General features: G+C 28.9%; 59 protein-coding genes, 1 tRNA gene and 1 other RNA gene (2 of these 61 running past the window's edge). 16 read left to right on the top strand and 45 right to left on the bottom strand.

Annotation, left to right across the window (positions count from 1 at the left end; all coding sequences use genetic code 4):
- Nucleotides 1-2,640 carry the 5' portion of a hypothetical protein gene (locus EXC46_RS01125; protein ID WP_027333820.1) on the bottom strand. 285 nt of this gene lie to the left of the window's left edge, so 2,640 of the gene's 2,925 nt are visible here — the first part of the coding sequence; its start codon is at nt 2,638-2,640; its stop codon lies off the left edge, out of view.
- A gap of 754 nt (nt 2,641-3,394) precedes the next feature.
- Nucleotides 3,395-3,661 carry an HPr family phosphocarrier protein gene (locus EXC46_RS01120; RefSeq protein WP_027333819.1) on the bottom strand — a complete coding sequence of 89 codons (267 nt, stop codon included), beginning with the start codon at nt 3,659-3,661 and terminating at the stop codon, nt 3,395-3,397.
- A 197-nt stretch (nt 3,662-3,858) separates the two neighbouring features.
- On the opposite strand from EXC46_RS01120, the gene EXC46_RS01115 reads away from it, so the two are divergent.
- From EXC46_RS01115 to EXC46_RS01075, 9 genes are all read left to right on the top strand, one after another.
- Nucleotides 3,859-4,323, top strand: coding sequence for a transcription antitermination protein NusB (locus EXC46_RS01115; protein ID WP_027333818.1), 465 nt, complete (start codon nt 3,859-3,861; stop codon nt 4,321-4,323).
- Nucleotides 4,324-4,441: 118 nt separating this feature from the next.
- Entirely contained in the window at nt 4,442-4,810 is a 369-nt protein-coding gene (locus tag EXC46_RS01110; protein WP_129622111.1) for a hypothetical protein, read from the top strand.
- Nucleotides 4,811-5,965 (top strand): aminotransferase class V-fold PLP-dependent enzyme, encoded by a 1,155-nt coding sequence (locus EXC46_RS01105; protein WP_027333816.1) that lies wholly within the window; start codon nt 4,811-4,813, stop codon nt 5,963-5,965.
- On the top strand, nt 5,955-6,371 hold the full coding sequence (locus EXC46_RS01100; protein WP_027333815.1) for an iron-sulfur cluster assembly scaffold protein: 417 nt from the start codon (nt 5,955-5,957) through the stop codon (nt 6,369-6,371). Before EXC46_RS01105 ends, EXC46_RS01100 begins: the two co-directional genes overlap by 11 nt.
- Entirely contained in the window at nt 6,371-7,621 is a 1,251-nt protein-coding gene (locus tag EXC46_RS01095; protein WP_044888939.1) for a Y-family DNA polymerase, read from the top strand. The genes EXC46_RS01100 and EXC46_RS01095 overlap by 1 nt, the downstream gene beginning before the upstream one ends.
- 13 nt (nt 7,622-7,634) lie before the next feature.
- A complete protein-coding gene (locus EXC46_RS01090) occupies nt 7,635-8,708 on the top strand; it encodes a nicotinate-nucleotide adenylyltransferase (RefSeq protein WP_027333813.1) in 1,074 nt (357 codons plus the stop codon).
- 14 nt (nt 8,709-8,722) lie between these two features.
- Complete coding sequence (locus EXC46_RS01085) at nt 8,723-9,430, top strand: pseudouridine synthase (RefSeq protein ID WP_027333812.1); 708 nt, start codon at nt 8,723-8,725, stop codon at nt 9,428-9,430.
- Between the two features lie 92 nt (nt 9,431-9,522).
- Complete coding sequence (locus EXC46_RS01080) at nt 9,523-10,752, top strand: IS3 family transposase (protein WP_165005584.1); 1,230 nt, start codon at nt 9,523-9,525, stop codon at nt 10,750-10,752.
- Nucleotides 10,753-11,062: 310 nt separating this feature from the next.
- Nucleotides 11,063-12,970, top strand: a complete 1,908-nt coding sequence (locus tag EXC46_RS01075) for a M13 family metallopeptidase (protein ID WP_027333527.1) — start codon at nt 11,063-11,065, stop codon at nt 12,968-12,970.
- Nucleotides 12,971-13,152: 182 nt separating this feature from the next.
- Here EXC46_RS01075 and rplT read toward each other — a convergent pair whose 3' ends face one another.
- The 3 genes from rplT to infC all read right to left on the bottom strand — a co-directional run bounded on the left by rplT (nt 13,153) and on the right by infC (nt 14,343).
- Nucleotides 13,153-13,506 (bottom strand): 50S ribosomal protein L20, encoded by a 354-nt coding sequence (gene rplT, locus EXC46_RS01070; RefSeq protein ID WP_027333528.1) that lies wholly within the window; start codon nt 13,504-13,506, stop codon nt 13,153-13,155.
- 65 nt (nt 13,507-13,571) lie between these two features.
- Nucleotides 13,572-13,760, bottom strand: a complete 189-nt coding sequence (rpmI, locus tag EXC46_RS01065) for a 50S ribosomal protein L35 (protein ID WP_027333529.1) — start codon at nt 13,758-13,760, stop codon at nt 13,572-13,574.
- On the bottom strand, nt 13,741-14,343 hold the full coding sequence (gene infC / locus EXC46_RS01060) for a translation initiation factor IF-3 (protein WP_027333530.1): 603 nt from the start codon (nt 14,341-14,343) through the stop codon (nt 13,741-13,743). Before infC ends, rpmI begins: the two co-directional genes overlap by 20 nt.
- Nucleotides 14,344-15,024: 681 nt before the next feature.
- On the opposite strand from infC, the gene EXC46_RS01055 reads away from it, so the two are divergent.
- The 4 genes from EXC46_RS01055 to rnpB all read left to right on the top strand — a co-directional run bounded on the left by EXC46_RS01055 (nt 15,025) and on the right by rnpB (nt 18,047).
- On the top strand, nt 15,025-15,525 hold the full coding sequence (locus EXC46_RS01055; protein ID WP_129622110.1) for an MAG0490 family ComEA-like DNA-binding protein: 501 nt from the start codon (nt 15,025-15,027) through the stop codon (nt 15,523-15,525).
- A complete protein-coding gene (locus tag EXC46_RS01050) occupies nt 15,447-16,790 on the top strand; it encodes a ComEC/Rec2 family competence protein (RefSeq protein WP_044888872.1) in 1,344 nt (447 codons plus the stop codon). The genes EXC46_RS01055 and EXC46_RS01050 overlap by 79 nt, the downstream gene beginning before the upstream one ends.
- A gap of 3 nt (nt 16,791-16,793) precedes the next feature.
- Entirely contained in the window at nt 16,794-17,744 is a 951-nt protein-coding gene (gene holA / locus EXC46_RS01045) for a DNA polymerase III subunit delta (protein ID WP_027333533.1), read from the top strand.
- A gap of 18 nt (nt 17,745-17,762) precedes the next feature.
- Nucleotides 17,763-18,047: RNase P RNA component class B (gene rnpB, locus EXC46_RS01040), an RNA gene on the top strand.
- A gap of 35 nt (nt 18,048-18,082) precedes the next feature.
- Here rnpB and EXC46_RS01035 read toward each other — a convergent pair.
- From EXC46_RS01035 to EXC46_RS00860, 36 genes are all read right to left on the bottom strand, one after another.
- Nucleotides 18,083-20,458, bottom strand: coding sequence for an MIP family Ig-specific serine endopeptidase (locus EXC46_RS01035; RefSeq protein WP_052353010.1), 2,376 nt, complete (start codon nt 20,456-20,458; stop codon nt 18,083-18,085).
- An 11-nt stretch (nt 20,459-20,469) separates the two neighbouring features.
- On the bottom strand, nt 20,470-22,776 hold the full coding sequence (mip, locus tag EXC46_RS01030) for an Ig-specific serine endopeptidase MIP (protein WP_027333534.1): 2,307 nt from the start codon (nt 22,774-22,776) through the stop codon (nt 20,470-20,472).
- Nucleotides 22,777-22,779: 3 nt separating this feature from the next.
- Complete coding sequence (locus EXC46_RS01025; protein ID WP_027333535.1) at nt 22,780-24,147, bottom strand: MSC_0618 family F1-like ATPase beta subunit; 1,368 nt, start codon at nt 24,145-24,147, stop codon at nt 22,780-22,782.
- Entirely contained in the window at nt 24,147-25,676 is a 1,530-nt protein-coding gene (locus EXC46_RS01020) for an MSC_0619 family F1-like ATPase alpha subunit (RefSeq protein WP_044888873.1), read from the bottom strand. Before EXC46_RS01020 ends, EXC46_RS01025 begins: the two co-directional genes overlap by 1 nt.
- A complete protein-coding gene (locus EXC46_RS01015) occupies nt 25,676-27,886 on the bottom strand; it encodes an MSC_0620 family F1-like ATPase-associated subunit (protein WP_027333537.1) in 2,211 nt (736 codons plus the stop codon). Before EXC46_RS01015 ends, EXC46_RS01020 begins: the two co-directional genes overlap by 1 nt.
- Nucleotides 27,886-28,359: an MSC_0621 family F1-like ATPase epsilon subunit gene (locus EXC46_RS01010; protein ID WP_027333538.1), complete on the bottom strand. Its 474-nt coding sequence runs from the start codon at nt 28,357-28,359 to the stop codon at nt 27,886-27,888. Before EXC46_RS01010 ends, EXC46_RS01015 begins: the two co-directional genes overlap by 1 nt.
- A 2-nt stretch (nt 28,360-28,361) precedes the next feature.
- Entirely contained in the window at nt 28,362-29,270 is a 909-nt protein-coding gene (locus EXC46_RS01005; protein ID WP_027333539.1) for an MSC_0622 family F1-like ATPase gamma subunit, read from the bottom strand.
- Nucleotides 29,260-29,772 carry an MSC_0623 family F1-like ATPase-associated protein gene (locus tag EXC46_RS01000; RefSeq protein WP_027333540.1) on the bottom strand — a complete coding sequence of 171 codons (513 nt, stop codon included), beginning with the start codon at nt 29,770-29,772 and terminating at the stop codon, nt 29,260-29,262. Before EXC46_RS01000 ends, EXC46_RS01005 begins: the two co-directional genes overlap by 11 nt.
- A gap of 10 nt (nt 29,773-29,782) precedes the next feature.
- The gene (locus tag EXC46_RS00995) at nt 29,783-31,258 is read right to left on the bottom strand and encodes an MSC_0624 family F1-like ATPase-associated membrane protein (RefSeq protein WP_027333541.1); all 1,476 of its coding nucleotides are present in this window, start codon (nt 31,256-31,258) and stop codon (nt 29,783-29,785) included.
- On the bottom strand, nt 31,251-34,409 hold the full coding sequence (locus EXC46_RS00990) for a putative immunoglobulin-blocking virulence protein (RefSeq protein ID WP_044888874.1): 3,159 nt from the start codon (nt 34,407-34,409) through the stop codon (nt 31,251-31,253). The genes EXC46_RS00995 and EXC46_RS00990 overlap by 8 nt, the downstream gene beginning before the upstream one ends.
- A gap of 316 nt (nt 34,410-34,725) precedes the next feature.
- Nucleotides 34,726-35,169, bottom strand: coding sequence for a 50S ribosomal protein L15 (gene rplO / locus EXC46_RS00985; protein WP_084262942.1), 444 nt, complete (start codon nt 35,167-35,169; stop codon nt 34,726-34,728).
- 1 nt (nt 35,170) lies between these two features.
- The gene (gene rpsE / locus EXC46_RS00980; protein ID WP_027333543.1) at nt 35,171-35,803 is read right to left on the bottom strand and encodes a 30S ribosomal protein S5; all 633 of its coding nucleotides are present in this window, start codon (nt 35,801-35,803) and stop codon (nt 35,171-35,173) included.
- Complete coding sequence (rplR, locus tag EXC46_RS00975; RefSeq protein ID WP_027333544.1) at nt 35,803-36,153, bottom strand: 50S ribosomal protein L18; 351 nt, start codon at nt 36,151-36,153, stop codon at nt 35,803-35,805. The genes rpsE and rplR overlap by 1 nt, the downstream gene beginning before the upstream one ends.
- A gap of 24 nt (nt 36,154-36,177) precedes the next feature.
- Complete coding sequence (gene rplF, locus EXC46_RS00970; protein ID WP_027333545.1) at nt 36,178-36,717, bottom strand: 50S ribosomal protein L6; 540 nt, start codon at nt 36,715-36,717, stop codon at nt 36,178-36,180.
- A gap of 8 nt (nt 36,718-36,725) precedes the next feature.
- Complete coding sequence (rpsH, locus tag EXC46_RS00965) at nt 36,726-37,124, bottom strand: 30S ribosomal protein S8 (RefSeq protein ID WP_027333546.1); 399 nt, start codon at nt 37,122-37,124, stop codon at nt 36,726-36,728.
- 2 nt (nt 37,125-37,126) lie between these two features.
- Nucleotides 37,127-37,312: a type Z 30S ribosomal protein S14 gene (locus EXC46_RS00960; protein WP_027333547.1), complete on the bottom strand. Its 186-nt coding sequence runs from the start codon at nt 37,310-37,312 to the stop codon at nt 37,127-37,129.
- A complete protein-coding gene (gene rplE, locus EXC46_RS00955) occupies nt 37,312-37,857 on the bottom strand; it encodes a 50S ribosomal protein L5 (protein ID WP_044888875.1) in 546 nt (181 codons plus the stop codon). Before rplE ends, EXC46_RS00960 begins: the two co-directional genes overlap by 1 nt.
- 2 nt (nt 37,858-37,859) lie before the next feature.
- Nucleotides 37,860-38,183 carry a 50S ribosomal protein L24 gene (rplX, locus tag EXC46_RS00950; RefSeq protein ID WP_027333549.1) on the bottom strand — a complete coding sequence of 108 codons (324 nt, stop codon included), beginning with the start codon at nt 38,181-38,183 and terminating at the stop codon, nt 37,860-37,862.
- Between the two features lie 24 nt (nt 38,184-38,207).
- Complete coding sequence (gene rplN, locus EXC46_RS00945) at nt 38,208-38,573, bottom strand: 50S ribosomal protein L14 (protein ID WP_027333550.1); 366 nt, start codon at nt 38,571-38,573, stop codon at nt 38,208-38,210.
- Between the two features lie 2 nt (nt 38,574-38,575).
- Nucleotides 38,576-38,845: a 30S ribosomal protein S17 gene (gene rpsQ, locus EXC46_RS00940; RefSeq protein ID WP_027333551.1), complete on the bottom strand. Its 270-nt coding sequence runs from the start codon at nt 38,843-38,845 to the stop codon at nt 38,576-38,578.
- A 2-nt stretch (nt 38,846-38,847) separates the two neighbouring features.
- The gene (rpmC, locus tag EXC46_RS00935; protein WP_027333552.1) at nt 38,848-39,042 is read right to left on the bottom strand and encodes a 50S ribosomal protein L29; all 195 of its coding nucleotides are present in this window, start codon (nt 39,040-39,042) and stop codon (nt 38,848-38,850) included.
- A gap of 1 nt (nt 39,043) precedes the next feature.
- Complete coding sequence (gene rplP / locus EXC46_RS00930) at nt 39,044-39,463, bottom strand: 50S ribosomal protein L16 (RefSeq protein ID WP_027333553.1); 420 nt, start codon at nt 39,461-39,463, stop codon at nt 39,044-39,046.
- Nucleotides 39,463-40,116, bottom strand: coding sequence for a 30S ribosomal protein S3 (rpsC, locus tag EXC46_RS00925; RefSeq protein WP_027333554.1), 654 nt, complete (start codon nt 40,114-40,116; stop codon nt 39,463-39,465). The genes rplP and rpsC overlap by 1 nt, the downstream gene beginning before the upstream one ends.
- A complete protein-coding gene (gene rplV, locus EXC46_RS00920) occupies nt 40,116-40,451 on the bottom strand; it encodes a 50S ribosomal protein L22 (protein WP_027333555.1) in 336 nt (111 codons plus the stop codon). Before rplV ends, rpsC begins: the two co-directional genes overlap by 1 nt.
- Nucleotides 40,451-40,729, bottom strand: a complete 279-nt coding sequence (gene rpsS, locus EXC46_RS00915; protein WP_027333556.1) for a 30S ribosomal protein S19 — start codon at nt 40,727-40,729, stop codon at nt 40,451-40,453. The genes rplV and rpsS overlap by 1 nt, the downstream gene beginning before the upstream one ends.
- Nucleotides 40,729-41,574: a 50S ribosomal protein L2 gene (gene rplB / locus EXC46_RS00910; RefSeq protein ID WP_027333557.1), complete on the bottom strand. Its 846-nt coding sequence runs from the start codon at nt 41,572-41,574 to the stop codon at nt 40,729-40,731. Before rplB ends, rpsS begins: the two co-directional genes overlap by 1 nt.
- Nucleotides 41,575-41,745: 171 nt before the next feature.
- The gene (gene rplW / locus EXC46_RS00905; protein WP_027333558.1) at nt 41,746-42,198 is read right to left on the bottom strand and encodes a 50S ribosomal protein L23; all 453 of its coding nucleotides are present in this window, start codon (nt 42,196-42,198) and stop codon (nt 41,746-41,748) included.
- Complete coding sequence (gene rplD, locus EXC46_RS00900; RefSeq protein ID WP_044888876.1) at nt 42,198-42,833, bottom strand: 50S ribosomal protein L4; 636 nt, start codon at nt 42,831-42,833, stop codon at nt 42,198-42,200. The genes rplW and rplD overlap by 1 nt, the downstream gene beginning before the upstream one ends.
- Nucleotides 42,833-43,627: a 50S ribosomal protein L3 gene (gene rplC, locus EXC46_RS00895; protein WP_027333559.1), complete on the bottom strand. Its 795-nt coding sequence runs from the start codon at nt 43,625-43,627 to the stop codon at nt 42,833-42,835. Before rplC ends, rplD begins: the two co-directional genes overlap by 1 nt.
- Nucleotides 43,628-43,682: 55 nt before the next feature.
- On the bottom strand, nt 43,683-43,988 hold the full coding sequence (gene rpsJ, locus EXC46_RS00890; RefSeq protein WP_027333560.1) for a 30S ribosomal protein S10: 306 nt from the start codon (nt 43,986-43,988) through the stop codon (nt 43,683-43,685).
- Between the two features lie 234 nt (nt 43,989-44,222).
- A complete protein-coding gene (locus tag EXC46_RS00885) occupies nt 44,223-44,564 on the bottom strand; it encodes a thioredoxin family protein (RefSeq protein ID WP_027333561.1) in 342 nt (113 codons plus the stop codon).
- Entirely contained in the window at nt 44,548-45,681 is a 1,134-nt protein-coding gene (locus EXC46_RS00880; RefSeq protein ID WP_027333562.1) for a hypothetical protein, read from the bottom strand. The genes EXC46_RS00885 and EXC46_RS00880 overlap by 17 nt, the downstream gene beginning before the upstream one ends.
- 10 nt (nt 45,682-45,691) lie before the next feature.
- On the bottom strand, nt 45,692-47,359 hold the full coding sequence (locus EXC46_RS00875) for a ribonuclease J (protein WP_027333563.1): 1,668 nt from the start codon (nt 47,357-47,359) through the stop codon (nt 45,692-45,694).
- Nucleotides 47,360-47,490: 131 nt separating this feature from the next.
- Nucleotides 47,491-48,798, bottom strand: coding sequence for a ribosome biogenesis GTPase Der (gene der / locus EXC46_RS00870; protein WP_027333564.1), 1,308 nt, complete (start codon nt 48,796-48,798; stop codon nt 47,491-47,493).
- A gap of 16 nt (nt 48,799-48,814) precedes the next feature.
- Nucleotides 48,815-49,483 carry a (d)CMP kinase gene (gene cmk / locus EXC46_RS00865; protein WP_027333565.1) on the bottom strand — a complete coding sequence of 223 codons (669 nt, stop codon included), beginning with the start codon at nt 49,481-49,483 and terminating at the stop codon, nt 48,815-48,817.
- A 73-nt stretch (nt 49,484-49,556) separates the two neighbouring features.
- Complete coding sequence (locus EXC46_RS00860) at nt 49,557-49,961, bottom strand: hypothetical protein (RefSeq protein ID WP_044888877.1); 405 nt, start codon at nt 49,959-49,961, stop codon at nt 49,557-49,559.
- A gap of 205 nt (nt 49,962-50,166) precedes the next feature.
- Between EXC46_RS00860 and EXC46_RS00855 the strand changes: the two genes are divergently transcribed.
- The 3 genes from EXC46_RS00855 (at nt 50,167) to EXC46_RS00845 (ending at nt 54,054) form a co-directional block, all read left to right on the top strand.
- Nucleotides 50,167-50,243: transfer RNA gene (locus tag EXC46_RS00855), tRNA-Arg, on the top strand.
- Nucleotides 50,244-50,379: 136 nt separating this feature from the next.
- A complete protein-coding gene (locus tag EXC46_RS00850) occupies nt 50,380-52,197 on the top strand; it encodes an ABC transporter ATP-binding protein (RefSeq protein ID WP_027333567.1) in 1,818 nt (605 codons plus the stop codon).
- A 9-nt stretch (nt 52,198-52,206) separates the two neighbouring features.
- A complete protein-coding gene (locus EXC46_RS00845) occupies nt 52,207-54,054 on the top strand; it encodes an ABC transporter ATP-binding protein (protein ID WP_044888878.1) in 1,848 nt (615 codons plus the stop codon).
- Nucleotides 54,055-54,090: 36 nt separating this feature from the next.
- On the opposite strand, the gene EXC46_RS00840 is transcribed toward EXC46_RS00845, so the two are convergent.
- From EXC46_RS00840 to metG, 4 genes are all read right to left on the bottom strand, one after another.
- Nucleotides 54,091-55,062 (bottom strand): DHH family phosphoesterase, encoded by a 972-nt coding sequence (locus EXC46_RS00840; RefSeq protein WP_027333569.1) that lies wholly within the window; start codon nt 55,060-55,062, stop codon nt 54,091-54,093.
- The gene (locus EXC46_RS00835; RefSeq protein WP_027333570.1) at nt 55,062-56,027 is read right to left on the bottom strand and encodes a DHH family phosphoesterase; all 966 of its coding nucleotides are present in this window, start codon (nt 56,025-56,027) and stop codon (nt 55,062-55,064) included. The genes EXC46_RS00840 and EXC46_RS00835 overlap by 1 nt, the downstream gene beginning before the upstream one ends.
- Nucleotides 56,028-56,293: 266 nt before the next feature.
- Nucleotides 56,294-56,578, bottom strand: coding sequence for a putative quinol monooxygenase (locus EXC46_RS00830; protein ID WP_027333571.1), 285 nt, complete (start codon nt 56,576-56,578; stop codon nt 56,294-56,296).
- 18 nt (nt 56,579-56,596) lie between these two features.
- On the bottom strand, nt 56,597-57,671 hold the 3' portion of the coding sequence (gene metG / locus EXC46_RS00825) for a methionine--tRNA ligase (RefSeq protein WP_027333572.1). 473 nt of this gene lie beyond the right edge of the window; 1,075 of the gene's 1,548 nt are visible here — the last part of the coding sequence; the start codon falls outside the window, past its right edge; the stop codon is at nt 56,597-56,599.

The following is a 57,671-nucleotide window of genomic DNA, read 5'->3' as shown; positions in this document are numbered from 1 at the left end:
TTTGTAATTTTGATCATTTACGTTCCCGTCTTTTACAAATTCGTATCCATCTGGACTAGGTTTTGTATTTGGATCATCATAAAATTTAATTGTTTCATAAATTAACAACGTTTTTAAACTTTTTGAAACTACTGACAATTCACTAGGTAATGAAAGTGGAGCTAAAGCTTCGTTTAAAGCTTTTTCAAGGTGATCTTTACCAGTTTTTGCCACTGCTTTTAAAAGCCGATCTTGAAAAGAAACATCTTTCTCTATTCTAGGTCAATCTTTGAATTCAGTAACATTATTTCTGTCTTTTGCTTCTGGATCGTTATTAAATTCTGAAGCTATGTTAAAGTATGTACTAATCGGATTAGAGTTATTGTTAGATCCTCTTTGAACAAAAGGACGCATTGATGTTTGCATTAAATAAAAGTTGGTTTTCATTGGTACTTCAATATTATCAATTGAAAACGCAGCTGTGTTAGAGTCTTCATATTTTGTACCTTTAGATAAAAGGTAATATGATTCTCCTTTTCTTTGCGATTCATCTAATCTATCAATTCAAGAAATAAACTCTTTTAATGTGTCCACTTTTTTAGCTAATACACCATCATTTCATTCACTTTCTTGAGCGTTATTGTAATTTGAAGCAAGAAAATCAGTCGAATTGTTGCTTGGGTCAAATAAATAACTATTTTTATAATCATTATTACTTTGGTTTTTTATAACCATTGTAGCAGTTTCGATAACTTTATTTTTTTGAGCTTGGGTTAATCATTTTTTACTATTAAGATACCTTTTAACTTTTTCTAAATCAGTTAAGCGATAAGTAATATCTTCAAAAACATAGAATCCATCATTTATTTTATTTGAAAAAGATGTTAAAGGAGTTCCAATAGAGTTAGCTGCATATCAAATTTTATCATCTGCATCTCTTGTAAAAACTGGTTTAGCAACTAATGAATCTTTATTAGCAATTATTGTTGATGAATTAACAGTAGATTTAGTATCATATTCTGTTAAAAATTCATTATTTTGATTTTTAGCATTTGTTAAACTATCATAATTATTTTTAGATTGAGTATAAATTAATTGATATTGAATATCTTTAGATTTATCAATAAACTCGATGTTTGTTCTAGGCAAGTTATCATTTTGACTTGCAAACTCTGGTTCTACGAATGATCTTTCTTTAGTTATGAATTTTTTAATCATTGACTCATTACGTTTAGAAACTTTCATAAATCCAGAAGTCATGGAATTATGACGATTATCACTTCAAAACCTATTAGTTCCTGCTCCAATAAATGAATTTTTTAAATTAGAGTTGTTAACATTTATAGGTGAACCGAAAAATATGTCACTTGTATTTTCATTGTGTTGTTTAACTTCAAATTCAATAATTACTGAAGGGATATAATCACCTGTTACTCTTGAAGCTGTAACATGGAAATTGAAAATAGATCCTTGATTATCTCTAAGGACATTTCTGATTGATTTTGATTCATCACCACCTGTTTGATTTGTGTATTGATAAGGATAATTTTCAATTGCTTTTCAGCCAAGACCAAACTTAGTTCTTCCTTCATCATCTACTTCATAATTAAAATCCGAAGGTGTAGAAGGTGCTTTAGAATCAATTAAGATTTTGTCTAAAGAAGATCTAGAACCGCCATTTGACAATCAATTTTTAGTGTAATTATAATTTGGTGAGTTTTTAACATCTTCTGGAACATTTTTATAGTAAGAAACATATTGATATTTATCAAGAGAAGCTCAATATGAAATTGAATCATTAACAATAACGTGGTTTGCTTGATTATTAGAAATATCTTGTGTAAAGTTAATTGTATAAGGGTTAATTTCATCATTATCCTCATTCCAATTACCTTTTTCATTTATTTTAAAAACATATGTTTTTACACTTCCTGGTTGTATTCGTGTAAAATCCATAGTGTTTTTATGTCTTGCAAATAAAGTAAGTTTTAATTGACCAGTTAAAATAATGTCATTAGACATTCAAAAAGCACCATAAAAATTTGAATCCTCAGTATATAAATTAGTTAAATTAAATCCAATCCTAAATTTTTTAGTGTTTGAATGTGATGAAAAACCATCACCTGATCAAAAGTTCCCTTTTGCAGTATTATCCCCAGATCAATTAAATGTATTTCTTTGTCCTCATTTGAGGAAATTGTAAGCACCAAGAGCTGTGTTGTTGTATCTTCCACTATCAATTGCTGCTTGTTTTTCATTTACACTAAAAAACCTACTTCAATCACGAGTAGACATTTCTGATGGAGATGTTCTATTTAAACCATCGTTTGCTTTTGTGCTAGGTGTAATTTCTATATCAAAATCTCTTCGATTACCCTCTAAATTTAAATAATTATAAAGTTGTGGTTTACTAAAATTCGTTGGGGTTAAAAAGTTGTAATCATTTAAATTTCTCCCCGAATTTACACCTTCTATATTTACATAATTAGTTCAAACATCATTATCAACAGCATTAATTATTTCTTCAAATTCCGCATCTGAAACGTCAGTTGTAGTCCACGAGTCATTTGTAGTAATTGATAATGTTGGCAACAATCCAATTAAAGTAGATCCGCTTAATAAAGCAAGTGGAATCTTTTTGTTTTTCTTTTTAATATCCATAATTAAACTCCTTAAGTTTATTTAAATAATTTGAAATATATTACACGAAAGTTTATATATTAAATAATACTTTATATAATAACTTAAAATTATTTTTATTTATATAATAGATAAATTATTTTAAGACTTAAATATAGGTGCAAAAGTTTTTTTTAGAGCACTTTTAAAAGTTCAAAAATGGCTTTTTTGCAAGAAAATCAAATGTTGCAAATCCATATAATAAAATGCAAAATTAAGTGAGCGGACAATTTAGGCCAAATGGGGCCAAGTCCATTAAGGTATTAGCAAGAATGTGCTTGCCTTTAACTTAAACTCTAACACATCCCCAGACAAATTTTCAAAAATAAATTATTTTTTTCACGACAAAAATGACTTTACGAATTTCTCGCAAAATCTTTCCTTTCCTAAAAAATTTTCTTTGAATTTGTGGAAACTATGTTAGCGCGCAAGTGCGCACCCGCACCTGCTTTTAAGCACAAGATAATATTTTGAAAAAAGCATCTAACGATACCTAAAATTAGCAATTTAGTATTTATGTAATAAATACTATTTTTTAAAATTGGGTATTTTTACAAAAATTTTCATTCCTTATATATAAATAGTTTTTTAAACTTCTGAATAAACAAATCAAAAAGATCTTATTTGATTTTGAATAAAAAAATACACCCTTATAAATAATGGGTGTACAAATTAATTAAACTATTTATCTAATTTAACAGTTATATTTATATTTTATATATATTTTAAATTTAGATTATTCACATAATCCGTTTGATTTGAAAGCGCCTAAAATTGTTTCAAATGCTAAATCTTCATCTTCGCCCGAAACTTTAAGTGTAACTTCATCTCCGCTTTTTACACCTAATGTCATGATGTTCATGATTGATTTTAAGTTAGCTTCTAAACCATTTGCTGTAATTTTTGATTCTGATTTAAATTTTGAAGCAGCAGCAGTTAATAATTGAGCTGGACGTGCGTGAATTCCAATTGGGTCAATAATTTTTACTGTAATTTCTTTCATTTGATATCTCCTTTTTATAATTTATATTTGATATTATCATAATTATAACATATTCAAATTTTGATTTAAATAATGTTCTAAAAAGTGCCTTATTATTATACAAAAGAAAATAAAAATGTCAATTTATTTAAAATAATATAAGACATATTAAATATAAATTAATATATAATTAAAAAAAGATAATATAGGGGTTATAAATGAACACAAAAAGTAGACGTCAAAAAAGAGTAGAAATAATACAAGTTTTATATAAATATGAGCTTTTAGAGCGTGAAATCAATATTCAAGATGTTTTTGATGAATTTCCATTTCTAGACAAAGAACAGCTTGTAGCAATTGATAAAATAGCAAAAAGTTATAATGTTTTAAAGAAATCATTATCTAAATTTATTAATCCAAGTTGAAAATGAGAAAGAATTAGTCCTGTTGTAAGAGCTATTCTCTTAAATGGAGCATATGAATTGTTTTTCATACAACCTAGAATAGTTATTAATGAAGCTGTAGAAATAACTAAAAATTATTTTTGAAAACCAATTGAACCTATCAACAAGGATGAAAGAATTTATGATGATTGACAATATAAATTTGTTAATGGTATTTTAGAAAATTACTATAAATTATTATTAAAATTGGAACAAATTTCATACAAAGTTGAAGAGTAATATTATGATAAATATTTTTAAAAAATCAGAAAAAAATCACAATAAATCTTTGCTATTCTTGTGAAACACTATTTTTTGGCAAAAAAAGATTAATAGTGTCTTAAAAGAATTTGCAAATTTGGAAATTATAAAAGACACAAAACTTAATGAGTTAGATTTTTCTAAATTAAATGATAAATCCAAATGAGAAAATATCGATGATTTAATAAGTGATTTTATAACATGTTTGCCTTTTACTGACACTGCATCACAGCAAGATAAAACTATGATGATTAATTTTATTAAATTTATGTTTTATCAACTTTCATATAAGTCTTTTACCAAGAAAGTTAACTTAATTTTCCTTAAGAAAAGTCCTTATACCATTGAAAACAAAATTGCAGTAAATAAAAGCAAACGTAGTTTTTATTATGATTTTTTAGATTCTTTTAAATATAAACCTAATTACAATATTACCTTAATTAAATTACTAAAGATTTTGTTATAAATGAAAAATACTCAAATTAGAAAACACTTTCCAATTTTAAAAAAAATCACTTATTTTGATAGTGCAGCGCTTGTTTTAAAACCAAAAAGTGCAATCGATGCTAATACTGACTTTTACTTAAATCAATCTATTTCTACAAGAACATCAGACACTCCATTAGGGAATATTGTTTACCAAACTTTAGAGCGAACAAGAGAAAAAACAGCCAAATTGATTGACGCTTCTCCTGAAGAAGTAATTTTTACTTCAGGCACAACTGAATCACTCAATAATTTTGCTTTAATGTCCAAAAAAATATTGAAAAAAAATGATGTAATATTGCTCTCAACATATAACCATAGTTCAAATATTATTCCTTGAATTGAAGTAGCAAAAGAAGTTGGTGCAAAGATTAAGTACTCTGAAAATCTTTTAGAAGATATCACTCCTAAAACCAAAATCATAGCTTTTGCTCAAGAAACAAACAATTTCAATCATAAAGAAGAAGTTTCAAAAATAATCAAAAAAGCACATAAATTAGGTGCACTAGTAGTTTCTGATGCTGCACAAGCAATTGTTCATGAAAAGGTCTCTTTAACTAGTTTTGATGTAATTGTTTTTAGTGCTAATAAATTTTATGGCCCAACAGGTTTTGGTGTTCTTGCAATTAAAAAAGAATTACTTAAAAAACTTTCTCCTGCTAAATTTGGTGGTGGAAGCATTACAGAGGTAGATAAAAATTCAAATTGAGGACTCAAAGATACTATTGCTGCATTTGAACCCGGGACGCCTAATCTTGCTGGCTTTTTCATGTTTGAAAAAGCAATTGATTTTTTTAATACAATCGGTTATGACAAAACACAAAAAGTGCTTACTAAATTATCTAATTATCTACATGAAAAGCTTTTAAAGTTAGATAACATTGATGTTTTATCTCAAAAAGGTGATTATATAGCTTTAATCAACGTCAAAAACATCAATTCTCAAGATGTTGCAACTTATTTAGGAAGCAAAAATATCTATACAAGAGCTGGAATTTTATGCGCCCCATACTTGAGAAACATTCGTAGTGAAAAATCATACTTACGAATTTCTTTAGGTATATATAATAATTTTGATGATATCGATAAATTAATTGAAGTTTTAAAAAATGGAGGTGATTTTTATGCATTTTAATCAAAATGAAGCTCGTGAAATTGTGATGAAACATTACATGAATCCCGAAAATAAAAAAAACCTAAACGAAGCAACAGACACTCAAAGTTTTTTTAGCACTTCTTGTGCTGATAAATTAGTTTTAAAGCGTAAATGAAAAGGTGATCTTTTAGATGAAGTAAGTTTTGATGGTCATGGTTGTGCTATTTTTCTAGCTTCAACAGATATATTTTTAAATTTAATTAAAAATAAAAATAAAGATGAAATCGCTAGAATTAAAGAGATTTACACAAAATTTGTAAAACAAGAAAATCTTACAGAAGAAGAAATAAGCTCACTAGGTGAATTATGAGTTTTCTTTAATGTTAAAACTCATTTAAATCGTGTGAATTGTGCTCTTTTAATTTCTGAATCTATTTTAAAATAATGTCAGTTATCTTACACATTGATTTTGATTCTTATTTTGTTAATGCAATCAAAACTATTAAACCTAATTTAAAAAATAGGCCTATGGTCTGTGCTCGAACAACAACTAATGCAATCGCACTTTCGATGACGTATGATATTAAAAAGTTCGGTTTTAAAGCTGGAGCTTTAGTTAGTGAAATTAGAAAAAAAGTGCCCAATTTAGTAGTGGTACAGCCTATTTATTCACTTTTTTCAACTTTATCAAGCAATATTTTTGCTTATTTTTACAATAAAATTAGCAAAAGAATTGATATAGCCTCAATCGATGAATGTTATATCGATATTACAGATAAAATCGAAAGTCTAGATAAAGCATTAGAATATGCCAAAAAAATTCAACAAGAAGTTTTAGAAAAATTCAAAATACCAATTAGTATTGGTGTTTCATATAATAAATTTTTTGCTAAAATGACTACAAACTTAATTAAGCCTTTTAATGTAGGTCTAACTGATCAAAATAATTATCAAGAAAACTTTTGAAACTTGCCGATTGAAAGTTTTCATGGAATCGGAAGAAGAACTGCACCAAAATTAAAGGAGTTAGGAATATTAACTATTGGTGATCTAGCACAGTATAAAGACAAAACTAGCTTTCTCAAAGATGTTTTCGGCAAAAATGCTAAAGAAATTATTGAATGTCTTAATCCTACTAAACAAGAAAGAATTCCTTTTGCACAAAAAGAAGATCCTAAAGGTATAGGTAAAGAAATTTCATTTGATAGCAATGAAAATATTTTAGATGATCACGAAGAAATCTTGCGTTCAATTACATACGAACTAATTGAAAAATTAGAAATTAAGAAACTAGTTTGCAAAACAATCACAGTTATAGCAAGAGATAAGAATAAAAAGTGAATTAGCAAACAAATGAAGCTTTCTCTTTTTACACAAAAAGAAGAAGAAATATTGCCTAGTGTAATTAAAATTTATAGAGAAAACTTTGCAAATAAGGAATGAAAAGGTTTAGGCGTAAGATTAACTGATTTACAAGATGCACATCAGACTTACCAACCAGTTAATCTTTTTAATAATCAAGTAAAAACAGAATTAGACATTCCGAAAAACTCTAGTGTATCGCATTTAATTTTAAAAATCAATTCAAAAATAGGCTCTAAAAATGCGATGACATTAAAGCAATATCAAGAAAAACAAAAGAAAGAAAAAGAAGATAACTTTTTTGAATCAAGTGGCGGAATATTCAAAAAATAAAGACGAGGAAAATATGAAAATAGGAATTTATGGTGGTTCTTTTGATCCAATCCACATCGGGCACATTGAAGTTGCAAAGTATGTAAGAGATGAATTAAAGCTAGATAAAATGATCTTTGTACCTACTAATTGCTCTCCTTTTAAAAAGAAAGCAAAGAAAGCTAGCAATGAAGATAAAATTAATATGATTAATTTAGTTTTAGAAGATAAAATGGAACTTTCTGATTTTGAAATTAAAAAAGGTGGTGTGAATTATACAATTGACACAATTAGGTATTTTAGTAAAAAGTACCCAAATGATGAATTGTTTTTTATTATTGGTTCAGATAACTTACCACAACTTCATAAATGAAAAGAAATTGAAGAAATTTCAATACTTGCAAAAATTGTTGTTGTAAAAAGAAGTTCCAAAATTAATAAAACAAATCTTAAAAAATATAATTGCCTTTTACTCAATAATAAACTTTTTGATTTTAGCTCAACAGAAATCAAAAAAGGTTATTTAGATATGCTTGATCCAAAAGTTTTAAATTATATTCAAAACAAAGGTCTTTACCTTGAAATGATTATTCACAACTCATTATCAGCTTTACGTGCAAAGCATTCTGTTGCGACAGCTAGTTTTGCAGCAGAACTTGCTAAAAAACATGGACTAGATGCTAAAAAAGCATACATGGCAGGTTTAATCCACGACATTGCTAAAGAATGAACTTATGAAAATTCGAAAGCTTTTGTTAATGAGTTTTACCCTGGATTAAATATCCCGAAACACAAAATGCATCAACTTTGTGGCAAGCTTTGAGCAAAACATTGTTATGGTGTAACTGATTTGGAAATATTACATGCAATTGAATTTCATACTACAATGGACTATAATTTTAGTGACTTTGATAAAGTGATTTTTATTGCAGACAAAATTTGTGATGGAAGAAAATATCCTGGAATTCAAAAAGTTAGAGAAAAAGTATTTGAAGATTTAGAATTAGGTTTTAAATTAGTTGTTGAAAATAATTTAGAACAAATCAAAGCATCAGGTGTTACTTTGGATGATGAAGCTATCAAGTTGTATCAGTACTTTTTAAAATAAAAGAAGGTTAAAAAATGGAAAAAGAAAGATTACAAAAATTATTATCTAAAGCAGGAATAGCTTCGCGAAGAGAAGCTGAAAAATTAATTCTTGATGGAAAAGTAACAATAAATGGTAAAAGAGCAACTCTTGGAGAAAAAGGTACATTTGATGATGATATTAAAGTAAATGGTAAACCAATTTCTGAAGAGAAAAAAGTTTATTTTGTTTTAAATAAGCCACCAAAAACTATCTGTACACTCAAAGATAACTTCAATCGTACTAAAGTAACCGATTTAATTGACACTCCTTATAAAATATTTCCTGTTGGAAGATTAGACTATGATACTACAGGTGTCTTAATTTTAACTAACGATGGTGATTTAGCTAATAAATTAATGCACCCTAAAAATAAAGTGGTAAGAGTGTATCGTGCAAGATTAAATGAGCCGCTTACTAAAATTGAATTAGCAAAATTAAATAAACCTGTTTTTATTAATAATACACAAAGCATTCAAGATGTTATTCCGATCGAAGGAGCTCCTAAAAGTTATTTTGTAGTTCTAACAGTCGGAACATACCATCACGTTAAATTATTATTTCAAACAGTAGGAAAAGAAGTTATTAATTTAAAGAGAGTCGAATTTGGTGGAGTTACAGTTAAAGGTATACCTTTAGGTGAATATAGACCTCTCAATATGAAGGAACTCAAAACATTAAGAGCTATTGTTAAAGAAGATTAATTATTCAAAATAAGCGGATTTTAAGATCTTAAACTAGGACACGAAATATGGACACAACCATATTTCGTGTTTTTATATATTTAGGAGGTATTATGAGACAATTAAAGGCACATCAATGATTAGAACTATTCGCTAGTTACGAAGATTACAAAAATAATTTGATATCAAAAAATGATTTTGAACTTAAATATTATTCAATCAGAGGTTTTAGTTTTTTTGATAGAAAATTCAATGAGGCTAAAAAATATTTTGTCTTCAAGTATAACAGATATAATTTAGGAATGATAAATATAGAATCGCAAACAGGTAAATCATCTAAAAAAGGTAAAGGGTCAGGTAGACCAAAAAGGCAAAAAATTACTCCTATTGAAATTGTAAAAAAGGAATGAGAAAAAATGCCTAAGGAACAATTGATTGAAATTTTAGAAATTTATAAAGACTCTTTTGATAGAAATAATATTGAAGTTGATATTTCTAAAATTAAGAAATCTTCACTTTCTACAAGAAAATTGGGCCTATGCTTTAATAAATCTAAGTCAACAATTCACAATCTAAAAACTAAAGATCAGCAAACAAGAAAAAAATCTGTAAATACTAAATATGATGAATTAATAATTAAGTCATTTAAGAAAAATAAGGGTTTGTTTGGTAGAAAAAGATTGGAAAGTTATATTAGAACAAAATTCCAAATAGATCTAAATTATAGGACTATTGGTAGAGCGATGAGAAGATTAAACTTATTTTGTTTAATCAGAAGAAAGAAAATAGACAGAGAACAAAAGAACACAAACGTAAAATTTATAGATCTTGTTAATCGTGATTATCACGGAGAGACAAACCAAATAATTGCCACTGATGTTACTTATATTTCTGCACCAAAAGATTGCTTAAACAATTTTGTATTTTTATCTGTTGCGATTGATCACAAAAGCAAATTTGTTGTTAATTATAATCTTTCAAAAAGAAATGATTTAGAACTAGTAATGGAACATATGTCTAAAATCAAAATGGACAAAAAATGAATAGCTCATTCTGATCATGGTTTCCAATATTCTTCAAAAACTTATGTAGATTTAATTCAGAAAAACAATGGTGTTGTATCAATGGGTAGAGTTGGAAATTCTTTAGATAATAGAGAAGCAGAATATTTCTTTTCGATTTTAAAATCAGAATGTTTAAAATTAATCGACATTACAAAAATAACTTTTAATGAATTAAAATCATTGATTGATGATTTTGTGTTTTGATACAACAACGAAAGAATTCAATCAGTATTAAATTGAAAAACACCTCAAGAGTGTTGAGGTGTTTTAGCAAATTAAACTTTTTGTCCACTTTTCGTGTCCCAGTTTATCTTGCTTTTTTTATTTTTGAAAGAAAGAATAAGAAAAAAATGCACAAGCAAAAAATATCAAACTTCTTTTAGCAATGTTATAATTAGAATGCTAAAAAATACTTGACTAATGTTTGTTTTAAAATATAATTAGTCAATAAATTAAAAAAACAAAACATGTTAAATATTTATTGTAAGATATAGCTTTTTATGCTTTTATAATTATTTTTAGCCGATAAAAATGCAAATATACCTTATAATAAATTTAATTAAATATATAAAGAACAAAAGGAGAAAAAATGACAAAAAAAAGATTACAGGATGATTTTTACGATTACATAAATCATGACTGATTGCAATCAACTCAAATTCCTAGCGATAGACCAAATATTAGTGCTTTCGGTGAAATGGATTTAGCGTTAGAAAAACTATTAAAAGGCTTAATAAGCGACTGAGCCACAGGAAAAAAAGAGATCCCTAACAATAAACACTTGCAAGAAATGATTATTTTATACAAAATGGTTATGGATGTAGAAACAAGAACAAAATTAGGATGATCTGTTGCTAAAACTGATCTAGATAAGATTTTAAAACTTGAAAGTTTTCAAGATGTTGCAAAACAATATGTTGATCTTGATTATCAATTTATTGGATTGCCACTTGGATTTTATGTTTCACAAGATTTCATTAACAATAGAATTAAAGTGTTATGAATGAGTCAATTAGGTTCAATTTTACCTTCAAAAGAAAATTATGACAAAGAAGACAAAGATAAATTCCTTAAAGTTTGAAGTGATATGAGCTTTAAATTAGCTAAAAGTTATGGTTTAGATGATCAAACAATAAATCACATGATCAAAAAAGCTTTAGAATTTGATAATCTTTTAAAAGATTATTTACTTACAAATACACAAAAAGCAGACTATGTTTCACTATATAATCCAAAAAACATTGAATGATTTGCAGATAAATCAAAATTATTTCCAATCAAAGAAATTGCTGAAAAATTAGTAGAAAATCAAAAAGTTGATACTATTGCTATTGATAATGTCGTATTTTTCGAAAATCTTGACAAAATCTTTAATGATGAAACATTTGAAGGATATAAAGCATTATTATTCTTTAGAAACTTACAAAATACAGCATCATATATCACAGAAGAAACAAGAGAAATTGCTACATCATTTAGAAAAGCACTATACTCAATTGATCAAACACGTAGTTTAGAAGATTTTGCTTTTGATGTTGTTTCAAAATACTTTTCAATGCCAATTGGTTTATATTATGCTCAAACTTATTTTGGTGAACAAGCTAAAAAGAATGTTGAGAACATGGTTAAAAACATGATTCAAATTTACGAAAAAAGATTAAAAGCTAATAATTGATTAAGCAAAGACACTGCAGAAAAAGCAATTGTTAAATTAAATAAATTAGGTGTTATGGTAGGTTATCCAGAAGAAATTGAAAGTTACTATGACAAATTTATTTTCAAAACATATGAACAAGGCGGAAATTTAGTTTCAAATCTCAAAATTGCTTCACAAGTTCTTACAAAACATAATTTTGATCAATATATGCAAAGAACAAACGACAAATTATGAAGTATGTCACCAGCAGCTATTAACGCATATTTCCATCCATTTTTCAATCACATTGTCTTCCCTGCCGCAATACTTTCAGCACCGTTTTATGACATTAACGCTTCATCAGGTGCAAATTATGGTGGAATTGGTGCTGTTATAGCTCACGAAATTTCACATGCTTTTGACAATAATGGTTCACAATTTGACGAAAATGGAAGCTTAAAAAATTGATGAACTGAACATGATTACAAAGTTTTTAAAGATAAAACAAAAGCTGCTATCGAAATTTTCGATGGTATCGAAACAGAACACGGTAAAGTTAACGGAACACTTACTGTTTCAGAAAACATTGCTGACATGGGTGGTTTTTCATGTGCATTAGAAGCTGCTCAAAAAGAGCCTGATTTTAAAGCAGAAGACTTTTTTGAAAACTGAGCTAGAATTTGAAGAATATTATCAAAACCAGAAGCTGCTAAAAGACGTTTAGAATCTGACGTGCACGCTCCTGGAAAACAAAGAGCAAACGTACAATTAAGCAACTGTGATTTATTCTACGAAACTTATAACATTACACCAAGTGATGGAATGTATATCGAACCTTCAAAAAGAGTTAAAATTTGATAATAATAAAGCGAGCATTGCTCGTTTTTTTATTGCATGAAGATGAGCAAAAAACCTTTTAAAAATCGATTTATAAGCTAGATTGGTAACACATATTTGAGATCTTCATTTGATTTTTAATTTGAGGTTTCTTTTCTATTTATAAAATTGCAAAATAAAAAATACCCGAAGGTATTTTTAAATTATTATTTAGCTTGTTTTGCAATTTCAACTAACATTGAAAATGTTTTTGGTTCGTTAATAGCTAATTCTGAAAGCATTTTACGGTTAATTGTAACATTAGCTTTTTTAAGTCCGTTGATAAATGAAGAGTAGCTCATTCCTTCTGCTCTTGTAGCAGCATTAATACGAGCGATTCATAATTTACGGAAGTTTCTTTTAACTTGTTTACGGTCTCTAAATGCGTATGTTCAACCTTTAACAACTTGTTGTTTAGCAACTTTGTACCCGATTGATTTGTGTCCAAAGTATCCTTTAGCTAATTTAAGTCATTTTTTACGTCTTGCTCTTGTAACTGTTCCACCTTTAACTCTTGCCATATTTATTTTTCCTTTCTTAAAATGATTCTTATAAAAACGAAATATTTAATAACAAATTCAAATTATTAAATCAATGCTTTAAATCTTTTAAGGTCACTTCTTGACATAAGAGCAGATTTACGTGCTTGACGTTTTTGTTTTGTGGTTTTATTTTGTGCTAAATGAGAACGGAAAGCTTGTTCTCTTAAAATTTTACCAGTACCGGTAACTTTGATACGTTTTTTTAACGCACTTTTAGTTTTCATTTTTGGCATTTAATTCTCCTTCTTTAGTCTGTTGACTTTGTTCTTTTAGATATTTAGTGATTTTTTGTTTATTTGGTTGTAAATTCATATCCAAGAAACGTTCATTGACCAATTTAGGTTCTGTCGATTTATCAGCAATATCTTCCAATGTTGCAAAAAATTTATCTAAAGTATTCATACCTAAATCTTTACGTCCAATTTCTCTACCACGTAATTTTAAAGAAACTTTAATTCTATCTCCTTTGAGTAAAAACTCACGTGCCTTACGACTTTTTGTCATTAAGTCATTGTCTCCAATCATAGGAGTTAGACGAACTTCTCTATTTTGAACAATTGTTTGTTTTTCTTTAAGTTCTTTTTGTTTCTTTTTACGATCGTACTTAAATTTACCATAGTCGATAATTCTAGCAATAGGTTTAGGCTTAACGCTAATTAAAACTAAATCTTTACCTTCTGCTTTAGCAATCTCGATCGCATCTTTAGTGTATTTAACACCAATTTTTTCTCCATCAGAAGCAACTAAAAAAACTTGCTTAAATGGTATGTTGTTGTTAACGATATGTTCTTGTTGTGGTCTTTTTTTGTCTTGCATAAATTATTCATCCCCAAATATAAAAATAAAGTGGTTAACCACTTCTTCTCTACTAAAAAAGGTACCATAATTTAATTGATACATTAATTGTAGCAAAACCCATAGTTATAGACTATCAGGTGAGAAGTGAAATTCTACTTTCTGCAATTAATTTTTTATTGCTTTTATATTTTAACACATTAGACTAAATTCAAAAGAAAATAAAAAAAGGATTTTTTGATAGAAAAAAATATTTAATTGCAATGTTTTTTATAGCTTATTTTATGCTAATTTATGTTCAAAAAAGAAAATGGAATAATTTCCACTTTTTGGAGAAAACTTGTTTTTCTTTATGTTAATTGTTTTTATAATGTTGTATATTTTATATGGGACTATATGTCCCACCACTGTTTAATTAAAAACAATTTTGGTATTATCGAAAATTTTATTTTATTTTTATATTTAATTTATATTTTTTAAACATGTTTATATTAACTTTTTAATAATGATGAATTGTTTATTTTTAAATGTCGCATAAAAATAGACGCATATTCTCAACTTGTTTTTTATTTTCTAAATTAATAAGATATTGTTTTTTCAATATTCAATTTTTAATTAATGATTAAATTTTATTTAAAGGGACTAAACGTAAGTTTAGTTCTTTTTTTGTACACTTTTGAAATTTTTTTATCTACTTAATGGATGAAGAAAAAAATCATAAAAATTATTGGAGCAGTTGTGCTGCTTTGTTCTTTTAGTTTTTTGTTGTATTTAGCTAACTTTACACTTTATCAAAGTAACTTAAATAAAGTGAACTTAAACAAAAAACAATATATTTACATTTTAAGTGGTTGTACAAAGCAAGATAAGATTATTTCAAATAATAGCTTAAGTTTTAGGGAGTTATTTATCAAAGCTGAAATATCTTCCTTTGCGGATCTTTCATCATTTGAATTAAGTGCTAAAGCACCTACAAATAAAGAAATTTTTATACCTTTTAAAAATTTTAAACTCAAATGAACAGAAATCATAAATCAAAAACAATTAAGAAATATTGGCTTAAATTCAAAACTAATAACAAAATTATTGAACTTTAAGAAGAGTCAAAAAGGAAAACTTCCAACATGAGAAAAGATAGCATCATCCAAAAAATTTACATTTGAAGAAATACAAACTTTAAAAGCTATTTTGATTTTGAGCTAAAATGAATTAATTTGCTTTTGACTCTGTCTTTGTTTTGTTATTTTCTAGTTACTAAAAAATTGCCAGTTTTATTTTTAATTAGCTTGATGGTTTTTATTAATGTCTGACTTTTTGGTTGAAAAGTGCTTTATGTACTCTTGATTACTACCTTAATTATCATAACCTTCTTTTTTGTGAGAAAAATAATTGCAGAGAAAATACTTTCTAGTCAGAACGTAATTAAAAAGCTCAAAGTTATTGATATTACAAGTAATAAAGTAATTGCAAGCGACTTATTTTTTAACCAGTTTGAATTTAAAAAGCCTTCAAATATTCAACTTGATTTATATGAGAATATTCAAATTAGAGCAAAAATAATAAAGAATTTTAAGCCATTCAATAATCTAATAAAAATAAGTTTAGAGCAAATTGAAAAAATTGGCACTTGAGATATTAGATATTATTTTTTCAAATATTTTAATAATTTAGATCCTGACTATAAAGAATTTACAATTACACTCCTTTTTGGGTTTAATTTTAATTTAGAAAATCCAATGATTTTAAAAATTAAGGAGTTAGGAGTTTTACATTTAATTGTAGTAAGCGGACTTCACTATCTAATACTATTTAAAACCCTGAAGTTATTAACAAATAAATTTGATAAAAAAGGGATTTTAATATTTGTGTTTTTAATAATTTATTTTTGATTTGGAAAAAAACAGGTTTCTGCGTGTCGTGCAATTAGTTTTATTTTGATTTGAAACTATTTTCCTAAAAAAATCTTTAAAAAGAACTTTCTTTTTAGTAAATATAAATTACTGGCATTAATTGGCATTATTAATTTAGTTTGAAATCCGTTTCTCGCATTAAAAACAGGTTTTTGAATAACTTACTTTTTAGCTTTTTATTGAAATAGCCAAAATTTAAAATCTAAAAAGTGAAAAATTTATCTTGAAACAACTCTAATTAGCCTTTTTATTAACTTGATTTTTAATAACGAAATATCTTGATCAACATTTCTTTTCGCACCTTTTCTAACAGCTTTATTTGAATGTATTTTAATTTTATCTCTTGTTTTATTTTGAGCAGTTCCTATCATAATTTTGTTAAATAGAATTGTTTTCCAAATTATCAATATATTGCATTTTATGAACTTGTCGCTGCTAGTTGAACTGAACTCATTTTTTTATCACTTTATTTATTTAAGTTTATACTCTTTGTTAACGAAAAATTTTTGAAATTCGAAAGATTTAAGTCGTAAAAAATGATGAATAAAATATAATTAATTTATGACATTAATTTATGGTGCTGAACTTTTTTTGATTGAAAATAAAATTAAGAAAATTAAACAACAATATAAAACTGAAGATATAGTTTCACTCAAGAATAAAGATTTAGATTTAAATGAAATAATAAATCTCATTAGTTCTAAAAGTATTTTATCAAGCTCAAGATGCATAATAATGTATAACCTTGATGTTCTGAACCAAAAAAAGATCAAAAAAGAAGATGAACAGTTACTTTCGAAATTTTTAAAAATCTTGCAAAACGAAAAAGAAGATCAATTAATCATAGTTCATGAAAATGCTAAAATACAAGAAAATACATTTACAGATGAACTTTTTAAAATACCTGAACTTCAAGTTATCTACACCGAAACAATTGATTCAAAGATTTTGCCGAATGAAATAATTAAATATATCCAAAATAAAGGTGGACAAATTTCATATCTTGATGTTTTGTTTTTGATTGAAAAATTACCTGATAATTTAGGTTTAATAATACAAGAAGTTAATAAGTTATTACTGATTAATAAAAAAATTAATAGAGCAAGTATTGAAGAAGCAATTTCTGATTACGCAATAGTAACTAACTTTAGTTTGATAAACGCAATTCAAAGTGGCGATTTTCATACAATTTATAAAGAATATAAAAACAAAATCAATTCAGGAGAAACTATTATTCAATTAGTTTCACAAATTTCATGATCACTTATTTTTGCACACCAAATTTATAGCCTTAAAAAATTAAATATGTCAAATAAAGAAATAGCATCATTTTTAAAAGTGCATGAATACCGTATCAAGCTTGCTCTCGATCAAATTACCAAATACGGGATTAAAAAAATTCGCAAAATTATCAAAAACCTAGCAGATCTTGATTATAAATTAAAATCTAGTTCGTTAGATGAAGTAGAATTGTTTGAATATTTTTTAATCAATAACTTTATTTTCGATTAAAAAATAGTAAGATATAAATACATCAGTTGGCAGAGGTTACTTTATGTAATCTAGGAAAATCCGCACTAGCACTGCCTGCGACGGTAGTAGTGTTCATGCTAAGCCCAATAAGCTTAGGCCTAGACGACTAGTGCCACAGAGACGAGAATTGTGAAACGGGTAAACTCCATGAGCTAGAAACTCAAATTACGGTAGAGGAACCTGAAATAGGAAATGAACGAATTTCGGGAACGTATTTAATTAAGTACGTTAGATAAATTGTCAACACCTTATTAATTTAAGGCACAGAAAGCGGTTTATGATGTAATAAAAACCACCTTTATGGTGGTTTTTATTTTTTAATAACCTTGTTCAAAAATAGTTGTTGTTTTTGAACCATCTTCAAATCCATTTGGATAAATTTTTCGAAGGTTTTCACGATACGAACTAGTTTGTTTTGGGTATTTAGTCTTATCAGCTCCATCAATTAAATTGTAAGCATAGGCTATTTTACCATTAGCTAATTTAATATCTGTTGCTTGAATTAAAGGTGTATACGATGCAGCTTGAAGTAAGTCTCCATATTCCGCTCTTTGACTTACACCACTATAAATTCCTACTACTTGTCCAAAATCATTATAAACTACCGAACCTGAAGCTCCATAGTACAATGAAGAAAAGCGAATATTATAAATTAGTCCGTAAAAATCTAAAAATGGTCTATTTCAAAAACGTTTTACAGCTGGGTTGCCGCTTTGAATTTTTGAATCGAAATTATTTGTTGAAAAAGCGAATGCATCTTTGTTTTTTGGAGATTTAAAATAACTAATAATATCACTATTTCTTTCTGTTGGATTATTTTGCATTCAATAAACTAAATCATGTCTAGAAGCAGGATAACCAGCAACATAAAGGTTCTTGGCATTTGCAAGCGAAATATTATTATAGTCACTATAAGCTTTAGTTAGTTGATTTTGACCTTTCGAAACATAGTCTGCAATGTGAAAAGGAATGTCGCTAACTAGTCTGTTTGGTGAAACTTCACCTTTGCGTAAATTATAGCGATCAAGAGCATCAATTGCATTTTTAACTCAAGTTTTTAGAGTGCCAGATGTTTGCGCGGAGTTTAGATCAATATCGAACTCAAAAATAGCAAAATCAGAATAAAACGGAATTTTATTAAGTGATTGTGCATATCTTACTGCAGCTTGATATTGTGCCTCTCCATTTTCGTTTTTAATATATTCTATAGATTCCAAAAATTTAGCTTTATAAGCTGCTAAATCAAGCCCATTGTATGCATTAGGATCATTCATAAAATCCACAGCAGCAAAAACTATTTGAGGGCTTGAAATTCCGTTTTGTTTACCATACTGATAATTTACATTTCCACCTTTATCTTGAATATGATTTTTTCAAGATTTATTAGGAATGTCGTTAAAATTAGGTCGATTAATTGTTTTTCCTAACGCAAAATCTACAACTTGATTTTGCGTTGGATCTTGATAATTTAAAAGTTTAGGATTACTATGTGCGTTGCTAAAAAATTCAAGAACGTGCATATTTGTGGCCATGAAAATTTTATATTTATTAGCTGCATTTGTATATTTATGATAATCAATAATTCATGCTGTACCTTGAGCTGGTTCGAATGGTACATTTTGATTTTCCTTATTTTGAATCGAATATTTAAAAGTGAATGTACGGTCGTAAATCTCGCCATAAATCATTTCACTAGTAAGTGAATTTTTAAGTTTCTCAAATCGACTCATAAAGGAGCTATCAGGATAACTATTTTCTTTTGAAAAATCTTGGATTGGGAAGTTTCAAGGAAGTGAAGGTACATTTGAATTATCTTCACTTTCATCACCTGGATTTGGTTGTGAAGGATTGTTATCAATATTTGGTAGGTCTGGATTTTCAATCGGTGTAGAAGGAGCTATATCGCTAGGTAGTTTAGGAAGTGGTTCTAATTGACTTAATTTTAAAAGAATAACTTCACTAGATGTATCTTTAACTAAATGAACTTTTGAAAGTGTTTTTAGAGCGTTTTCTTTTTGTCGAATCTCATCAATATTTGCAATTGTATTAGTTAAAATTTTTTGGAGTGTATCATAGTCGTTTCTAATTACATCTTGATTTTGGAAATACTTTGTTTTAAGTTGAGCTAATTCTTGTTCTTTATTAAAAATATTTTGTTGCGCCTGTTTGGTCTTTAAATTTTCTTCATTCATTGCCTGTAATAAAGCAATTAATTGAGTGTTTTGAACTTTTTGATAATCAAGATCCGATAGATCGATTTTGACTTTTAATTTAGCTAAAGCATCTTGAGCTGGAGCATTATTTTTTCAAAGTGTATCTTTTTGATAATTAGCAATTTTCTCGTTGAGCTTGTCGTTTAAGACTTGGTATTGAGATTGAAAGAGTCTCACTTCAGATTCAACATTTGAAATGTCTCCACCAATTTTATTGTAAAAGTCAATTTTTTCACTTCAGTTAGCATAAATTGAATTGTAATTTTCAATGTCAGTATTTATTTTTGAACGAATACCGACAATTTGTTCTTTAATTTCTTGAATTTTGTTTTCTTGAGCTTTTTGAATATTTTGAGAACCGCTGTTTTCACTAAAATTAGCATCTTGAATTTTTGAGTAACATGAACTTAATAAAAAAGGTAAAGGAGACGACAAAAGAATTAATGACGCTATTTTTTTAGATGATTTAAAAAACTTCATAATCTTGCTCCTTATTTTTTAAATTTATATGCTTCAGGTATTATTTGTGTTCCTTTTTTGAATAAATTAGTTTTAAAATTTGAACCATAAAGCTTTTCGAGTGCTTGGCGATATGAAGTTTTCTGGTTTTTTCCACCACCATAAATTAAATCATATTGCTCAAGGTTATATTTACCATATTGTCCTTGGTAATCATAACCATTACTTCTTAAAGCTTGTGATAAGTTGATTAAAGTATTTCCTAGAATATCTCCAGAAGCAAAGTTAATTGCTAAAATATTTCCATCAATATCTCTAATTGAGCTTCCACTTGATCCACTCATTGGTTGTCAATTAGTAAGCACATACCCAAGTCCATAGGTTAAATATTTATCACCTTGATAAGTTGAACGTGGATCTTTAAAAACTTCAACACTAAATGGCTCATTTTTTTCACGATTAAAAACTGGCGAAGTGATTGTTAAATCAGTAATTCCTGGTTTATTAACAAAATTACGATAAGCAAAGTTTTTCGATAGCGAATGTCCATATTCAATAACACCTTTATCTTTTGATCTTGGTTTATTAGTTCATAAACTTGAAGTGTAATCTAATAATGCTCTTTGAGATGGTTTAAGTGATTTTGCGCTTAAATCATAATCTGTTCGCGAAGTCGGGAAACCAACAGCAATAAAGTTAACATTCATTTTGCTTACGCTGATATTTTTATCACCATCACGAACTTCGACCATTTGATTAGCTATATTATCATATTCAGTTAAAACATCATAATTAGCCATTCTTGAGTGCACCGAAGATCTTGTTCCTGCATAATCGTTTGTCATAATTTCAGCTAGTTGATTAACATTTTGTACTTTTGTAAAATTATCTGAACCATCAACTAGATTGCTTGAATAACCTATAGCATTTTCAAATGAATCAGGTTGTTGTTTGCTAAAATCAACCTCTAAAATTGCAAAATCAACCATTTCTTCATAATTAGCATTAGGGTCATCAGCAGCTAAATAATCGCTTGGACTTTGATTTAAAAAATCTGTTGCAGCATAAACTATTTTCACTTGATTTGGTCTTAAAGTAACTGTATCTATCCATGGATCTCACTTGTTAGGAGATAACTCTTTACGAATAGGTACATTTGTTCGAAACTTACTTAAAGTAATTGATTGTGTATAACCATAAACATTGTTTTCAGCTTCTTTTTTAGCTTTTAAAACCTTATTGTATTCTAAAATTCATTCTGAAGGATTATTAGCATCTACAATTGTGTATTTATTGAGTAATTTTTTATATTCAGCATTATTTTCACCATATTTTAATTTTAGTTGCTCCATTTTTTGCATTGCTTCATTTGACTCGTCGATCATTTGATTGTAACGAATGTTAGGTTCTCTTAAAGCGTCAGCTTCTTTTTGTGATTGAGCTAGATTTTTGTATGGCTCACCTTGCAATCCTGCTTGCCTTCTAAATGGCATAACAACGTGTAAATTCGTTGCGATATATCATTTAGTTGGGTACGATCCGTCATTTGTTGGTACATAGTCTAAAATTCAAGCAGTACCATTATACACACGCTGTTCGTGTTGTCCTCTAAAAGCACCTTTTTTACCATTTTTAATAATGTCATTTTGGTTATTGAATCTAATCTCAAAAGTCTCGATTGCTGCATTTTTGTAAAGTTCATTTGCTAAATATCTAGGTTTACCACGATCGTTTGCATCAGAACCATAGTAAGAACGTTTTAAATCATGCTGAAGCGGATTTAAAACAAGATGCGATCCACTTGGGTCAGGAATTGAATAATTTTTAAGAAAAGCATCTCTAAAAAATGGTTGATAAGTTTCTTTTGATTTATTATCAAAATTTGTAATAAAGTCAGCTGAATACTCTTTATATTTTTCAACATAAGGAGCCATATTTAAACGATTAATTAGTTCTTTTAAATAAATAGATTCATATTCAATATATTTTTTAAGACCTTCTTGATCCGGATTATTGTAATTTAATGATAAATCATCAAATTTAAAAAGTCTTGAATATTCGCTTGATATTTCAGGATTAGGCAATGGAATTTTACTTGGTTGATTTGTTTTGTCTTGTTCAAAGCCTGGAAATGAAATAGATCCATTATTTGGGTCATTTGGATAATCAACAACATCTCCACCTTCAGAACTTCCATTATTTGAGCCGCCTTTTTCTGTAATTGGATTTTTTGGTTCTGGCTCTGACTTTATAGTTTTACCAGCACAAGCAGCTGCTAATAAAGGAATTGAAGAGGATAAACTTAATAAAAGAAGTTTTCATGAAATATTTTTCTTCATAAACTACTCCTTATCTAGATTAAGATCTTCAACTGATTTGATGTATAAAAATTTCTCTGCAGGAACATCTAAAAATTCTCCGCTTAAAATTCTTTCAACAGAAGTAATTGTGTCTAATAGTGGAACATAAGCACCTTTTTCATGTGTAAAATGCTCTGTCATAAAAAAGTATTGTGAGAAGAAGTTTTGTAATTGCAATGTCTTTTTAACAATAACTTTAGATTCGTCGTCAAGCTCATCAATACCTAAAATTAAAATAACATCTTCGAGCTCTTTATATCTTTGTAAGATTTTTTTAGTTTCTAAAATAGCATTGTAATGTCTTTGACCAATAATAACTGGATCCACACTACTTGAAGTTGATTCAAGGGGATCAAAAGCTGGATAAATATTTTTTGAAGCAACATCACGTGAGAGAACTAAAGAACCATTAAGATGACTAAAAACAGCAACCGCAGAAGGGTCCGAAAGATCGTCCATTGGTAAAAAGACTGTTTGGAAACTAGTGATAGCACCATTTTCGTTACTAAAAAGTCTATTTTCAACTTGTGAAATATCTGTGTTTAAAGTTGCTTGATAACCACCAATTGATGTTTTTTTATCAAGAGAAACAGAAGTTTCACTTCCAGCTTGCAAGAAACGGAAAATATTATCAATAAAAAGAAGAACATTTTCTTTGTTGTTATCTCTTAAGTATTCAGCAGCTGTAATACCAACTGGTACAATTGACATTCTCGCTCCTGCTCTTTCGTTCATTTGAGCAATATACATACTTGAACTTTGCATTAAGTTTGACTCTTTAAGATCATTATAAAGCTCCACACCTTCTCTTGACCGTTCTCCAGCACCTATAAAAATCGAAGATGTTCTTTCTTGGTTTTTTGATAAGTTGAAAATCATTTCTTTCATTAAAACTGTTTTTCCAACTCCAGCTCCACCAAAAATACCTACTTTCGCTCCTTTTAAAATCGGAATGAAAAAGTCAATTGCTTTAATTCCGGTTTCTAAAATTACTGGTTCAAATGAATAATCTGAATTTGTAATAATAGTAGAATCCATTTCAACAAATTTAAAATTAGTTTTATCGCTAGTTAGTGATTTACCATTAATATTGAAAATTTCACCTTTTGAATCACTCCCAACAGGAACCATAAATGATTTACCTGTTGCGAAAATTTCTTGATCAATCACAAGATTTTCTCTACTCTCAACGATAATTGCTAAAAGTTGATTATCATTAAGTATTTTCTTAACTAAAAGTGAACTTAAATCATTTTTTGTTTTTAAAACATGGTTAATTTTTGGTAGAACTTCATTTTTAAAACTTACTTCAACAACGTCTGATCATATTTTTGTAATTTTTGCACTCATTATTTATTCTCCTTAAGTTCATATGAAATTGAAACAAGAAGTTCATCGCTTAATGGCGCAAAGCCTTCATCAACTTGAATATTTCAATTTAAATTATTGAATTTTGAAAATTCATTTAAAGCGAATTTGAAGAAGTTTTTAGCAAGAGAATCGCTTTTTTGTTTATTTGATACTAAATTTTCAAAAATTTCTTTAGCAAGCGGATCTTGCTCTATGAATAAATTCACAAATCTTAAAGCTAATTGTATATCAGTTACACCCACTAATGTTCCTCAAGTTATAAGTTTTGATGCTAAAAACATTGTTTTTTCAGAGTAACTTGAAAATCCTTTTTGAATAAACATTGTTTCAGCTAATGCCCCATTAGAAATAAGTTGGCTCATATCATCGTTGAGATCATATTTTAAAGATGCAAGTTTAATTTGTCTTTTATATGCTTTGTATAATTTCCCAATCTCTGATGCCACACGTGCTATGTAAGGTTTTTGCACATTTCCACCGATACGACTTACTGAAAGATCAATATCAACAGCTGGTAATTTACCTAAAGCAAAAAGTTCGCTATTTGTTACAATTTGACCATCAGTAATAGAAATTACGTTTGAAGCAACTAATGAAGTAATATCATTTTCAACTGTTTGAATAATTGGTAAAGCAGTAATCGATTTACGGTTTTTGAACTTACCACTTCTTTCGAGTAATTTTGAATGATTGTAAAACATATCACCAGGGAAAGCTTCTTTTCCAACAGGTTTATTAGTTAAAAGCGCTAATTCACGAACAACATTAGCATGATTTGTTAGATTGTCAAAAATAATTAAAACATCATCTTTCATTGATATATTTTCAGCATGAGCCATTCCGATATAAGGAGCTAAAAATTGTTCATAAGGATTCGAAGAAGAAGCATCGATTATAAAGGTATAATCTAATGCTCTATTTTCTTTTAGGATCTTATAAACTGAAGCAATTTGAGATTGTTGTTGTCCGATTGCAACATAAATACATTTAATATTACGTCCTTTTTGATTGATAATAGTATTAAGCGCAATGTGCGTTTTTCCTGTTTTACGATCACCAATAATAAGCTCTCTTTGGCCCTTACCAATAGGTATTAATAAATCAATATTAATGTATCCTGTATAAAGTTGTTCAGTAAGTGGTTCGTAATCTAATAAAGTATTATTAATATTAAAGATATTGTGTGATGTTTCTAAAAAATCTCCTGAAAAAGTAGAATATGCAGGATAAAGAATGTCACCATTTATGTTAATAATTTTGCCATAAATATCGCTTGGAGTTTTTACGATATCACTAAATGCAACTGGTTCTACTTCTGAACCAATAGCAATTTCGCCAAGACCTTGATTAGCTAAACAAAAAGCACGATCTTCAGTAGCTGAAATAAGCATCATTTGTGTATTTTGTTTTTGATTTTGAACTTGAAAAATTTGATTTTGTGCATAATTAAATTTCCCGCTTAATTCTACAACATAATCAAATATTGCTGTAATAATTGGTTTTTTCATTATAAAATTCCTCCGATGAAACTTAGGATTATTAAAGTTATTCCTAATAAGAATGTTAAAGAAGATACAACAATCAAAATAATGCTACTTCTTCTACTTAATTTAATTTTTTGGATTTTTGATAATTTTAATAAGATTCAGCTAATTAAAGTTGATAATCCAATAAAACTAAAGATTGAACCTAAAATTTGTAAAGTTGTTGTTTTTTTAGTTTTTTGAGCAATTGGTTTTGTGATTTTGATTTTTTCATATGCTTGCTCAAATTTTTTGCTAGGATTGTCGCCACTTGCAACACGGTCTTGTGGATTTAAAGAATCTGCAGTTGTTAGAATACTTAAATTAATTAATGTATTTTGAACTTGTTCAAGCACTAAAACATAATGATCATATTTTTTCTCGATATTAAAACTACTTGAATTAATAATAGCACTCAGAAGATCTAAATCATCAGTAAGATATTTAAATCCATTTTCAAGAACTGCAAGATCATAACCAAAATTTTTAAAATTTGATTTGATAATGCTTAATCTTTTTTGTTCAATCACTTCTTTAAGTTTAACTACAAGTTTTTTATATGTCACAATTAAATATTCAAAATAACCATAACCTGTATTATTTTTAGAGTTTAAATTATTGTTTTCAAGATTGAAAGTGAGTCGATCAAGAGAACCTAAAAAAAGGTTTAACAATTCTTTTTTATAGTTACCTTGTGGTAAAAGAGTTTTGCGTTCTTCGCCTTGTAATTCGTAATTTGCATTTTTATAAAGTCGAACTAAATTAAAATATTCTTTTTTAAATTGATCTTTTTCGCTTGCTGGTTTTAAAAGATTATTCGCAGCAACAATCATATTGTAAGTTGTTGTTACTAAACTTTTATTACCTAAATTCTTGATTTGAATATTTTCCCCAATTCCAAGCGCTTTGTAAAATCTCTTATATGTTTCACGCATTAAATTGCTTGCTGATTCAATACTTAATGAAGTTTTTTTATCTGTTGGTATTTCAAAAGTAGTTTTATAAAGACGAGTTTTTGCTACATTTAAAATATCTCTAATTTTGACACTCACAATAAGCTGTGGAGTTGCTACACTATTATTCCCTTCCCTTTCAATTGCTAAAGATTGAATTTTATATTCATATCTTGTGAAAATAGGGTTATCAAAGTAAAATCTATCATTAAATAAACTAATGTCAGAATTACTTTCTTGCACAAGTTCTTCATAGTTTGCACTATTTTTAAGTTTTTGTGCATAAGTTTCGAAAAATTCATACTTAATAATTGGTTTTAGTTCAGGCACAAATTTAAATTCACTTTCTTCCAAAGGATCGTTTGGTGCTTGATCACTTGTAATTGGTGGAAAAGGATCATCTTGATCAATATCATCATCATTTGAGTTTTGAAGCAAATCAAAAGAAGTGAATCTTTGAATTACTTTTGAGCGAATATATTCATCTCAACTGTCGAAACCTTCAGGAACTGAAATTGTAACTCCTTGGTGAGAATCATCAAACGACATTGAAGTGTTTATTTTTCCTAAATTAGAATTTTCATCAGCAGATTTTAAAGTTGGTATGTCATTTTTATTAGCAAAAATGTCAGCAAATTCAGTGTTTAATTCATCATAATATGTATAAACTTTTTCTGTTAAGTAATCAAGTGAAATTGTATTAACTTTTCCACCCTCTGTTTCGTTAGGAAAAACTTCTTCAGTAGGATATGAAGCTGTAACTCCATATTTAATACTTGGGTATTCTTGATTTTTGTAATGAACAGTTGCTGTATAAATTTCTTTATTTAAAGCTAAAACTTTTGGATAAACAATATTAAATCCATACTTTAGTGGGTTTTCTAAAATTGCTTCACGATTATCTTCTAAATAGTCAGCTACTTTTTGCAAATAAATAGCTTTAATAATTTCATTTGATGATGCAGAAGCAATTTGAACTAAATCTTGCGCCTTACGACGGAATTCAAGAATTTGGTTGTCTATAATTGTTGATAATCTCTCTTGTGTAATTTTATCTACAACTTCACCAAAAGTATTAAACGAAGGGTTAATCGTAGGTTGCGAGTTGGAATTATCTCCATCTGCATTATTTGTATTGCTCGATTCATTATCCCCTGTGGCAGATAAAGTTAAAACAGTTGGAAAAACAGTCACAGGAGTAACAAACGAACCTAAAAATAAGTGAAATTTAGATTTTTTCATTATTTACACTCCTTTACTAATTCAAAATTCAGTAAAGCTGTTTCATAAAAAACTTCTTCTCTCAGTTTTAACATTTCTAATGTATCAAAGAAATAAATGTTATTAGCTTCATACGATTGAATAAGTTGAAGTTGTTGTTTTTTATGAATAAGCTGCGAATTCTTATCTTTTAAAGTTTTTTTATTCATTTTTTCATGAACATAAAACTCTAGTTTTCCCTTGTATCTCAGTTCAATTTCGTTTTCACTATAAATAATAAAAGGATTGTTTAAAATAAGATATTTGGTAGCATTATTTTCGTTTTGATCTTTAATACCACTTAAACGGAAAAATCCTTTTCGTATGCTTGCAACAGAATTAGGTTTAAAAGTTACTCAATAATCTTTTAATTCATTATTAATTTCAAATTTTGTGATCTTGAGTTTTTTGATTTCGAAAGATTCGGAAACAAGTTTTAATGTGATTTTGCTCATTACTATTTTTCCTTTCTTTCATGAAGTAAGTCTTTCTTTTTACTTAAAAGCGAAAGCTCTTCAACTTCTAATTCACGTTTTCCACGTAGCATATGTAAGTTCATTTGTTTATATTTCTTTTCAAGATCATTGATTTTTTGGTTTTGCGCTACTAATTTGTATTTAAGATAAATTAATGATGACTCATTTAATAATGTATAGAAAATATACGTTAAATAACCAACAAGTTCTGCTTCCACAAACTCTTTAACATCAGGATAGATTTTCATCTTTTGAACATCAATTGCTTTTTCAAATTTAAGACTTTTAACATTGAGGTTAAAATTTAAGTTTTTCATAGGAAGAACATCTAAATGATTGTTTTTAATTTTGGAAGAGTTAAGAATAAATTTTAAATCATGAAAACCATATGTTTGATAATAATTTTCAATAAGTGAAGGTAAAATTGTCGACAAAATTTCAACATCGTTTTTTTGTGCACTAAATAAAATATTGTAATTTGCACTTTTTGCAAAACGTATTGCTCTTTCACCTATCGCGATAATTAGGTCCTCTTCTTTAAAAACAGAACTAAGATGTTTTTCTTGCTTAAAGTAAGAGTTTGTAGAATATTTTTCTTCTTCTGTGATATAAACTCAAATTGTTTTGTTAGTATGCTTATTGTTTAATTTTTTTAAAACTGCAAATTGATTGTTTAATAGTTTATTTGAATTTAATAATGGTGAATCAACATTATGATTTTCTAAAATAGATTCAATAACATGTTTGGTTTGAATCGCTCTTTCATAGTAAATGCTAATTTTTTTTGATAACTTTAAAATATCAATCAAAGTAATATTTTTCTTTGATTCAACTATTTTCATTAATTTGGATAAACTAACTAATTTTTCTTTAATTTTTTTAACGTGCATCTTTTAAAAACTCTTCACTAAATAAAACTGTAAGTTTATCTAAATTTTTATCAAAAAGCAAAATAACATTTGGAAAAATCTCAACATGATAACCATTTTCTAATAAATCAAAAAGAATATTGTTAAATTTATTTAAAAAGTCTTGTTCCAATTCATTTTCAACCTTTGAAAAGTTAAAAGTGAGGATTTTAGAGTTAGGTGTTTGGGAAATATTAGGAACCAAATTATTCAAACTAAAACGTAAATCTCTCTCAAAACCAAGAATAAATTTTTGGAACTGTATTTCATTGTTAGCTAGGAAGTTTTCATAACCTTTTTCATAAAATGTTTTTCAGATTGATGATTTTTTAGATAAGTTTGCAACAAGTAACACTTGATTGATAAATGATTCATTTGGGATGAAATGACTTTGTTTTGATTCGTGATAATTTTTAAAGATCTTCTCTTGATATATTTTTTGTTCATTTGACATTGATTTTGTTTTTTTCTTGATAATTGCCATTTAAACCTCCTTAGTTCACATTTCTTTTAGTTTTAATTTTTTTAGATTCTACTTTTTGCATTAAATAAAATAGTTTAAATAAAGCATAAAGTCTAGTTACGACTAAATAGAAAATGAAAACTAAATTAGTAATGAGTAAAATATCAGAAATATGAATTAAAACGAAAATTGATGATAATAAATTATTATTTTTTTCAACCATAAAAGTATCTATAGTTTCAAAAAAGATTGCTATTCCTAAAAAGATAAATAGTGTTGAAAAAAGAATATTGTGAATTTTATTTGTATACTCATTTAGTGCAAATAAATTTTGATAAACAAATAAAACTAAAACGAAAATTGAAAGTAAAAGTAAAATTAGATAATTGTTAAATTTATCAAATTCAATTGCTCTTAATGCTATTGCTAGACCAAAAGGAATTAATAAATTAATAATCAAAATGAAACTATCAATGTTGTAGTATTTAATCTTTTCTTTAAAAATTTTGGTTACTGTGATATAGCTAGATAAAAGTACAACTAAAACAGCAAGAAAAATTGTATAACCAAGATGTGAAATTCTGCTATCAACGATAAAAGTTAATTGTTTAAGGCTTTGTGGTAAGTTTACTAAACCGAAAATTAAAAGCACTAAAATTACAACTAAAGAAAACTTAATAAGATCTTTTGAAAGTAAATTTCTATTATTTAAAGCGGTTCTTTGTAAAAAGTATGGATAAAATGAAAAAACAACAGCACCTAAAATTAGGCTAGTTAAGATAAAATGATAAATGAAACTAAATGGATTTGAAATAGTATTAAGATTTTTATCAATAAGTTCAAAAATATGGTTTTTTGGACTAAATAAAATATAATCGATTGCTGATTCTTTATTTTGAACTTCTATCCCTGAAACAAGAAGGTATAAAAGAAATGCACCAAAAAGTCCTAATATAAGCTTTATTAAAGAAGAAGCAAAAAACGAAATGTTAAGAAGTTTTGTTGCTGGTGAAGTTTTTCTTTTGATATTAAATAAAAGAAATTCAAAGAATGTTTTTAAAGCTAATAAAACAATAATAGGTAATGATTTAATCACTAAAGTTTTTGGATTAGTTGAATGATTAATTGGTCAAGCTCAAAGTAAAATAATTGCAAGAATTCCTATCGCTGTAAATAATAATGAAAAAATGTAATTATAAGTGTTTTTAAGTGTATAACGTCAAACCCGATATGCACTATAGATTGCATAAATAAATGTTCCAATTAAGGTAATAAAATTAAAAATAATAACAAAGTTTCTGCTCTTATAAATAGGATTAGATAAGTTAAATAAATTTTCATAACCTAAAAAAGGTTTTTCACCATCTTGTCCTATATATCTTGAGAAAGTAAATAAAGCAAAAATTAGACCGAGAAATAAAACGATAAGTAAAGTACTTTTATAAACTTTATTAATTAAATTTACTCTAATAAGTTTGTTGCTTCTTTTTTGAATTGTATTAGTCAAAATCAAGACCTCCTTTGTTTTTATCTTCTTCTGTGATTACATGAATTTTAGCGCTGCCATAACTTCATGCACTTGAACCTTGTAACACTCTTTTAACATCTTCACTATCTACATAAATAGTATCTACATTACCAGCATTTTTAATACCAATTAATAATGCTTGGAGTTCAGGAACTCATTTTCCACCGCTCTTAAGATCTTTTAATGTACCTTTAAGGTGAATCTTGCTTGTTGTTGAATCTGCAAAAATAATTTTAGGTTTTTCTGTTGGTCCTCAAGCAGCTAAGATTGTGCTGTATTGAGCTTTACCTAAATCTGCAATATTTAGAGTGAATTTTGAACCGCTTGAAGGCAATTTAATAACTCTAAATTTGTGTTTTCTAAGATTAATTTCTTTAAGTGAAGTGAATTGAGTTTCTGAAAGATCGATTTTAATTGGGTAACCTTGATCACCGAATTGACCATTAAATACTCTTCAATCTTTTTTGGTATCAAGCACTAAATCAAATCCTTTTTTCACATCCTCTCAGGTTGTATCTTTACCTGGACGAATAACGTTAAATTGAATTGGTCCATAATAAACGGATGATGATCCTTGGTTATCTCACCCTTTAGTAGCTATTCAATCATGAGCTACATAAGAAACATTTTGGAACGCGATAGGATCAATTCCTCATCCATAGTTATATCTAGGTAATGATGCATCGCCAATGTTATCATCCGCATTTCTAAGACTTGTAAGAAGTTCAACTTGAGTAAATGTTTTGTTTCTAAGTTCTCCAAGTCCTAGGATTTTTTGAGTATCAAATCCTAATGATAAGTTTTTGATTTGACTTGGAATATCTCTTAAAATATCTGTAATATCTTGATCTGGATTTTTTGTACCAATGTTTTTGATAAATAAACCAGTAATTTCTGGGTGTTTATTTAAAAAGCTAATGATTTCTCTAACAGCATTAGGGTTAGAAGCATCCATAAATGCCATTTTTTGTTTACCTTGTTTAAGCCCTTCGAAGTTATCATCATTTGGTGTATATTCTCAAACAGAAATTCCACTTCCTTCAATTCATTGTCTTCCACTTGAATCATTTTTTCAAGTAGGTGCTTTTCCGTTTGGATAGTATTTTCTATCAGTTACCATTTTTTTGCTTCATCCTGGATAATCACCTTTAGCAAGTTGATCACCATTTCTTCCATATTTTGCATTTGTACCACTGTGAGCAAAACCACGTTTTTTAGCAAGTTCTTTTTGTCTTACATAAGCTGGGTTATCATCATCTGAAGCAAAACCTCATCTTGGGTATGGGTTGGTAAAATCTGTTCCAAACACTAAAATTTGTCCTTTAGCCAAGTATTCATCAGCCTTTTCCAAATATGCATTCATTTGATTTTGGAAACTAATTTTTTGCTGTTCAGCTGTTAAATCTGGATATGGGAATGCGGTAGCTGTTCCTAATTCTTTTAAAGTTGCACCATTAAGAAGTTTAGATAATCTCTCGAAGAACAAATTAGCATCCTCTGTTGAAAGATTAGAAGTATCATAAATAGGTCTTAAATCCTCAGCGTTAAATTTGTAATTTGGATCAGAAGATAATTTAGAGAGAATATTTCTAATGCTTTGCATTTTAGCTCTTTGGCTTTTTAGAAGCTCTCCTGAAATTGCACCTCTTTCAACATTAGGCATTGTAGTGGGTTTTTCGTAACGTTCATTTTCAGGATTAATAAGTGCCCCTCCTTCAGAAATAATCTCTGTAATTTCTGGAGTTTTTTCTTCTTTAGGAACAACCGGAGTAGGCTCGGGTTTTGGTTCTGGCTCAGGAGTTGGAGCTGGCGTAACAGTAGGTTTTTCTTCTACTTTTGGCGGTAAAGTAGAAACTACATAAATAGTGTTTTCGACTCCCCGGTTAATTTTATCTGTTTGGCTAGGTGCTAATTTATAACCATTTGGAATGTGGGCATTTAAATTGATTTGAACATCAACAAATTCAGTAATAGTTTTTTCTAAAACTAATTTTTCAGCACTTTCAGATTTTTCTTTAAAAATTAATTTAGTAGTATCTTTTTGTCTCGGTTCTTCTAAAGGTACAATATTTTCACTGCCCATAATAATTGTGTTAGGATCAAAGTTTTTTGCAATTTCAAGATTATTTGGTTTATAAAGTTTAAGTTTTTCAAGTGTAATCACACTATTATCACCATAAGTGATAAACACTTTACGTGCTCGCTCGATTCCGTTTAGTGCATAAATAATTGTCGTACTATTTTCAATTGGTGTTTTACGGATATAAAAGATGTACTCCTTACCTGCAACAAGATCTGCAACTGGTTGTGGTTGTAATAAGTCTTCTAAAAATTCATATCCATTAGGTAAATAATTGTTTGGATTGACTTTTGCATCATCAATTGTTAAGATATCTTTTTGTACGCAAATAGGAGTTTCGGTGGCTTTATCTAAATATGAAATTGTAGTACGGTATTCTTTATGAATTGGTTCAATTTCAATTCTGTTTAATTCACCAATTGCTATATTAGGCTCGATTGGTTCACCATCTTCATTAGTTTTTAATTTGTAACCTTCAGGGATTAATGATTTATATTTTTCAACTAGTTCTTCAACGCTTTCAAGTTGAAATGAAACAGAATCACCTATTTGTTGATTACCATTATAAAATTCAAAGATTGTAATTGGAACAACCTTGATTGCACGTAGATAAATTTCGTTTGTTTCACCCATTTGCACAACAATCTTATTTCCTTGATAATTTTTATTAAGTTCAGGATCTAATTCGTAGCCATCAGGAATTTTGTCCGTAATATCATATTCAACTTCTTTATCACTAGTAGTTTCAATTTCAAAAGAAACAAGAGTTTTTTTATCACTATTTGGCAAAACTTCGACCAAGTTGATTGTTGTAACTTTAATTTCTTCAAAACCTTGATCTGCTAGCGATTCAGAGCCAGGTTTAATTACGATCAAAACACCATCAATAAGAGTTGGTTCAACTATTTGAGCGTTAATGGCACTTGATTTTTCAACATCACTTTTTTGTCTTGTGAAGTAAATTCCTGATGTAGCTACACCAGTTACAAGAAGCGAAGTTCCTGCTACTAAAATTGATTTTAAGATCTTGTTTTTCTTGGCTTTAATCATTTTGCACCACCTTTTTTTAAACGTGTTAAGAATAAAAAAAGAATTAACCTTTTATTATATCCTCTTAATAAAAAGGAAAGTTCTTTTTACTATATATTAATTATACCTTTTACACTTTTTTTTTTTTTTTTTAGTGAGAAGTTTTCGAAGAAAAAGTTATTTTTTATCTAATAATTTCTATATAATATTACTTTTTTATTTAAAACCTTAAATTCTGTCAAAAAAGACCTTATTTGTGGAAAAGATTTTCTTTTTTGAAAAAAATAGAAAAACTACCGCCTTCGCGATAGCTTAATGATTATTTATTGAGGAATAATTAAAGTTCTTCTACTGAACCACCAACAGCTTCGATAGCTTGTTTAGCAGATTCACTAACTTTGTGTACTCTAACTACTAATTTTTTGCTTAAAGTTCCATTTCCTAAAACTTTGATAGGTAATGTTCTTTTTACTAAACCTTTTTCAAAAAGAGATTCGATTGTAACTTCTTCGTTTGCTTCGTAACGTGTTTCTAATTGGTGTAAGTTAACTACTTGGAATTCGATGTGGTTAACATTTGTGAATCCACGTTTACCAATACGACGGAATCATGGTGTTTGTCCACCCTCAAATCCTAATCTGTGACCTTTACGTTTGTTTTGACCTGATTGACCTTTTCCAGCTTGTTTACCTTTTCCAGCAGCGTGTCCACGACCTTTACGGTGTTTTTCTGGTCTTGAACCTTCTGTGAAAGATAATTCGTTTAATCTAATTCTTGACATATTATTCAAAGTCCTTTACTTTTTTGTCTCTAATATCAGCAATTTGTTCTACTGTTCTAAGCGCTTTAAGAGCTTCAACTGTAGCTTTAACGATATTAGATTTTGAACGTGAACCGTATGTTTTTGTAACGATATCTGTATATCCAGCAAGTTCTACAACTGCACGCACTGTTCCAGAAGCGATAAGCCCTTTCCCTTTTGCGGCTGGTTTAAGCATAACTCTTGACGCTAAGAATTTTGCATTTGTTTCATGTGGAACTGTACCGTTTACTACAGGAACTGTTACTAAGTTGTTTTGAGCATCTTTGATTGCTTTTTTAATTGCATCTGGAACTTCGTTTGCTTTTCCGTGTCCGTATCCAACTTGTCCTTTTTTGTTTCCTACTACAACAAAGGCTGAAAAGCTGAATCTTCTTCCACCTTTAACAACTTTAGTTACACGAGCAATATCAACAACTTTTTCTGAAAATTCTGATTCAACTCTTACACGACGTGGTTTTCTTTGTAATTGTTGACGTGGTCTTCTACCTTCTTGGTCATTGTTTCTTGAATCTGCTTTAACAACTCTTTTAGCTGAAACTTCTTTTGTTCCAGTTGTTTGTTCTAAAGCTTTTTGGTCTTTTGTGTTTTCCATTAGAATTTAACTCCTTTTTCTCTTACACTTTCAGCAAATGCTTTAACACGTCCGTGGTAGATATATCCAGCACGATCGAATACAATCTCTTTAATTCCTAAAGCATTAATTTTATCTCCCATTGCTAAACCAAGGTTTTTAGCAGCTTCAACATTTCCTCCATATGTTCCTGAATTTAATGTTGAAACACTAGCAAGAGTAATTCCTTTTGTATCATCAATTAATTGTGCATAAAAGTTTTGGTGTGATTTAAATACATTTAAACGTGGTTTTGTTGCTGTACCAGAAATGTGTTGACGTAAACGAACGTGTTTAACTTTTCTAGCTTGGTTTCTTGATAATTTTGCCATATTTTATACCTTAATAGCTCTAAATTATTTAGAAGCTGTTTTCCCTTCTTTACGTCTAATTTGTTCACCTTTGTAAGCAATACCTTTTCCTGAGTATACACTAGGTTTTCTAACTGCACGAATAACTGATGCAAAGTGTCCTACACTTTGTTTATCGATACCTGAAACAGAAACTTCTGTTGGTTTTCCAACTGTAACTGTAACATCATTTGGGATTTCTAAAACTACTGGGTGAGAGTAACCGGCAGCAATTTCGATTTCTTTCCCTTTTAATGTAGCTTTATATCCAACCCCTTTGATTTCAAGGTCGATTTTGTAACCTTCACTTACACCTTTGATCATGTTTGAAATGTGTGAGTTTGTGGTTCCATGTAATTGTTTTGTGTGTTTTTCTTCGTTTGCACGAACTGTTTTAACTAAATTATCTTCTACAATAACAGAAATAAGTGGACTAAATTCTCTCTCAAGTGTTCCTAATTTACCTTTAACAATAACTTTTGTTCCATCTACAGTAACTGTTGTTCCTGCAGGGATTGTTAAAATACGATTTCCAACACGAGACATAAATTTACCTATCAAATGTAAGCGATGATTTCACCACCTACATTTTCCTTTCTAGCTTCTTTTCCTGTCATAAGTCCTTTTGATGTAGAGATAATAACTGTTCCATAACCTGAAAGAACTGTAGGGATTTCTTCTGCTTTAACATAAACTCTAAGTCCTGGTTTTGAAACTCTTTTAATTCCGACAATAGCTGCTTGTCCTTTTTTGAATTTTAATGTAACAACAATTTCTTTTTCAGTAACTTTTTCACCTTTAACTTCATATGATGAAATGTACCCTTCGCTTTCAATTAACTTAACAATAGCTTCTTTTTTAGCTGAGTATGGAATTGATACAGTTTTGTGTTTTCTAGCGTTAGCGTTTTTAATTCTAACGATTAAATCTGAAATTGGATCTGTAATAAACATAATTATCAACTCGCTTTCTTCATACCTGGGATTTTACCTTCGTGTGCAAGGTTTCTAAAGCAGATACGACATACTTTATATTTTCTTAAAACTGCATGTGGACGTCCACATAATTCACAACGTGTGTAAGCACGAACTGCAAATTTTGGTTGACGTTTTGCTTTTTCGATTAACGCTTTTCTAGCCATTATTTAGCTCCTTTTTTCTCGAATGGTACACCTAAAAGTTCTAATAAGCTTTTGGCTTCTGCATCTGTTTTTGCTGTTGTTACGATAAGAACGTCTAGTCCTTTAATACGACGAATTTTGTCAAATTCGATTTCTGGGAAAATAATTTCTTCTTTAATTCCTAAAGCATAGTTTCCTCTTCCGTCGAAGGCTTTAGGGTTTGCTCCACGGAAATCACGAATACGTGGCATTGCAACATTAATTAATTTTTCTAAAAATTCTCACATTCTGTCTCTACGAAGTGTCACTTTTCCACCCATAGGCATTCCTTCACGAAGTTTTCATGAAGCGTTTGATTTTTTAGCTTTTGTTTGAAATGGTTTTTGTCCTGAGATTAATGTAAGTTCGTTAAGAACTTCCTCAATAGCTTTTGAGTTTGAAACTTCTTTACCAGCTGTCATATTAAGAACAACTTTTTCAATTCTTGGAACTTCCATAATAGATGAGTAGTTGTATTTTTCTTTTAAAGCAGGGATTACTTTTTCTTTATATGTATTTTTTAACATAATTAAATTTCCTTCTTAGTTTTTCTTACAACTCTCACTTTTTTACCATCTTTGTTTCTTGAAAATCCAAGTTTTGAATATTGTGCTGGAGAGTTTTTGCTTGCACTTTTTACTAAATATGCAACGTTTGAAGCATGAATTGGAGCTTCTTTTTCAGTTATTGAACCATCTTGATTTTGTTGAGTAGGTTTGTTGTGTTTTGTAACGATGTTAATGTCTTTGATAATAACTCTGTTTGTTTTGTGTAATACTTTTTCAATTCTTCCAATTTTTCCTTTTTCTTTACCAGCAATAACGATTACTTCATCATCTTTTTTAAATTTCATAATTTATCTCCTTAAGTTGACTAACTATAATACCTCTGGTGCAAGAGAAACGATTTTTGGATATTTTTCACGGATTTCACGTGCAACTGGCCCAAACACACGTGTTCCACGTGGTGTTCCATCTTCTTTAAGTATTACAACTGCATTATCATCAAAACGAATGTATGATCCATTTCCACGGTGAATTCCGTAACGTGAACGAACTACAACCGCTTTAACAACTTGACCTTCTTTTACCATACCGTTAGGCATAGCTTTTTTTACTGAACATACAACTACATCACCGATTTTAGCGATTTTTTTCTTTGAACCACCTAAGATACGGATAACACCGATTTCTTTAGCACCTGTGTTATCAGCAACGTTTGCTTTTGAAAGTTCTAATAACATAACTATTCAGCTCCTTTAACAGCAGCTTCTTTAATTGAAACTAATCTAAAGTGTTTTGTTCTTGAAAGTGGTCTTGTTTCCATAATAACTACGATATCACCAAGTTGTGCTTCGTGGTTTTCATCATGTACTGCGAAACGTTTTGTTGATTTGAAACGTTTTGAGTAAAGTGGGTGTTTTTTGTATGTATCTACAGCAACAATAATTGTTTTTGCTGTTTTACCAGCTGAAACAACTGTTCCTACTAATGTTTTTCTTGTGTTTCTTTCCATGACTATTTAGCTCCTTGCTTTTCATTTAAAGCTGTTAAAGCTTTAGCAATGTCTTTTCTAATAACTGAAATTTTGTGTGTTTCTTTTAAGTCACCTGTAACATTTTTGTATCTTAAAGTAAATAATTCAGCTTTTAAGTCCTGTACTAATTGAACAAGTTCTTCAACTGATTTGTTTTGTAAGTCTTTGTAAAGCATATTATTTATCTCCTTCTCTTCTAACAATTCTTCATTTTACAGGTAATTTGTGACCAGCAAGACGTAAAGCATCGTATGCTACTTCTTCTGGAACTCCGGCAACTTCAAACATCATTGTGTTTACTTTAACAGCTGTGTATCATAATTCAGGTGCACCCTTACCAGATCCCATACGAACTCCGATAGGTTTAGATGTTTTCGAAAAGTGAGGGAAGATACGAATAATAACTTGTCCTTCACGTCCCATTCTACGTGTAGCTGCAATACGAGCAGATTCGATTTGTCTTGCTGTAACTCAAGCTGATGTAACAGCTTGAAGTCCAAACTCACCAAATGCTACTGTGTTTCCTTTTGTAGCTTTACGTTTGTCATGTTTAACTAAGAATGGTTTTCTGTATTTAGTTCTTTTTGGTTGAAGCATTATTTTTTATCTCCTTCCAAAATTTCACCTAATGATACTCAAACTTTAACTCCGATAGCACCATATGTTGTTCTAGCTGTTGCTGTTGCATAATCAACATTTTGTCTAAGTGTGTGAAGTTTCATTTCTCCTTCAGAATATCCTTCTGTACGAGCCATATCAACACCGTTTAAACGACCACTAACGGCAGTTTTGATTCCTTTTGCTCCAGCACGCATAGCACTTCTAATAGCTATTTTTTGTGCTGAACGGAAGCTTTCACGGTTTTCTAATTTTGTCGCAATCATTTCTGCAAGTAATTTTGCATTTAATTCAGGTTGAGCAAGTTCAACAACTTTTAAGTTAATGTTTGCTTGTCTATTTTTTAAGAATTTTTGTAAGGTTACAGTTAATTCTTGAATGTTTTTACCTTCAGTTCCTAAAAGAGCTGCTGGTTTTGCTGTGTGTAATACTACAGTAATTTTGTTGTGTTGGTTTCTTTTTACTTCAACTTTACCAAGTTCATATTTACGTACTAACTTATCGAAAAATTTGTAAATTTTAGCATCTTCTACTAAATATTTTCCAAAGTTTTCTTTTTCTGCAAATCATTGTGTATTGTGTTTTTTAGTAATTCCATAACGGAATCCATTAGGATTGACTTTTTGACCCATTAGTTTCTCTCCTCTAATACTACTGTTAAGTTAGATGTACGTTTTAAAATTGAATATGCTCTTCCTTGGCTTCTTGGTTGAAATCTTTTTAATGTTGGACCTTCATTTACATAAACTTCTTTAATAAATAATTTAGATGCATCCATCCCGTGGTTGTTTGTTGCATTTGCGATAGCAGAGTTGATTAATTTGATAAGCATAGGAGATGCTTTTTTGTTTGTATTGTGTAAGATTCCAAGCGCAACTTGAACGTCTTTTCCTCTAACTAAGTCAGCAACTCATTTAGATTTTTTAACGCTTGTTCTTTGTAATTTAACATGTGCTTTTGCTTGCATTATTTTTTCTTACCTTTATCAGCACCATGACCTGAGAAAGTTCTTGTTGGTGCGAATTCTCCTAATTTGTGTCCTACCATATCATCTGTTACATACACTTCGATAAATTGTTTACCGTTGTGAACTGCAAATGTCAACCCAACGAAACTTGGGAAAATTGTTGAACGTCTTGATCAAGTTTTAATTGGTTTTTTAGGCGCTTTTCCTTCAACGATTGCATCAACTTTTTTAAGTAAATGATCGTCTGCAAAAGGACCTTTTTTAAGACTACGTGCCATTATTTAGCATCCTTTCTTCTTCTTAAAATAAGTTTATTTGAAGATTTTTTAGTTTTTCTTGTTTTAACACCAAGAGCTTTTTTACCTCATGGAGTAAGAGGAGCTTTACGACCAACTGGTTGTTTACCTTCCCCTCCACCATGTGGGTGATCTACTGGGTTCATTACAGAACCACGTACTGTAGGTCTAATCCCTTTGTGTCTATTAATTCCAGCTTTACCAACATTAACAAGTAAGTATTCTTCGTTTCCTACGATACCAACTGTAGCACGACAACGAGCTAAAATACGACGTGTTTCACCTGATTTTAATCTTAAAACAACGTATTTTCCATCGTCATCTTTACCTAAAATTTGAGCTGAAGTTCCAGCACTACGTGCTATAATTCCTCCACCTCCTGGTTGCATTTCAATATTGTGAACAAATGTTCCTTCAGGGATGTTTGCTAATGGTAATGTGTTACCAACAATAATATCAACATTTGTTCCTGAAATAACTGTTTGACCTAATTGAATACCTTTTGGAGCTAAAATGTATCTTTTTTCTCCGTCTGCATATGCTAATAAACAAATGTTTGCTGATCTGTTTGGATCATATTCAATTGTTTTAACAATGGCAGGAATGTTATCTTTATTACGTTTAAAGTCTACTAATCTGTAGAATCTTTTAACACGTCCCCCGTGATGTCTAACAGTAATCTTACCTTGGTTGTTACGACCTGCGTGGTTTTTTAAGTTTACTAAAAGTGATTTAGTAGGTGCGTGACCAGATAAGTTTTGTTTGTAATCAAGAGAAGACATATTTCTACGACCATTAGTAGTTGGCTTATAGTGTTTAATTGCCATTTTGTCTTTTCTCCTTTTGCTTAAAAATAATTGCGGCGATGTCTTTTAAGCAAGTTTTTATTCCGCATTTTAATAATTCAATATTATTTTGTGAATTTTTTAATAGTGTGTGTAATAGTATAGTTTTAAATAGTGTGTATGAATTTTGTGTTTAATAAAGATAACGGAAAATTATTCTCCACCAACTTTACGTTTTGTAGTTGCTTGTTTAACAGGAGCTTTAGCAACTTTTGTAGCAACAGCTTTCTTTTGAGCTAATTTAGCTGCAACTTTGTTTTCTACTTCGTTTGCTTTAGCTGCTTTTTGTGCTTTTGTTTCTTCTGATTCGATTTCTGTAGCTGAATCTTCTGGTAAGTAGTTAAGTGATTCACCTTCTGCTATTCAAACCATTGCTTTTTTGTAACGATTTGTAAATCCATGGAAACGACCAACGTTTTTAGGTTTCTTTTCGATTTTAATTGTGTTAACTTTTGTAACTTTTACACCAAAGATTGTTTCAACCGCTTGAGCAATTTGAAATTTGTTAGCGTGGTAGTCAACTTTAAATGTGTAAACACCAGCTGATCTTTGAACATCAGTTTTTTCAGTTAAAACAGGAGCTTTAATAATTCTTGTAAGTTCCATTATTTAGCTCTCCCTTCAATTAATTTTAAACTTTCGTTTGAAACGATCATTACATCAGCACCAATTAATTCCTCAACTGTAAGTGAGTTTGCTTTTGATGTAGCAACGTTTGGTAAGTTTCTAGCTGATTTAAAAACATTGTAATCTTCTGTAACGATTAAAACACGTTTTAAATCATTTACTTTAAGTTCTACAAGTTTTTCAACTAATTTTTTTGTAGAAATTGAATCTAAACTTAAATCGTTGATAGCAATTGCTTTGTCTTGAGCTAACATTGTTAAAGCAGATGTGAAAGCTGCATATTTAACTTTTTTGTTAACTTTAAGTGTATAGTTTCTTTCTGATTGTGGTCCGAAAGCTCTACCCCCACCAACTCAGATTGGTGAACGCATAGAAGAGTGACGTGCACGCCCTGTTCCTTTTTGTCTTCAAGGTTTTTTACCACTTCCTGAAACTTCAGCACGGTTTTTAACTTGGTGTGTTCCTTGACGTCTTGAAGCTCTTTCTGAAAGAATTGTGTCGAAAATTGCTTGTTCATAAATTTTTTCGCTTGCAAAGATGCTTGAAGATAATACTGCATCAAATTCTACTTTAGCAACGTTTTTTTCGTTTGCTACTGTTACTTTGTTAGACATTATTTTTCTCCTTCTTTAGCTTCTGCTTCTGCGATTAATTTTTGAAGTTCACTTGAATGCATTCCAACTGTAACTTCAACATTGTATTTTTTAGCTTTTTCAACTAATTCATTCATTAACATCACTTCTTGAACATCAACAAGTGTTGTAGCTTCGTGGTTTGGAAGACCTTTAACAGCTTTTTTAATAACAACAAATCCTTTTTTAGGTCCTGGAATTGATCCTTTAATTAAGATTAAGTTGTTTTCTAAGTCAACTTTAATAACTTCAAGGTTTTGAACTGTTGTTTTAACATTTCCAAGTTGTCCTGGCATTGTCATACCTTTAACAACTTTGTTACCTGAGATATCCCCAAGCGACCCTGTTTGACGGATAGGTTGAGATCCTCCCCCTCCACCGTGCGATTTAGGTCCAATGTGTTGGTTGTGTCTTTTAATTGTTCCAGCAAAACCTTTTCCTTTTGATGTTCCTGTTACATCAACAAGTTCTCCTGCTACAAAAATGTCAGCAGAAATTGTTTGTCCAAGTTCGTATCCTGACATGTCACGAACTTCTTTTACGTAGCGCTTAGGTGTTGTGTTAGCTTTAGCAAAGTGACCTGTTTCAGGTTTGTTAGCACGGCTAGCTTTTTTATCAAAAACTGCAAGTTGTGTTGCTACATAACCGTTTTTGTCAGCAGTTAAAACTTTTGACACAACATTTGGTTGTACTTCTACTACAGTAACTGGAATTCTTGATCCAAATTCACTGTAAATTTGAGTCATACCAACTTTACGTCCTAAGATTCCTTTCATGTTTTCTCCTTAAAAATTGATTTTGATTGATTTTGTAAATATTAAGGTATTCTTACTATTTAACTTTAACTTGAATTTCTACACCTACTGGTAATTCAAGTCTTTTGATTTTGTCTTGTGTTTGAGCAGATGGATTAGTGATAACAACTAATCTTTGGTGTGTTCTACTTTCGAATTGTTCACGACTTTTTTTGTTAACGTGAACTGATCTTAAGATAGTCACCTCATCTCTAATTGTAGGCATTGGAATTGGCCCACTTACTTTAGCACCTGTTTCTTCAGCTGTTAAAAATATTTTTTTAGCAGCTTCATCTACTAAAGCATGGTCAAATCCTTTAACTTTAATGTGTAATTTGCTCATTTGTTGTCTCCTTTGTTCTTTAATTGAACATAGCTCCCTATAAAAACTTAAATTGTCCTCAACAACATTTTTGGCAATTTAACAACCTTATAGATCATGGCTATAGTTGCTTATATATTATAGAGTAAAAATTTTAAAAACAAAAGAGAAAATTTAAATAATTTTTGGCTTTATTTTTTTAACAACGCATCTTGGTGTATCGCATTTAGTTTGGTTAAAAAAGCAGCTATGCAGCTATGAGATTTTTTTATCAATTCAAGATTCAAGAATCTCGCTTGGAATATATTCAAAGCCTTTTTCAACAATTTCTTGCCCTTTAATTAATAATAATGTTGGTGCTTTTAATACTTTTCATTTAGTATCTGGGTTTCTAAACAATTGTGCTTCCTCTGCATCAACTTCCATAAAAGTGATGTTAGCATTATCTTGATATTTAGCAGCCACTTGTTTAACAATTGGTGCCATCATTTTGCAATCACCACATCATGTTGTTGTAAATTCTAAAAAAATAAGATGATTAACTGGATTGTTTTCCAAAATCTTTTGCGCTTCTTCTCAATTATATTTCTGTATCATTGTCTTCTCCTTGTTTTTCTTTATCTTGTATGTCTTTAATAAGTTTTTTATTAAATTTGGTTTCTAAATTATTTTTGATTTTTCCAAAACCAAATGAAAGTTTAGTTTGTTTATTTGCACTTTCACCAGTTTTTAATTTTGTTTCTATAATATCAGTATCTAACAAACCAAGTAATTCAATATTACTATTATCAGCTAAAATAGAGTTTTTGATTGTTTCTTTCTTATTAAATTTCTCGTAAAGCATTTCAAGCTGTTTGGTATTTTTAATATAGGTAAGTAAACTATCAATAATTGACATTTTGAATGGAAAGGTGTGAGATTCTTTGAGCTCTTTTTCTAAATAAAAGTAAAAATCGAATAACTTTAAAACTCCACTTGAAAGATAAAAAGCTTTATTGTTTTGTAAATAATTAAGATACTCATGGTAATTTGAGATTCTTTTACTTTGTTTTCAAACATCATAAAGTGGCTTACAAATCGCTCATGCCATTAAAGGGTAAAGTAATAGTGCAACAAAAAGTAAAAGTAAATGCGAGCCTAAAATTAAAGTTAATAAATTAAATAAAGTATCAATAATAAGTCCTAAATGATTTTGATAATGCTTTAATGTTACAAAAGATTTGTATCAACCATTAGCAAATAATTTAAGCGCTTGTTCATGACTAAAGATAATAAATTGTCCATTTTCAGATTTATTGCCTAAATAAATAAAAATAATTAATGAAAGGCAAAATAAACCAATAACAATTCATAGCCTTTTTCAGTAAGTTGCAAAACTTAAGTGTAATCATTTATAAAAAATACTAATCGTTGTCTTTTTTAAGAAAATCTTACCAAGCATGCTTAAAATCGGCAAAATCATCAGAAATGGCATCATTCAAACAAATGATCCAAAATTGAGATCAAAAAGATAAACATAAAAATACTTATAAATTTTAGTATTAGTTGATTTAAAAAGAACCGCAAAAAGAAAAATTACAAAGCAAATCGAAAAAAGAATCAACTCAAGTTTAAATTGAAATGGTTTTTTCTTCAAGTTTTCAAGCGGATTGTTCTTTTGGGTATTTGCAATTCTTTTAATTTTAAAAAGTTGATAAATAGTATTTCTATTCATAAAAACCTTCTTAAATTGTCGTTAAAGTAAGTGCAACCATTGGGTCTTTGTCAGTAAGTTTAAAAATCTTTTTCCGGATTGACTTACGAATTTTTTCATTTAGTTCACGCATTGATGTAAACTCTTTTGTTTCAAAAATTTCAGCAATCACAGATTTAATTAACTGATCAATTTTGTCTTGTTCAGTAAGATCAATTACTCCAACATAATTTATGTGTAGTTGGCCTAAAATACGCTTTGTTTTAGGACAGTATAAACCATTAATAATTACAACGCCTTCACGTCCTAATGCTTCTCTTTCATTAATAACTTCACTTGAAATATCACCAACTCCAAATCCATCGATGATAGTGTCTCCAACTTCCTTAATTTTTCCATTTAAACTAAATAGTTTATTGTCCATAAAGTGAGCTACTTTACCATTTAATAAAATAATTGGTAAAGTAGTTTTTTTAGCTTCTTTGTTTCCTAAAATAAAGTTAGATGAATCAACTAAATAACGATAAAGACCTTGAGTAGGAATGAAGTATTCTGGTTTTAATTCTAAAATAAGTTTAAGCAAATCAAGACGTGTTGGTCTTGGTCTAAAATATTCATTGTCTAAAACATCATAAAGTTTTGGTGCTATTTTCGCAATTTCATCAAGTGTAAGAGCTGCTAATGATTCTAATCCATTAACAGGTGGCGCAAGCATAACGATTGTATCAGTTTGATGTAACTTTAAATAAACATCTTTATGATCTGTAATTCTTAAAAATCTAAGATATAAACGATCGATTGAACCAGTTACTAAAATAACAGCATTATCATGCTTTGCAAGATTACGATAATCAATAATTTCAGGTAATGATAAATTTGGATTATCTTTAATAATGAAACGAAGAAGCTGTGCATATGTTTTTCCATATGCAACAACTGGACGATTATGTAAAATAGCTAAATCTAAAACTTGCTTTAAAGCTGGCATTTCTTCGTCGTATGCACCAACAATAATGCGATGGTTTGAATCAGTTGTTTTAAATGCTTCAATAAGTTGTTTTGATTGATTAAATTTATCAATTGAATAACCTGCAATATTACTTTTACCAGCATCAGTGATTAAAGCTGTGATTTTACGATTTTGAAAATAATTTTTGAGAAATTGTAAATCTGTTTTACCATAAATTCCTAAATTACCGATTGTATAATTGAACATAAAAAGATAATTTCCACTTCCTGTATTGAAATTAAAACCTAAATTACCAGGCATACTTCCCGCAAGTTCAAGTGGTTCGATAATTAAGTGATGGTGTTTCAGCGGTTTACTAAAAGTAATTATTTTGTAATTATGTTCTGAAATGTTGTATTTGTTTAATCTTTCATAAATTAAAATTTTATTAAATAATGAAGTATAAATTTTAATACCTGGAATTTTCATCACAAGTCATGGAAGGGCACTAAAAGATTCATTTTTTACGTCTGAAATAAAAATAGCCTTGATCCTATTTTTGTTTTTTTCTAAATAGGAAAAATCAGGAATTAAGGTGTCAACCCCATTTTGTGAATTAATTGGAATTTTAACCCCAGCATTAATAATAAAAATATCATTACCATATTCAAAAACATAGCAATTTTTACCATTCTCGTCTTGTCCGCCCAAGGCAAAAATATTGATATTCTCTTGGTTTTTCTTGTTCATATTACTCCTTTTTAAAATTATTGGTCGGGAAATATATTTAATAGAATATTAAATATTTGTTTTATTATATCAAACTATGTTTTATTTCTTAATGCTTAATTTAGACAAAAAAATAGCCTATGCGGCTACTTTTAATCTAATCCATTTTTATTTTTAAAATTAAGTTGTAAAGGACAACCTGTAAAATCAAATGTTTCTCTTAATTGGTTTTCAAGAAATCTTTGGTATGAAAAGTGTAAATACTTTTTATTATTGACAAAAAATGTAAAAGTTGGAATTTTCCCTCTTTCTTGACGTACATAGTAAATATTCAATCTTCCGCCATTATATGGCTGTGCAGGTTGAATGATTTGAGATTCGAGAACTAAATTTGAAAGTAAATTGGGTTTAATATCACGTTCTAAATTGCTTCTTACTAAATTGATAGTATCAAAAAGTTTATTAATTCTTTGGTTATATTTTGCTGAAATAAAAATAAATGGAACTCAAGGCACAAAGTGAAATTTGTTTCTCATTTTCTTTTCAAATTGAGCCATTGTATTAGTTTCTTTTTCAACTAAATCTCACTTATTAACAACTACAATAATTGGTTTTTCATTATCCAATGCATAACCAATTATACGTGAATCAAAGTGTGAAAATTCTTCTTGTGTTGCATCGATCACAACAAGCGAAAGATCAGCTTCAGCAAGTGAGTTCATCGCTCTCATTAAGGCATAATGGTCGACACTTTCAACTAATTTAGATTTTTTTGTAATTCCAGCTGTATCAATCACATTGTATTTTTTACCATCAATTTCAATAATAGATTTAACACTATCACGAGTTGTTCCAGCAATATCTGAAACAATAGATCTATTTTCTTTGGCTAAATTATTTAATAATGAACTTTTTCCTGCATTTGGTTTTCCGATAATTGCTAAATTAAATAAATCTTCTTTTTCAGCTTCTTCAAAATTTAAATAACTCAAACACTTGTCTAAAACTTCTCCAACTCCTTCACCATGTAGTGCACTAATTGGGTAAATATGATCCACTCCAAGACGATATCAACCATAATCAAATTGTTGGTTATTTTCTAATTTGTTAGCAACAGCAATAATTGGTTTGTTACTTTTTCTTAGAATGTTCATAATAAACAAATCGTCATTAGTAATCTCGCTATTTCCATCAAAAAGAAAAATAATTACATCAGCTTCTTCAATTGCAATCTTCGCTTGAATTTGAATTTGTTCTTGGAATGGGCGATTTTCGATTTCAATTCCACCTGTATCAATAATCTTAAGTTCTTTGCCAGATCAATTGATTTTTTCATATAAACGATCTCTTGTAACACCAGGTTGATCGTGTACAATCGATACTTTACGACCAATTAAACGATTGAAAAAAGTACTTTTTCCAACATTTGGCTTTCCGATAATAGCAACTACATTTTTCATTTTTTCTCCTTTGCTATTACTTAACTTTTTCGTTAACTAATTCTATAATTTTTTGAACAACCTCTTCTTGATTCATATCAGTACAATCAATTAAAACAGAATCTTCTGTTTTATGAAGTGGGTCAACTTCACGATTCATATCTTGAGCATCTCTTTTTTTAATATCATAAAGAACTTCGTTATAATCAGCATCGCTGCCTAAACTTTTAAGTTGGTGAAATCTTCTTCTTGCTCTCTCTTCAGGTTCAGCTCATAAGAAAATTTTCACTTCAGCATGCGGCATTAATTTAAAAGTTGTATCACGTCCATCAATAATAAAACCTTTGCTTTTCTTGGTAATGTGTTGGACAAACTCTACAACGAAGTTTCTAATTTCAGGTATTTTTGCAACATTAGGTGTAATTTGTGAAATGTATTCTGCACGAATTTTTTTTGAAATATCTTCGCCATCTAAATAAACTTCGTCAGAGTTTCCTAAAGTGACCATGTCATGGTGTAAAGTAGAAATCACACCTTCTTTGTCAGTAGATCCAATTCCTTGCTTAATCGCATTAAAAGCAATCGCACGATAAATACTTCCGCTATTAATAAATGTGTAACCTAATCTTTTAGCAATTTCATTTGCGACCGTTGACTTACCGGCACCGCTTGGTCCATCGATTGCAATGTTAACTTTTTTGCTCATAAAATCCTCTCGTGTAACTTAATTTTGAATAAATTTATTTGGAAAAATTAATAAAGAAAAACAACACTAAAAATTAAATATCCAATTTATTGACTATAATTTTAGTGGTGTTATTCATGTTATTTTTCTGTTCTTGATTATTCTTGTGACTATTTGGATCAAGAAGAGAAAGCGATAAATTCTCTTGTTCGCTTTCAAAATTATATTTATCCATAAAGCAGACAGTTTCTAGGTTCAGCTCATTTTTTAAGTCCTCAAAATTGTTTTCTAAAGTTTCAATTTCGTGATTTAAAAAAGTCTCGATATCAACACCATGTCTTGTGACTTTGACAATTTTATCTTCAAAATTTGGTGTAATATCGCTAGCATCAACAATTTTGTTCATTCATTTAAGTTCATTTTTAATCAAATCATTGTTTTTAAGTGCTAGATTTTTCATCTCATTGAATGAAAAATGTTGATTACTGCCTTTATTCATAACATAATTTTACTTTAAAAAAAATTTTTTTATAATAGTTTTTTATATTATAATTAAGAAGCCATTAGAACAATAACCTACTAACCTGGTCAGGCCTTAACCGGAGCAGCCATATGAAGAAGTGTTGTGTCTAGTGGTTTTAATTTAAAAAAATCAAAATTTTCTTAAATTAAATTATTTTTTAAGGTAAAATTATATTACAAGTGGTCGCGTAGCTCAGTTGGATAGAGCATCAGCCTTCTAAGCTGGTTGTCACAGGTTCGAATCCTGTCGTGATCGCCATTTTTTTATTTCTTTTTAATAATAAAACTAGATATGCTAAACATTTTATTTAAGATAAAATCGTTTAGCATTTTTTTACTCTAAATTGCTATAATTTTGATAATATAAGTGCTTTTTATTAAGGAAAGGAGCAAACATGTGACAAATGTTTAGAATTTTACCTACAAAAATCAAAATGTTTTTTGGTTTAGGTGTGATTTTCGTTTTAATTAATGTAGCATTAACAATGGTTTTACCAATTTTTTTATCACAATTTATCCCGCTGCTTGTTCAAGATAAAGAAAGTTTATTGCACCCTAAAAACGAAGAAATAATTAGAATTTTTAACACAATGATAATTTTTAAAGGCACAAAAGATGCTGCCTTAAGGTTTTTAATCATTACTTCATTAGCAATTATTCTATCAGCTACAATTACTTCAATTGTTTCATTACTAATTGTAATTTGAGCCGGTGAAAATGCTTCTAATTTTTATCGTGATACATTATTTAAGAAATATCAAAAATTAAGTTTAAAAGATATAAGTGTATTAACTCAAGAAAGTTTAATTACAAGAATTAATGATGATGTAGCTGTCTTTTGAGAATTTTTAATCAATGCAACAACAGCTTTAATCAAAGCTCCACTATATATTATTGTTGGTCTTGTTTTTGCATTTTATACCGATAAAAATTTCGCTCTTGTAATTGTTGGTATTATTCCTGTTTTAGTAGTTGTCTTTTTAATTATTTTTGCTAAATCTAACCCTTTAATTAAGAAAAATAGAATTAATTTAGACAAGATTACAAAAGAAGCAGAAGAAACTATCGTTGGAGCGCGTTTTATTCGTGCAAATAACTTACAAGAAGAACAAAAGAGAAAGTTTTTTAAGATTAATAAAATGTGATTAAAAAATGAAACTAAAGTTTTTAAAATTTTTAGTTTTGGAACACCTGCATTTTTCGCAATTGTGAATTTAGTTATCGTAGCTATATTTATCATGGCTGCAAAAATTGGACATTTTGATAAACAATTGCTTGCTAAAATTAACATTTTCGTTGAATTTGAATTTATTTTAGCACTTGGAATTATGATTTTTTCACAATTTATTGGTTCTGCAATTAGAGCAAAAATTAGTTCAAAAAGAATTACAGAAGTTTTAAATTGAAAATATGATAATTTAAATGTTCCAAATGGTTATATGATTACAGAATATTTTGGACAATCAAATGATATGAAAAACTACGGGATTGAATTTAAGGATCTTAGTTTTAAATATTTTGAGTCCTCAGCTGATTATGCACTTAAAAACATTAACTTCAAAATTGATGGCAGTAAAACGTTAGGTATTATCGGACCAACAGGTAGTGGAAAAAGCACAATCGCAAACTTGATTGTGAATAATATGAAATATACCGAAGGACAAATCTTAATTAATAATAAACAGGTTAAAGAAATTAACAGTAAAGATCTTCATGAGAAAGTTGGAATCGTATATCAAGAAGCGAAATTATATAGCGGAACAGTTAAAAGCAATCTTCTGTTTGCTAAAAAAGACGCAACACAAACTCAAATGGAAAAAGCACTTAAAAATGCTTGCGCAGATTCGTTTATCCAAACTTTTGAAGATCGTCTTGACCACAAAATTGAACAAAAAGGAAAAAATTTAAGTGGGGGACAAAAACAAAGATTAAGTATAGCGAGAACACTTTTAAATGAACCTAAAATCTTAATTTTAGATGATTCAACAAGTGCTTTAGATAATATTACTACTAAAAAATTAATTAATAATATTAATACAAATTACAATTGCACAACCGTTATTATTTCTCAAAAAGTTAACTCAATTAAACATGCTGATTTAATTTTAGTGATGGATAAAGGAGAAATTTTAGCTAAAGGTAAACATGATGAACTACTTGAAACTTGCGAATGATATAAACAAATCAATGAAAATCAACAATTCCAACAATAAGAGGTAAAAATGGACAATTTAGAAACAAGAGAGATTTCAAAAGAACTCAATAAACCAGAAGTTGCAAAAAATAATTTTCAAATTTTCAAAACATTATGTAAATATTTATTTTCAGAAAAGAAAAAATTCATTGGTGGAGTTGTTTTCAGTTTATTAAATTCAATTTTCTATATCGTAGGTAGTTTTCTTATTGGTTATATTGTTAAAAACTTTTTTGAGCCCGCAATTCATGGTCAACCTTTTAATAAAGTAGGATTTGCTATTCATGTAGTTTTACTAACAGCTAGCTTTTTGATTTATGGTCTATTTAGATACCTTGAAAATTATTTATATACACAAGTATCATTTAACGCAGGAGCAAGGTTAAGAAATGAAATTATCGAAAAACTTCATAAATTACCAATTGGTTTTTATGATAAAAATAAAGCTGGTGATTTAATTTCAACATTAATAGTTGACGTTAATAATGTTGCAAACTCTCTTTTCCAAATGCTGTCACAAGTAGGAACTGCAGTCTTTTCGATCTTAATTTCTGTGATTGTTATGTTTTTAATTTCATCATCTTTAAGTTTGATAATTATTCCAGTTACATTAATTTTATTTGGTTTAATTGCTCTCTTAATGAAAAAATCACAACCATATTTTATTAAGGTACAAAATTCATTCGGCGAACTAAATGCATTTGTCGAAGAGATGTTATCAAACACTCAAGTTACTAAAGCTTTTAATCAGCAAGAATTTGTTTATCAAAACCTTCAAAAAATTACAAAAAAAATTAGAAATGAAGCTTATGGTGGTGACGTGATTGCTAAAAGTTTTGAAACTTGATATGGTCTTGTCTCAAACCTAGCAATTTTAATGATTTGTTTTATTGCTGCACTCTTTTATGTTCAAAATTGACCAATTTTAGGAATTGACTTTTTTGGTGCTGAAAATGGTAAAGCTAACGCATCTTTAATTGTTATGTTTATTTCGCTTTGTTGAAATTACATTGGACCATTTCAAAGTTTACTTAATAGTAGTTTTAGTTTACAAGTTGGAATAGCTTCAAGTGCTCGTTTATTTAAATTATTAGATATTAAATTACCTGATAAATCTAATGAAACAATTGAACTTACAAAGACTTTAGATGGTAATATTAGCTTTAAAAATGTTTATTTTAAATATTTACCAGAAAGCAGAGATTACCAACTAAAAAACGCTACATTTCAAGTTAAAAAAGGTCAAACAGTTGCGATTGTTGGGCCAACAGGAGCTGGTAAAACTACAATTATTAGTTTATTAAGTAAATATTATGATTACCAATTAGGAAACATTAAAATCGATGGTATGGAACTTAAAAATATTAAAACTAGCGATTTACGAGATAATTTAACAATTGTGCTTCAAGATTCGTTTTTATTTAATCAAACAATTCTTGAAAACTTAAAATTAGCAAATCCAAAAGCAACTGAAGAAGAAATTATAAATGCTGCAAAGCTCACTGAAGCCCATCACTTTATTATGAGCACAGCTAATGGTTATCATACAATGATCGAAAATAATGGAGCTAATATCTCGCAAGGTCAAAAACAACTCCTTGCACTAACTAGAGCCATCTTGCAAAATAAAGCAATCTTAATTTTAGATGAAGCAACAAGCAACATTGACTCAAATACAGAAAAAATTGTTCAAAAAGCAATGTTGCACTTAATGAAAGATAAAACTTCTTTTGTGATCGCTCATAGATTAAGTACAATTCAAAAAGCAGATTTAATTATCGTTGTTGATAATGGTTATATTATCGAACAAGGTACTCATCAAGAGCTTCTTGACAAACAAGGTTTCTATTACGATTTATTTACATCGCAATTTTAAAAGAAAAAAGATCCCTATTTAGAGATCTTTTTTTTGCTACTTTTCTGTATTATAGCGTTTAATTTCTGCGGCACAATCGTCAATTACTGCTTCTACATCGGCAAATGAAGTTAAAATCGCTCCAGAAGCTCTTTCGTGTCCACCTCCGCCTCATTTAACAGCTACATTACGCACAATTGGTCCATTTGAACGAAATTCAACACGAATTCTTCCGTCCTCTTCTTCTGTAAATTGAACTCAAATTGGATGACCTTCAATGTTTGCAATTGAATTTACACGAACTGAAGTTTGTGGTGTTTTTCCCATTTTTAATGTATCTGTCAAGCTGTTTTGGATATAAGCAACTCCATCACGTGTTTTAAGTGTACTTAATAATCAAGAAGAATATTTTAAATCGTCCAAGCTTACTCTAGCTAGATTTTGGTGTACAAAATCAGTATCTAATCCTGCATCATATAGTTCTGCAGCTAATCTTAAAGTACGAGATTTAGTGTTGTTGAATAAAAATCTACCACTGTCAGTGTTAATTCCTAGATATAACAAATTAGCTGCTTCTGGTGTGATTTTTCATTGGTTTGTAACTGCTATTTCAGTAATCATTTCATCAGCTGCTGAATAACTACTATCAACTCATCTAACACACTCATCTCCAAGATCATCTTCATTAGGATGGTGGTCAATTCTAATTACTTTTTTAAAGATATTTTTGTCTAAAACTTCTCTGCATTCAATTCTTTCTTTAAAGTTAGCGTCAACCACAACACCTAGTGAATTAGCAAGTATTTCATCACTTGGTATTTCGTTCATTTGAAGATTAAGAAAAGGAAATGAACCTTTAGCATCTCCAATTGCATACACTTTTTTGTTTGGAAAATTATCTTCTAAAAGTTTCTTGAGTCCAAATTGTGAACCAAGGCAATCTCCATCAGGTCTAATGTGGTGAAAAATAACTATCGAATCATACTTTAAAAGTTCTTTTGTAACTAATTCTAAACTACCAATTTGCATTATTTTTCTCACTCTTTAATAGCTTCATTTAAATCTGCAAGAACACTTGGAACTAAATCTCATGAAGGTAAAGTAATTCCGGCAGCATTATCGTGTCCACCACCACTGTATTTATTAGCAACTAAATTTACAAGTGGACCATTTGATCTAAGTCTTCCTCTAACTGTTCCATCTTCAAGTTGTACAAAAAGTGCTCAACAAGAGTTATCTTCAATGTTTGCTAATTCATTAACAAAAAGAGCAGCTTCAAGTGAATTCATACCATACTCTTCTAAAATTTCATTTGTAATTTCGTAGTAAAGTACTCTTCCTTCTTTTTTAAATTCACTCAAGATTTTTCCAACAAACTTAATTTCCTTGAAAGTTCTTTTTGAAAGTTCTCTTAAGATATCTTGTGGGTGAAATGCACCTTGTTCCATTAAAAATGCCACAAGTTTATGTGTGCGAGCAGAAGTATCTGGATATAAAAATCTTCCACTATCGGTGTTAATACCTAAATAAATATGTGAAGCAGCTTTATTAGTTACTGTTCAATTTGCATCATAAGCTAATTGCGCAATCATTTCTGCAGCTGCAACGTAGTGTTCATCAATCCAGTTGTACTCATATTCAATATCAGCACCATTTGGATGGTGATCGATTCTTAAACGAGCAGTTGTTCTTTTTTCGTAAAGTAAATCTGCACATTCAATTCTGTTTCCGCTCGAAGCATCAACAACAATAGCTAACGAATTGTTAAAATCAATCTCATCATACGAGTTGAATTTATAATCCATAAAGTCAAAAACGTGAGTATTATCTCCTACTGTATAAACTTTTTTGTTTGGGTAATTTGTTCTAATTAATTCCGCAAGACCTGCTTGTGAACCAAGACAGTCTCCATCAGGTCTAACGTGGTGAAAAATAACTATTGAGTCATATTTTTCAATTGCATCAATAGCCACTTTTGAGTTTCCTATTTGCATTATTTCCTTTCATTTTCCTTAAAAATTAATTTCTTGATAAAAAATAAAAAACTTATTTTTCAAAAGTTTTGTATAGCTATCTAAAATTAACTGTTAAAGAAATTTTATTGTTAAAAGTTACTTATTATTATTTTACTATAAATTGTCCTTATCACTTTTAGGTTATGAAGTTTTATAATTTCTAGCTTGTCATTTTTCATATTAGAATTTATTAACTAAAAAATAAAAAACCTTCAATACAAATTGAAGGCTAGATCATAAAGAAATTATTTAATTGTAGTAAATTCATATAAAACTAGTGTTTTACTTGCCATTTCTGAAAGAGTTTGAATTTCTACTGCAAATTCCTTGTTTGAAATATAATTTTGATAATCTTTGTGACTTGATCATCTTTCTAATAAAACAACTTCATTTTCAGCAGGCATACCATATTCAAACGATAAGTTCATTTCAAGCATGCGAGTTTTTTTAGTTAAAACTAATAAATAATCTAAAAATGGTTTTGCTTTTTCTGGGTTAATAACATATTTTGTTGCTCTTACAAAAATCATGTATAAAAACCTCCTTTTTTATTTTTTACCAAGTCTTCCGAACAACATAAAAGAAGCCGCCTGATTAATGTTATCAAATTTTTCGAAATTATCAATTAAATCAAGTGAAATTTTCGAAATTCCAAGCGCATTTCTCACTTCTTCCATTTTTTGCGGCATAACAATATTTAGGTATGTTGTAACTGCATAAATTCCATTTAATAAACGGACTAAAATGGCCTCAAGTCGATCTAAATCTTCTTTTAATGTTCATGGTTGAGTTAAATCAATATACTTATTAAGTTCACTTGATAGATTAATCGCAACTTTAAGTCCTTTGTCAATTTGGAATGCATCTAAATAAAGTTTAAATTCATTTAATGATGATTTGATTTTGTGTTCAATTTCAAGATCAAGATCGAAAGAACTCACTTTATATTTGAGTGGTTCTGCAAAAGAATTTGATTTCATTTTTAAACTACGAGATACTAAATTACCAAAATTATTAACAAGATCAGAATTAATTACTTCTACAAATCTTTCTTCACCAAATAAACCATCTTCACCTAAAATAATTTGCGAAGCTAGGTAATATTTAATCATTTCAGGATGATATCTAGACAATAAATCATATGGATCAACCACATTATTTTTAGATTTAGACATTTTTCCTGTTGGCGTTACAATTCATCCGTGTGATTGAATGTGATTTGGCATTCTTAAATTCAGTGCTTTAAGAAAAATAGGTCAATAGATCATATGAAATCTTGCAATTTCTTTCCCTAAAAGATGCACTATTTCTGTATTTGGATCTAATCAAAATTCATTAAATAATTCTGGTTGTGTTTTAAGATTTACATCATAACCTAAAGCTGTAATATAGTTGCAAAGCGCATCTAATCAAACATAAAGAGTATGTTTGAAATCTTCATCAATTTTAATCCCTCACTGTACATTCGTACGTGTAACTGATAAATCTTCTAAACCTTTACCAAGAAAGTTACTCATCATTTCTTTAACAATTTTTGCTGGACGAACAAAATCTGTATGAGTTTCAATGTAGTTAATTAATCAACCTTCAAATTTTTTCATATTGAAAAAATAGCTTTCTTCA

The sequence above is a fragment of the Mycoplasmopsis glycophila genome (assembly GCF_900660605.1).
GTDB lineage: Bacteria > Bacillota_I > Bacilli_A > Mycoplasmatales > Metamycoplasmataceae > Mycoplasmopsis > Mycoplasmopsis glycophila.
Note: the sequence above shows the minus strand (reverse complement) of the source record. Positions and strands in the feature narration are given on the sequence as shown.